The organism is Klebsiella sp. HC6 (genome assembly GCF_022605325.1).
GTDB lineage: Bacteria > Pseudomonadota > Gammaproteobacteria > Enterobacterales > Enterobacteriaceae > Klebsiella > Klebsiella terrigena.
In genome coordinates, this window is the sequence record NZ_CP093276.1 from 113,007 (window position 1) to 169,097 (window position 56,091).

The following is a 56,091-nucleotide window of genomic DNA, read 5'->3' on the forward strand; positions in this document are numbered from 1 at the left end:
AAAGTATGATGAGGAGCGAATCCATGAAACCATATCAGCGCCAGTTTATTGAGTTTGCGCTTAACAAGCAGGTTCTTAAGTTTGGCGAATTTACGCTGAAATCCGGGCGCAAGAGCCCCTATTTCTTCAACGCCGGCCTGTTTAACACCGGGCGCGATCTGGCACTGTTGGGCCGTTTCTATGCAGAAGCGCTGGTCGACTCCGGAATTGATTTTGACCTGCTGTTTGGTCCGGCCTACAAAGGCATTCCTATTGCGACCACCACGGCGGTTGCGCTGGCTGAACATCACGACCTGGATTTACCCTACTGCTTTAACCGCAAAGAGGCCAAAACGCACGGCGAAGGCGGCAATCTGGTTGGCAGCGCCCTGCAGGGTCGCGTCATGCTGGTCGACGATGTGATAACCGCCGGTACCGCGATTCGCGAATCGATGGAGATTATCCAGACCAACGGGGCAGAGCTCGCCGGCGTGCTGATTTCTCTGGATCGTCAGGAACGCGGTCGCGGCGAAATTTCCGCGATTCAGGAAGTTGAGCGCGATTACGGCTGCAAGGTGATCTCTATCGTCACCCTCAAGGACCTGATTAGCTATCTGGAAGAGAAGCCGGAGATGGCCGAGCATCTGGCGTCGGTACGCGCCTATCGCGAAGCGTTTGGCGTATAGATAACAAAGCCCGGGGCGTGACGCCTCCGGGCTTCGGATTACCGTAGCTGCGCGGCGACCAGCGGCCAGCGGGCGTCAAAATCGTCCGTCGGACGATATTTAAACTCGCTGCGCACAAAGCGCGACAGCATGCCTTCGCAGAACGCCAGCAGCTGGCTGGCCAGCAAAGATTCGTCGGTGACGAAGCCTTCACCTTCGCGCATTTTCTTCTCGCGCATGACCTGGCGTAGCTGAACCTCAATGCGTTCAAATAGCTGGTTGATCCGGTCCTGCAGGCGGTCCTGTTCAAACATCAGCGCGTGGCCGGTCAGAATTCGCGTCAGCCCAGGATTACGCTCACCAAACCCAAGAATCAACAGCACGATCAGGCGCAGGCGCGCGGATGTGTCTTTCTCATCTTTTAAAATCAAATTGATGCGCGTAATCAGACTGTCTTCGATAAACTCGATCAGGCTATCGAACATGCGGGTTTTGCTGGGAAAATGACGGTACAGCGCCGCTTCGGACACACCGACGGACGCCGCCAGTTTCGCCGTGGTAATACGTTGACTACCATCGCTGGATTCAAGCATTAGCGCCAGAGATTGAAGTATTTCCTCGCGACGATTCCTTTTCGCAGTTTGTTTTTCTGCCATGTTTTAAAATACCCCTGAAAATAAGCACTTGTCAGGCAGACATCCACAAAGCGGCCGCAAACGGTCATTTGCGGCGATGTTATTGCATTATTGCGCTTTGGGATGCGGGTTTTGTGTGGACGGGCCTATGCGCGCCCTGAGTGACCAAAGCCACCTTCGCCACGTTCGGTGGTATCAAAATCTTCCACCAGGTTAAATTCCGCCTGTACGACGGGTACAAATACCATTTGAGCGATGCGCTCGCCGGGTTCAATAGTAAAGCTCTGCTGGCCGCGGTTCCAGACGGAAACCATCAGCTGCCCCTGATAGTCGGAATCGATAAGGCCGACCAGGTTGCCCAGCACGATGCCGTGCTTATGGCCCAGCCCGGAGCGCGGCAGGATGACCGCCGCCAGCGACGGATCGGCGATATGAATAGCCAGGCCGGTTGGCAGCAGGGTGGTTGCGCCCGGCGCAAGCTCTACGGCGGCGTCGAGACAGGCCCGCAGGTCAAGTCCGGCAGAGCCGGAGGTGGCGTAGGTTGGCAGCGGAAACTCCTTGCCAACGCGCGGGTCCAGAAGCTTAACGTCGATTTTTTTCATCATAACGGGTCACGATCTCGTCGAGTAATAATTGGCCCAGGAGTTCCTTGCGCTCGTGTGGCAAGCGCTTATCTCCATCCTGCCAGAAAAGGTGTAATGCGTTGCTGTCGCTGTTAAATCCCTGATTTGGCTTAGATACATCATTGGCGCAGATCAGATCGAGATTTTTGCGGTCGCGTTTTTGCCTCGCGTATTCTTCCACATTATTCGTTTCGGCGGCAAACCCAACGACGTAAGGTCGGCTATCCGTTAGCGCAGCGACCCCGGCAACGATATCCGGGTTTTTGACCATTTTTATTGTTAATTCATCATCTTGCTTTTTGATTTTTTTCTCAGCAACGGTGATAGCTCGGTAGTCGGCGACGGCCGCACAGCCAATAAAAATATGCTGCTGCCGAACGCCGCCGTCGACCGCGGCCTGCATTTCCAACGCGGTCGTGACGTCAATCCGCTGCACGAAAGGCGGCGTCGGTAGCGAAACCGGACCGCTGACTAACGTGACGCTGGCGCCGCGGTTTGCCGCAGCGGCCGCGATAGCGAAGCCCATCTTACCGGAGCTTTGATTGCTGATATAGCGTACCGGATCCAGCGGCTCGCGGGTGGGGCCCGCGGTAATCATGATGTTGAGATGTTGCAAATCTTTGACAGGCGAAAAATGCGCGGCCGCCATATCGACCAGGATCAGCGGATCCAGCATTCGGCCCGGGCCGATATCGCCGCAGGCCTGGCTTCCGCTGTCCGGGCCCCAGACCAGCAGACCGCGGGAGGAGATGACCTCAAGATTATGCTGCGTCGCGGCGGCGCGATACATCTGCTGGTTCATGGCGGGCACTACGGCGACCGGAGACGGCGTCGCGAGGCAGATAGTGGAGACCAGGTCGTTCGCCATGCCGGCAGCAACGCGGGCGATCAGATCGGCGGTTGCGGGGGCGAGGATAACCAGGTCGGCCCATTTTCCCAGCTCAATGTGGCCCATCGCGGCTTCTGCTGCCGGGTCGAGCAGGCTATCGGAAACCGGATAACCTGACACCGCCTGCAGGCTGAGTGGCGTAATGAAGGCCTTCGCGGCTTCCGTCATGGCGACCCGTACGTCAGCGCCGCGCTCGCGCAGGCGGCGTACCAGTTCAGGCGTTTTGTAGGCAGCGATGCCGCCGCTGACGCCGAGAACGATCTTTTTACCAGCCAGACTCATCATGATTTTTTCCTGTTGGAGTACACCAGAATTCGCGCATCTTACCACAATCCCGTCGGCGTCGTGCGCCTGCCTGGAATTGACTTTGCGAGCCGCTACGCACGGGTAAAAGCCGGCCGTCGGCAGCGGCGAAGGGCTATGTCAGGATGTGGGGCGTACTGGAAAAGAGAGGCTGCGATGGATTTACTGGAACCCCTGCTGCCAAGGGAAAAAATGCTGCTCTACGGTATCGAAGCGCTGTCGGACGTTGAGCTGCTGGCGCTGTTTTTACGTACCGGCACCCGCGAGCAGGACGTGATGACGTTTTCGCACGACCTGCTCGCGCGCTTTGGCTCGCTGTACGGCCTGCTATCGGCGGACAAGGCGCAGTTTGACAAGATCGACGGCATCGGCCTCGCGAAGTTCGCCCAGCTAAAAGGCGTCGCCGAGCTGGCGCGGCGCTATTTTAGCCGACGGATAGTTGAAGAGCCCTCTCTGGTAACGCCGCTGATGACGCGGGAATTTTTGCAAAGCCAGCTGATGGACGAGGAGCGGGAGATCTTTATGGTGATCTTTTTAGATAATCAGAATCGGGTATTGAAACATAGCCGGCTTTTTTCTGGTACTCTTAGCCACGTTGAGGTGCATCCGCGAGAAATTGTACGCGAAGCCATCAAAGTGAACGCCGCTGCGGTGATCCTGGCACATAATCATCCATCCGGTAGCCCCGAGCCGAGTAAGGCCGACAGGTTGATTACCGAAAGAGTGATAAAGTGTTGTGGTTTCATGGATATACGCGTGCTCGATCACCTTGTTATCGGCCGCGGTGCGTACGTATCTTTTGCCGAGCGCGGCTGGATTTAGCCCCGATCACGCGATCCTGCGGGATCTTTGTCTGTTCGGGACTTGAGCACATCGCCGAGTCAGCGTATACTACGCCACCTTTGAGAATCTCGGGTTTGGCATTTGGGCCTGGCAATCGATGGTTCACTTAGACACCCACTCTTCAGGTTGCATCAAGGCGGCATGAAGAATGACGTGTAGAACTGCGATGACCGGGCTGTAAAGCCTGACGAGGCGCCAATACCCCATACGAAGCTCGAGCTAATTTGATTTTTGGAGAATAGACATGTCCCGAGTCTGCCAAGTTACTGGCAAGCGTCCGGTGACCGGTAACAACCGTTCCCACGCACTGAACGCGACCAAACGCCGTTTCCTGCCGAACCTGCACTCTCACCGTTTCTGGGTTGAGAGCGAAAAGCGTTTTGTCACCCTGCGCGTATCTGCTAAAGGTATGCGTGTTATTGATAAGAAAGGCATCGATACAGTTCTGTCTGAACTGCGTGCCCGTGGCGAAAAGTACTAAGTACTAAGAGGAAATAAATCATGGCTAAAGGTATTCGTGAGAAAATCAAGCTGGTTTCTTCTGCTGGTACTGGTCACTTCTATACCACCACGAAGAACAAGCGTACTAAGCCGGAAAAACTGGAACTGAAAAAGTTCGATCCAGTTGTCCGTCAGCACGTTTTATACAAAGAAGCTAAAATCAAATAATTTTAGCTTTGATGTAAAAAAAACCCCGCCCTGGCGGGGTTTTTTGTTTTCTGGCCATCCCCATAATAAAGACATCTGCAATACAGCCGGAGACGCTATGCCTGAATTACCTGAGGTGGAAACCAGCCGACGCGGGATTGAACCGCATCTGGTTGGCGCAACTATTCTACACGCCGCTATTCGCAATGGACGCCTGCGCTGGCCGGTTTCTGAAGAGATCTACCGTCTGAGCGACGTGCCGGTGCTCAGCGTACGTCGACGCGCCAAATACCTGCTGCTGGAGCTGCCTGGCGGCTGGATTATCATTCACCTCGGCATGTCAGGAAGCCTGCGCATTCTGAGCGAAGAGCTGCCCGCAGAGAAGCATGACCATGTCGACCTGGTGATGAGCAACGGCAAGGTGCTGCGCTATACCGACCCTCGACGCTTTGGCGCCTGGCTGTGGACCAAAGAGCTGGAAGGGCATCCTGCGCTGGCGCATCTCGGCCCTGAGCCGCTGAGCGACGATTTCAACGCCGCCTACCTGCAGCTGAGGTGCGCGAAAAAGAAAACCGCCATTAAGCCCTGGCTAATGGATAACAAGCTGGTGGTGGGGGTCGGGAATATCTACGCCAGCGAATCGCTGTTTTCCGCCGGGATCCATCCCGACCGGCTGGCATCGTCGCTATCGCATGAAGAGTGCGAGCGGCTGGTGAAGGTGATTAAAGCCGTGCTGCTGCGCTCGATTGAACAGGGCGGGACCACGCTGAAGGATTTCCTGCAAAGCGACGGTAAGCCGGGATATTTTGCCCAGGAGCTGCAGGTATACGGACGCAAAGGCGAGCCCTGTCGTACCTGCGGTACGCCGATTATCGCCGGCAAGCACGCCCAGCGGGCGACGTTTTATTGTCGCCAGTGTCAGAAGTAGGACATCGCCCCGAAAGCGCAAAGATTAGAGCTTTTTCAGCAGCGCCTGGTGCACGTTAGCCGGCAGGAAGTGGGATACGTCGCCCTGATGGCGCGCGACCTCCTTGACCAGCGATGAGGAGATAAACGACCACTCTTTGCACGGCATCAGGAAGACGCTTTCGAGGGTCGGCATCAGATGGCGGTTCATATGCGCCAGCTGCATCTCATATTCGAAATCCGCCACCGCCCGCAGGCCGCGAATCAAAATGTTGGCCTGCTGCGCGCGGGCGAAATTGGCCATCAAATCACTAAAGCCAATGACCTCAACGTTGACCAGGTGCGCGGTTGACTGCTGCGCCAGCGCAATGCGTTCGTCGAGGCTGAACATCGGCTTCTTGCTCGGGCTGGCGGCAATCGCCAGCAGCACTTTGTCAAACATGCTGGCCGCGCGGGTGACGATATCGATATGACCGTTGGTGATAGGGTCGAAGGTACCCGGATAAATCGCTTTTGTGCTCATAATTACACTCTCTCCGAGTAGCCGCGGCTCAGCGCCCACAGCTCGGTGTATTTATTAAACGTATACTGCGCGTTGACCACGGCGAGCAGCCAGCCCTGTTTACCATCCAGCACGCCACCGCGCAGCAGCAGCGTTTTCACAAATGCCCCCAGCGTATGGCCGAAGATACTCATCAGCGAGGTTTTTTTCCCCTTCTGATGACGTTCCTGCGCCCAGGCGGTGGCGTAGGCCAGCTGCTTTTGCTGAAAGCCGGAGAAGTCGCGGCAGGTCAGATGCAGCAGGTCGCCGGTCAGTTCGATAATCTGCGCGCCTTTGGCGTCGAGGGATTCGTGTACCAGATTATTGTTATAGCGATAACCAAGGCGCGGGTACAGGCGCATCACGCGATCGGGATACCAGCCGCTGTGGCGCATAAAGCGGCCAAGGAAATAGTTCCGCCGGGCAATGCTGTAGATCGCGCCCTCTTTTGGCGCCGTCAGCGTCTGGCGCAGGGAGTCCGCCAGCTCCGGGGTGACGCGCTCGTCGGTATCAATCATCAGCACATAGTCGCCGGTGGCGTAATCCTGGGCGCGCTGGCGCTGAACGCCGTAGCCCTGCCAGTCGGTGTTGATGTAGACCTGAGCGCCGAGGCTGCGCGCCAGCTCAACGGTGCCGTCGCTGCTGCCGGAATCCAGCAGCACTATCTCATCGGCCCAGCCTACCGACGCCAGACAGTCCGGCAGCAGATCCGCCGCGTTTTTGGCGATCATCACGACGGACAGTCGGGTCGACATTAGTGGCTCCGCTGCGGCAGATAGGGTTGCAGTAACTGTAGCAGACGGGAGAGCGCGCCCTGGTTTTGATGCAGGACTTCTACCGCGTGACGGCCGTACCACAGGCGATAATCTTCGTCGGTCAGCAGGTTAGAAACCTGGGTGACCAGCGAATTGAGGTCGGTCACGGTGATCAGACCGTCATCCTGCTGCAGCTTGGCGCAAATATCTTTGAAGTTGAAGGTGTGCGGGCCCATCAGGACCGGGATGGCGTGCGCCGCCGGCTCCAGCGGGTTATGACCGCCGCGTTCGACCAGGCTGCCGCCGACAAAGGCAAGATCGGCAATGCCGTACAGCAGCATCAGCTCGCCCATGGTATCGCCAATCACCACCTGGGTGCTATTGGACGGGATTTCGCCGGTGCTGCGCAGGGTAAAGCTCATACCCGCTTTCTGCACCATCTCCCGCGCGTCGCCGAAGCGTTCAGGGTGGCGAGGGACGAGGATCAGCAGCAGGTCAGGGAAGGTTTCCAGCAGCTTTTTATGCGCCTGCAAAACGATTTGCTCTTCGCCGTCGTGGGTGCTGGTGGCGATCCACACCTGGCGGTGCGGCGCCCACTGGCGGCGCAGGGTGATGGCGCGTGCGGCCAGCTCCGGCGTAACGGAAATATCAAACTTCAGGCTGCCGGTGACCGCCAGCTGATTGCGCTTCAGCCCAAGGGAGATAAAGCGGCTGGCGTCTTCTTCATTCTGCGCGGCGATAAGCGTAATGCGGCTCAGCAGGCGGCGCATAAACTTACCCAGTTTGGCATAGCCCTTCGCCGAGCGCTCGGAGAGGCGGGCGTTAGCGATAACCAGCGGAATTTTACGCTTGTGCAAAGCGGCGACCATATTCGGCCACAGCTCGGTTTCCATCACGATAACCAGCTTCGGCTGAACGGTGTTGAGGAAGCGGTTCATCGCGCAGGGGAGGTCGTAAGGCAGGTAGACGTGGTGAACGTCTTTGCCGAATGCGGACATCGCGCGCTCGGAGCCGGTCGGCGTCATGGTGGTGACGGTGATCGGCAGATAAGGATAACGGTGGCGCAGGGCGCGTACCAGCGGGATGGCAGCAAGCGTCTCACCCACGGAAACGGAATGCAGCAGAATCCCATCCGGCGCTACCTTGTTCTGACAAAAGCCATAACGTTCAGCCCAGCGTTTGCGGTAGGCGGGTGCCTTACGGCTGCGCAGCAGCAGTCGCAGCCAGACCAGCGGCTGAATAAGATAGAGTAGGGTGGTATAAAGCAATTCCAAGCGATTTATCCGTTTTATGTTTTAGCGGGCAAATTCTAAGCATTTAGCCCATGTAAAGCTATCCCTTTGGCGGAAACAAAGGGATTCAGCGTCAGGCCGCGTTGCGATAGCGCTTAATACGCAGGTAGCGCCGCCCAAGGCGCCAGCGTAAGCGGAACGTTCCGGCATTTTTCCAGATCAGGTGCCAGATGCCGCGGTCGAAAAACTCTTTAATGATAATATGCTTTTTTGATTCATCTTTCATGCTATCGAAGGTATGAATAATTCCCAGCCCCTCTTTCGCAATCTGCCAGCGGCAGGCTGAAATATGGCGCACCTTATCCGGGTAGCGTTGGTTAATGGCGTCGAGCATCTCCAGAATCTTCATGTAGTGGCGGGAAGAGCGCATCAGCGTGTCGTCGTTATCCGGCTTGTGCGATACCGATTCTGAATGGATATAGTAATCGTAAAACTGCTCGCTGGTGTACTGCACGCGCTCGGCCGCCAGCAGCGCCTCGGTGGTCCAGGGAATATCCTGATGGCGCAGGCCCGGCTCAAAGTGAAAACGATGCTGCATGATAAATTCGCGGCGATAGATGTTCAGCCAGGTCACGTGCAGGAACTTACGCGAATCCAGCGCCTGTTTTAGCCACACGTGGCCCGGCAGCACGCCGGTAGACGGCAGCCGATCCGGAGGAAGGATCGGATGGATATCATTTTTGCTCTCGTAGACGTAGCGGCCGTTGCAGGTGGCGATATCGAGATTGCCCTGCTCCGCCATCGCCAGCAGCGTGCGGTACATGCCGGGGTAAAGCTTGTCGTCGATATCCGGGAACGCCAGGTATTTACCGGTGGCTACCGCCAGCCCGGTGTTGCGCGCGACCGAGACGCCCTGGTTTTCCTGCTCCAGCACCCTCACGTTTTGTAGCCGCGCTTTCCACGCATCGATAACCGCGAGGCTGCCGTCCGTCGAGCCGTCGTTCACCAGGATCAGTTCATAGCTTTCCAGCTGCTGTTGCTCAAGGCATTCAAAGAACTGGGCAAGGAATTTTTCGCCGTTGTAGACGGCGGCCACGATGCTCAGTAAAGGCGTTTGACTCATAAATCATTCGATCCTGGTTAAATAACGGCGTCAGGCGCGGCGCAGCTGACGGTACTGCTGACAAATCGTATCGACGCTGAACTTTTCCAGCGCGGATTGTTCGATGACAGGCGGGTTATGGTAAATGCTTTGCATCGTCTGAGCCAGCGCCGGGCCGTTGAGATCGGCGAGGCCGCGGGCTAATTCGCCGGTAAGGATCTCCGTCACGCCGCCCGGACAGCGGGTGCTGGCAACCGGCGTGTTCAGCAGCAGCGCTTCGACGATAACGTTGCCAAAGCCTTCGCTATCCGAGCTGAGCACCAGCATCCTGGCGTGTTTAATCCACGGCAGCGGGTTTTTATGGAAGCCTTTAAACAGCACGCGATCGCCGACCTGCAGCCGCTCCGCCAGCTGGCGCAGGCGCTGTTCCTGCTCCGGCTTGCCCTGTCCCAGCAGCACCAGCGGCGCCTGGATACCGCTTTGGGCATAGGCCTCAATCAGCCGATCGTGGCGCTTGCCGGGGTGAAAACGCCCGACGTGGATAATATAGTCCCCGGCAGGCTGCTCGCCCGCCATCTCCGCGCCGGCCCGCAGGGCGGCGATATCGAACGGATTATAAATCGTTTTCAGCTGCGCCGGGCGAATGGCGAACTGGCTGACCAGATCCTCGCCGACCGCATCGGAGACGGTTACCAGGTTGCGTCCCTGATAGACGCGCCTGATTTTCTGCTGCTTCATCCAGCGATCGAAGCCGGTACGGTGACCAAGATACGAGGTAGAGAAGACGCCGTGCAGGCAGAACCAGACGTTACGCTGCGCGAGCGCGCGGCTGCGGGCGACGATGCGGTCGGTTTTATGCAGATTGGAGAGCACCAGATCGAAGCTGCCCTGCTGTTCAGATTCGGCGATGGCCGCATCAAGCTGGCCCGCGCGGCGCGACAGCTCGGTCAGCTTGCGCCACGGCTTTCGACAGCGGTCGCTAATCACCCGATAATCCAGCCCTTCCGGCAGCGGGTAGTCGCAAACGTCGCGCAGTGAAAACAGCGAGACGCGCTCCCCCTGACGTAAAAAATGTTCCGCCAGCGTGAGCACCACTTTTTCCGCTCCGCCGCCGGGCAGGCCGTCGATGACAAACAGTATGCGCATAGCTATTTTACCAGGTCCTGATAGAAAGAGAGCAGCTGCGCTGAGAGCCGCTCGCTGGTGCAGGTCATAATGCGTTCGCGCGCCCGGATGCCTTCCGCTGAACCTAGGGCGCGGGCGGGGAGCGCGGCCACCGCCTGCTGCAGCGCCGAAATATCCAGCGCGTCGCAAACGAAACCGTTGCTGCCCTGAATAATAAACTCCGATCCGCCGCAGCCGGTGGTGGTAATCACCGGCAGACCGCAGGCCATCGCTTCAAGGATAACGTTCGGGAACGGATCGTACAGCGTGGGCAGCAGCAGCCCGTCGGCCATCTGGTAGAAGGGCAGGGTTTCTGACTGCATGCCGAAGAAGCGTACCCGCTCCCCGCAGTTCAGCGTTTTAGCCAGCGCCTGATAGCGGCTCTGGTCTTTGTCTTTGCCCACCACCAGCAGATAGCGATCGGTGGGGGCGATGGCGCGGATCGCCGCCTCCAGCCCCTTGCGTTCAAAGCCGGAGCCCACGTAGATCAGGCAGGTTGCCCGGCGCGGCAGGTTCCATTGGTCACGCAGCGCGACAAAAACCTCCTCCGTCGGCGGCAGGAAGCGCTGGTTATCAATCGCGTTGTAGATAACGCGGATCTTCTCCGCCGGCAGGCCGAAGTCTGCAATAATTTCCTGTTTAATCATCTCCGCGTTGCAGATGACCCCGCGCAGGTGCGGGTCGTGATACATCTCGCGTTCGGCCCGCATGACGTAGCGGTGGTAGCGATCGGCAAACAGCAGGCGGCTTTTCCAGCCGGGCAGTATGCGCGAGCGCTGCTCCAGCCAGCGGCGATGGACGCCGTCGCCGGCGCGATACAGATCGCAGCCCGGGATGCGCTCATGGCTCTGAACCAGATCGAAGTTTTCGCCCTGCCACAGCCGGCGCGCGGCGTCGGCAAAGCCGCGTTCACGGCTGATGCGTCCCCATTTGCGCGGGTTGCAGATGCGAATATTCCACTCGGGCTTCACCGGCCCCTGCCATTCGCGGGTGATGACGTTCAGCTCAAGATTACTGCTATCGAGGGCCTCCAGCGCGCGGGAAACGAAACGCTCCGCGCCGCCGTCGGGGCGATATTTCTGCCGCACCAGGGCGAGCCTGAATTTGCTCATGCCAGCACCTTTTTTGCCGCCGCAATAACGACGTCGGCGGGAATTAAATCGAGATAGCGTTCTTCTGTACCGGTATCAATGTCGTCAGGGTCGGGCAGAGGACCAAAGTCTCCGGCCCAGATGACTTCGCCCTTCGCCTGCCACGGGCTCCAGAAGGTTAGCTTTGATGGGCCGAACAGCGCGACCAGCGGCGTGCCGAGGGCGGCAGCCATATGCATGGGTACGGAATCAACGCCGACAAATAAGCGGGCGTGGCCGATGACGGCCGCCAGCTGGCGCAGGGTCAGCTGGCCGGCAAGAGAGTGCAGGCGGGCGTCCGGGCAGCCGGCGATAATGGTCTCTACCATGCGCTTCTCTTTCGCATCGGGCCCCGAGGTTAGCACCACGGCATGCCCCGCTGCCGACAGCGCGTTAATCAGCGCGCTCATCCGCTCTTCCCGCCAGCATTTAAAGAACCAGCGGGAGGTGGGTTGAATGACGATATAGTTACCTTCGAAGCCCGCCGGCAGCAGCGCGCGGCTGCTCTCCCAGTCCTGTTCGCTGTAGCCCATGCGCGCCGGAGCGTCGTTAACGGCCAGCCCGAGGGGAGCCAGAATGGAGAGGTTCTGCTCCACCGTATGCAGGCTTTGATGCTCCCGGGTGGAGGCCAGGGCGGTATGGCAGAAGCGCCAGGCCGGATGGCGGCGTTTCGGGAAATCAAAGCCGATGCGCGTGGCGGCGCCGGTTAAGCGGGTAATAATGGCGCTCGGCCACTGATCGGCTAGGTTGAGCACCATGTCGTAGCGCTGCTGGCGAAGCGTGCGGATCAGCCGCAGCTCCATTTTGAGCTGATGGCCGGTTCCCTGCTTTTTCCAGCGGCGGTCAATCGCGTAAATCTGGTTAACATCCGCGTTCGCCGCGAGCATATCCCGGGTCTCTTCATAAAGCAGCACATCAACGCTGGCCGCGGGATACTGCCGTTTGAGGGCGTGAACGAGCGGCGTGATCAGCAGCATATCGCCGTGATGGCGCAGCTTGATAACCAGGATGCGCGCCGGGTTCACGGCACCGGGAGAGCGGGTTTCAGGCGTCATTCTCTGTTCTTCATTCAGTATCAGGGTTCCGATTCTAGGGGATCAGATAGATTGAGAGAAGCGTTGTCTTGCTCTACCATGACCCGATACGTATGGTCTGAGGACGTTTTCGTGCACAATCCCGCATTTCTCATCACGATTGATACCGAGGGTGATAACCTCTGGCAAAAACATGACAGCATCACCACTGAGAATGCGCGTTATTTACCGCGTTTTCAGCAGCTTTGCGAAAAGTATGGCTTTAAGCCGGTCTATTTAACCAACTACGAGATGGCGATAGATCCATTCTATATCGAATTCGCCAAAGATGTGATTGCCTGCGGCACCGCCGAAATCGGCATGCACCTGCATGCCTGGAACAGCCCGCCGACCGACCCGCTGACCGCCGATGACTGGCGACATAAGCCCTATCTTATCGAATACAGCGATGCGGCAATGCGTGAAAAAGTCGCCTATATGACCCGCCTGCTGGAAGAGACCTTCCAGACCAAAATGGTTAGCCATCGCGCCGGACGCTGGGCGTTTGATGAGCGCTACGCGCGCCTGCTGGTGGAGCATGGCTATCAGGTCGACTGTTCGGTGACGCCCCGGGTTAACTGGAAAACGGCGAAAGGCGCCCCGCAGGGCGATGGCGGCACCGATTATCGCCGCTTCCCGCAGCACGCCTACTTCCTCGACGAGAACGACATCAGCCGGGAAGGGCGCTCTCCGCTGCTGGAGGTGCCGATGAGCATCCAGTACAAACACAGCGCCCTGATGAACGGCATTAAGCAGGGCTATGACCGCCTGCGCGGCAAGGTGCGCTCGCCGTCGGTTCACTGGCTGCGGCCGATGGGCGGTAACGTTGAGACGATGAAAAAGGTCGTCGAACAGACGTTGACTCAGGGTAATGACTACGTCGAATATATGCTCCACTCTTCTGAGTACATGCCCGGCGGCAGCCCGACGTTTAAAAACGAGCAGGATATCGAACGTTTGTATGCGGACCTCGAAAGCTTCTTCAGCTGGCTGGCGCCGCAGGTCAAAGGGATGACCCTGGCGGAGTACTATCAACGCAAACAGGCATCGCGCTAAAAAGCCATAAGCAGGGATCGTATGGGTATTTTTAAACAGCTGACGCGGAAGAAAAACGCTTTCTTTCGCGAAATTAAATTTAATTTAATTAACTACCGTTACAGAAATAAGCGCGAGCGTCAGCCGTTTAATCCTGCGCAGATTCAGCGCGTTTTATTTTTGCGCCTCGACGACAAGGTCGGCGATATGGTGGTGACCACCGGCTGTGCAAAGCTGCTGTCCGGGCATGGCTATCAGGTTTCCGTGCTTACCGGGCCGATATGCCGGCAAATGCTGGCCGGCGCAGACTTCCTGGAGCGGGTCTATTTATATCGACCCCGGATGGCGTTGGATGAATTACGCGCGGCAGGGTTTGACGTCGTGGTTGATTTTGATGACGTGAAAACCTACGAGCGTTTTAAATTACTCGCGGATTTAGGCGCCCCCTGCAATATCGGTTTTAATAAAGACGAATATAAGCTTTACGATCAGTCAATTGCCTTTTTCGACAGCCAGCGCCATATTTCTGCCCGCTATAAAGAGGTGGCCAGGCTATTTGGCATCGTCAATGAGCATTACCACTATCATCTCCCCGGCGATGCCGCCGAGCGGCAGAGAGTGAAGCATTTACTGGCGCAGGAAAAGGGTCGCGAAATTTGTATCGCCATAAACCCCTTCACCGCCTCAGTCGATAAGGACTTTTGCCGTCACCAGGTCGCGGATTTGATTGAGCGGCTGCACGCCCTGCCTTACAAAGTGAGCGTGGTGATGGTTGGGCATAGCGAAAAAATTCGCCAGCTGGAGCTGGATACGGCGCTGTATCTCCCTGATAGCAACATTAATTCAGCGGTAGAGGTGATTCGCTGCTGCGATCTTGTTATCACCGCGGATACCGCGATTGTCCATATCGCCAGGGCGTTCGATAAGCCGATGGTGGCGGTCTACAACAAGCGCAAACTCAAAGACACCGGCCTGCCGGGATACACCATCTGGGCGCCGGGCTACGACAAGGCCAGGCAGGTCGTCTGCGAAGAGGTCAACGTTGCCGATATGACGATTGATGCCATCTGGCCGGTTATCAAAGTGCAGGCGGATAGCCTGGCGGCTTCCGCCGGGCAGGCGTAAAAAAGGGCCCCGTCAGGGCCCTTTTTTTAGCGCTTTACCTTCAGGCTGCTGCTCAGCGCAATGCCCAGCGGCAGCCAGAACAGGGGCCAGGTTTCCCGGGGATTGCTGATGATAAACATCCCCTGTGAGGCCATAAAAATCAGCGCGTAGCCGAAAATCGCCAGCCCGTAGCGGCTATCCTCCCGCCGTTTACTCCACGCCCGGCACAACCCGCCGGCAATGACCGCAAGCAGCAGCATCAGGCCAATAATGCCGCCTTTCAGCAGCGAGCCGAGATAGACGCTATGGGTGGTGGTGATATGCTCGCCGCTGTAGTTCGTAAAGTCGAGGTCGTAGTCAAAACCGCGTCCCAACCATGGCTGGCTGGAGACCTCTTCGAGGGTGTGGCGCCAGATGCTGATGCGCAGCCCGCTCTGCGTCCCGAGCTCTTCAAAGCGCGCCAGCAGCAGGTCACCCACCGGCGTGAAGAAGAAAAGCAGGCCTAAAATTACCGCTAGTGCAGCGACGATCAGCACGTTGCGGCGCGTAAAGACATGCAGGTGCAGGGTGCAGAAAAAGGCCACCAGCAGGGCGATAATCGGGCCCCGGCTTTGGGTCAGAACCATCATGACCAGCATGATGGCCATCGGCACGTACAGGAGGTGGCTGCCTTTTTCTTTGAGCAGCATGGCGCAGATGAGAATGCCGACGCCGCAATAGCCCGCGAGGTCGATAACGTTGGTCGGCCCGGGGTTGCCCGGCGACACCGCGCGTTCGGTCAGGACCAGGGTATGGTCGATGATCATGGTCCAGATGGAAATGACCGTGATGCCGGCAACCACGCTCATCAGCGCCAGGCGTCGGGTCTGCGGGGAGCCGAGCAGGGTCGTCAGCAGCAGCAGATAGAACAGCAAATACGTCCCGTGGGTCAGGGGTGAGTCGATATGCTGCGGCGTCTGGCCCCAAATGTTGCTCAGCGCATAGTAGACGAAGAATATCAGCAGCAGCGCATAAACCGACCACTGCTGGCGCGTTTGGTCCGCCAGCTGCTGGCGATGGTCTTTATTAAGCAGCGACAGCAGAAACAGCAAAATAGAGAGATGAAGAAGGTTGTTTGTTCGGGTCGATATACAAAAAATTGCGCTGAAAAACAGAAACAAAGGAAAGACAACGGTGTAACCCTGCCTGGCGTAGTTACTGATTTTTAAAGTACTCATCAAAAGAAACCTTTTCGAAAATCGTTTCCGGAACCGCGCTTTCTAAGGAGAAGTTGACGACCCGGATATGGTTTTGTTGCAGCACGTTAGCAGCGTGCGAAAAGGACGGCATGACCAGGTCATCCACCTTATTTTCCAGCCAGGAAGGGAGTTTATCCCGATCCGTTTCGTAGAATCGCGGCTGGTTGAAATGAGTCATATCCAGTCCGCTTATTAGAATCGTTTTGAACCCCAACCACATCAGAATTTGTAGCGCCCAGTAGACAACGGTTCCGGCATCAAAAATGCCGTGCCGGATATCGGTACTAAAGCAAATATCCTCGCGCTGAGGGTGAAAGCGTATCGCCTCGACCGCTTGCCAGGCCTGACGAACCTGGTTTTTCGCGACTTTAGGGTGATAAATTTTATAACAGGCATCTTCAATTAACGCCAAACGGCAGCGCAGCGCTTCGCCGTGGCGGTCGAGGATTTTTGCGATACCGTGCAGGGTGGTAAAGAGCACCAGATCGGGCTGGCTGATGACGGCGCGAATAATCTCCGGTTTTCTATCGTAAAATTCCATATCGACGATGGTATAGATAGAAAATTTAATCCTGTCAGAGAGGTGCCACGCGCCGTTAACCCCCATAACCGGAATGCTTTTCGGCAGCAGCGAAAAATCGATGCTGCGGGTTGAAGGGCCGGTTGCGGTCAGCAGCACTTCGCCGCGCATGCTGTCCTTCATCTCGCTGAGATCGACCAGCGGGACCGTTTTTCCTTTGTACTGCAGGCTGCGGATTTCACCGCCGGGCGCGCGGGTTATCTTTGCCCACGGCCACAGATTTTCATTATGGCGAAAGGCACGAGGATGCGTGTAGCGATAGATTTGCTTAAACAAGGAGCCCATCAGGCCACTCCCTGGGAGGTCAACAGCTGCAGAACCCGTGAGGCGCTAATATCCCCCGTGCTGCTGCCGTTTTCCGGACGCACGACGTACTGGTTTTGCCCATAGCCGCCGATAAGGCCCGGATCGGTCGGGCCGTAGAGGGTAAAATTCGGCTTATCGAGCGCGGCGGTTAAATGACTCAGGCCGGTGTCGACGGAAACCACGCCGCGGGCGCCGGCCAGAATCTGAGCGACCTGCTCCAGGCTCATGCGCGGCAGCACCTCGACAAAATCATGTCCCTGCGCCAGCCGTTTGGCCCGCGCCTCTTCGTGCGGGGCGCCCCACGGCAGCTTAATCCGCAGGCCGCTATCGGCGAGCAGCGCGATAAGCGCCCGCCAGTTCTCTTCCGGCCAGTGCTTATCATCGCGGGTGGTGGCGTGGAGGAAGACCAGATAGGGCGCGGCACCGGCCTCTTCCTGGCGCAGAAAGTGGCGGGCAATCGCGTAGTCGCCCTGGGATTCTGGCCTGGCGTAGCCGAGGCTTTTGGCAAACAGCTCGCGGGTGCGCTCAACGGCGTGCTGCTGCTTAGCAATGTGGTGGCGGCGGTTATAGAACAGGCTTGCCAGCGGCTCGCGGGCCGTCTGCCAGTCCATGCCGTGCTTCACGCCGTGCGCCAGCCGGGTCACCAGCGCCGCGCTTTTCACCAGCCCCTGGGCGTCAATGATAGCGTCGTACTTCTCCGCCCGCAGCGCCTGGCGAAAGGCTTGACGCTCGGCCTTAACCGGTGCGGAAAACCAGGCCTTGCGCCAGCGGCGAATGGCCACCGGAATCACGCGGTCAACGCTTTGGTGCCAGGAGGGGATCTGGGCGAAGCCCTCCTCGACCACCCAGTCGAAGCGAATCCCGGGGAAGGCCTGCGCGGCGTCGGTCAGCGCGGGCAGCGAGTGCAGGACGTCGCCCATGGACGAGGTTTTAACGATCAGTACCCGCATCCGCTACGCTTCCTCTTTTTCGGTTTCGTTCTGCAGCAGCTGATTCAGCTCCTCCAGGACGCGCTGCGGCGTAATATCGATCAGGCTCTGATGATACCCTTCTGCCGCATCTCCTTTACGCACCTTATGGTAGCCGCTTATCAGGCGGATCGTCCGCGCCTTATGCGACAGCGGCGGCGTAAAGTCGGGGCTGCTTGGGCCATACAGCGCGACCAGCGGGCGGTTGAGCGCGGCGGCAACGTGCATCAGGCCGGAGTCGTTGCTGACAACCGCTGTGCAGGCGGCAATCAGCACCACCGCCTGTTCAAGCTGGGTTTCACCGGCCAGGTTACGGCACCATGCCTGCTGCTGGGTGCTGAGAGCGGCCAGAATATCGTTGCCCGCTTCATGGTCCTTGGCCGAACCGAAAAGCAGCACCTGATAGCCTTCATCGATCAGCCGTTTGGCCAGTTCGGCGTAGTGGTAGTGCGGCCAGCGCTTGGCTGGACCGAACTCGGCCCCGGGGCAGAAGCCAATAATGGGGCGATGGGCAGAAATACTGAAGGCGTTGCAGACCTGCGATTTCTCCCCTTCATGCACCAGCAGCTGCGGCCAGAGCAGCGGCTGCGGCAGATCTTTCGCGCCGCGCATCACGCCTTTGTCGTAGGCTAAGGCTACGTAGCGCTCAACCATCAGCGGCCACGCGTCTTTATCCAGCGTTCTGGCGTCGTTCAGCAGGCCGTAGCGCATCTCACCGCGCCAGCCGGTGCGGTGCGGGATGTTGGCGAAGAAGGGAACCAGCGCCGATTTAAACGAGTTTGGCAGCACGTAGGCGCGATCGTAGCGGCGCTCGCGCAGGCTGTGCCCAAGCTTGCGCCGTTCGCCGATCTCCAGCGCGCCGTGGCCGAGCGGCATGGGAATCGCCTCGTTGACTTCCGGCATCCGTGACAGCAGCGGACGGCACCACGCGGGCGCCATCACGTCGATGATTGCCTGGGGATAGCGCGCCTTGAGCGTGCGATAGAGGCTTTGCGACATCATCATGTCGCCCACCCATGACGGGCCAATCACCAGTATTTTCATTCACTTTATCCTTCAAACGGTCTCTGCGTTGGCTACCTGCGTTCACTCCGGTCACTTGCTGTTGTCAGCTCCCGGAGATTCACTTAGCTGCCCGAATGATTTTGTGAATTTGTATCGCTGTCGCGGTTGAGCCAGGCCATATATTCCGTTACGCCTTCGGCGACGGTCCTGAACGGTTTGTCATAACCCGCCGCGCGCAGGTTAGTGAGGTCTGCCTGGGTAAATGCCTGGTAGCGGCCCTTCAGCTTGTCCGGGAACGGGATGTATTCGATGCTGCCCTTCTGGTGGTACGCCAGGGTGGCGTCGGCTACCGCCTGGAAGGATTCTGCCCGGCCGGTGCCGAGGTTGAAAATACCGGACGCGCCGTTTTCCCAGAACCACAGGTTGACCGCCGCCACGTCGCCGACGTAGACGAAGTCGCGCTTGAAGCTATCGCTGCCTTCGAACAGTTTCGGACTTTCGCCATTATTCAGCTGGGTATTAAGGTGGAACGCCACGCTTGCCATGCTGCCTTTATGGCCTTCGCGCGGCCCGTAGACGTTGAAATAGCGGAAGCCGACGATCTGCGAGTCAACTTCCGGCAGGATCTGGCGTACGTATTCGTCAAACAGGAACTTGGAGTAGCCGTAGACGTTGAGCGGCTGCTCGTATTCGCGGGATTCGATAAAGTTGCTGGTACGGCCGCCGTAGGTGGCGGCGGAAGAGGCGTACAGGAACGGGATCTCGCGCTCCAGGCAGTAGTGAAGCAGCTCTTTGGAGTACTGATAGTTGTTGTCCATCATGTACTTGCCGTCCCACTCCGTGGTGGAGGAGCAGGCGCCTTCATGGAACACCGCTTCAATTTCGTCGCCGAACTCTTCGCCCGCCATAACCTGGATCAGGAAGTCTTCTTTATCCATGTAATCCGCGATGTTCAGGTCAACCAGGTTCACAAACTTGGTGCCATCTTTCAGATTATCTACGACCAAAATGTCGGTAATGCCTTTGTCATTCAGGGCTTTGACGATATTGCTGCCGATAAACCCTGCGCCGCCGGTAACGATGATCATAACAGTAACCTTTGAAGTATGGAGTCCAGAGATAATCCGGACATGAATGCTTCTATCATATCACCACATGAGAAAGGCTTCAGCCCTTCGCAAAAAAGGTGCCGGGCGAGCGTGATTTATGCTGCAAATAATTCATTCAGGCATGCATCATCTCGTATCAGCGTATAGCTTTGGGTAATATGTGCCAAATTTTGCCGAATCTGGAGAGTTGCAATGCGTGGTGATTTTTATCAACAGTTAACCAATAGCCTGGATACAGCTCGCGCGGAGGGGCTGTTTAAAGAAGAACGCATTATCACATCGGCGCAGCAGGCGGATATCACCGTCGGCGGCAACAGCGTGATTAACTTCTGCGCCAATAACTATCTCGGCCTCGCCAACCATCCGGAGCTGATTGCCGCGGCGAAAGCCGGTATGGACAGTCACGGCTTCGGCATGGCCTCCGTGCGCTTTATTTGCGGGACCCAGGACAGCCATAAAGCGCTTGAGAAGAAGCTGGCCGGGTTCCTCGGCATGGAAGATGCGATTCTCTACTCCTCCTGCTTTGACGCCAACGGCGGCCTGTTCGAAACCCTGCTGGGCGCGGAGGACGCCATTATCTCCGATGCCCTGAACCACGCGTCGATCATCGACGGCGTGCGCCTGTGTAAAGCGAAGCGCTTCCGCTACGCCAACAACGACATGCAGGAGCTGGAAGCGCGGCTGAAAGAGGCGCGTGAGGCCGGCGCGCGGCATGTGCTGATCGCCACCGACGGCGTGTTCTCCATGGACGGCGTGATTGCCAACCTGAAAGGCGTCTGCGACCTCGCGGATAAATACGACGCGCTGGTCATGGTCGACGACTCCCACGCCGTCGGCTTTGTCGGTGAAAACGGCCGCGGCTCCCACGAGTACTGCGAGGTGATGGGCCGGGTGGATATCATTACCGGTACCCTCGGTAAGGCGCTGGGCGGCGCGTCCGGCGGCTATACCGCGGCGCGCAAAGAGGTGGTCGAGTGGCTGCGCCAGCGCTCGCGCCCGTATCTGTTCTCCAACTCGCTGGCCCCGGCGATCGTTGCCGCCTCCATCAAAGTGCTGGAGATGGTGGAGTCCGGCGGCGAGCTGCGCGACCGCCTGTGGTCCAACGCGCGCCTGTTCCGCGAAAAAATGACCGCCGCGGGCTTTACCCTGGCGGGCGCCGATCACGCCATTATCCCGGTGATGCTCGGCGAAGCGACCGTGGCGCAGAATTTTGCCCGCGAGCTGCAGAAAGAAGGTATTTACGTCACCGGATTCTTCTATCCGGTGGTACCAAAAGGCCAGGCGCGTATTCGCACCCAGATGTCTGCGGCGCATACCCCTGAACAAATTGAACGTGCGGTGGAAGCCTTTACCCGCATCGGCAAACAACTGGGCGTCATTGCCTGAGGGTGTGAGATGAAAGCGTTATCCAAACTGAAAGCGGAAGAAGGCATCTGGATGACCGACGTACCGGAACCGGAAGTCGGCCACAACGATCTGCTGATTAAAATCCGTAAGACCGCAATTTGCGGTACCGACGTACACATCTATAACTGGGACGAATGGTCGCAGAAGACCATCCCGGTGCCGATGGTGGTAGGGCACGAATACGTCGGTGAAGTGGTGGGTATCGGTCAGGAAGTTCGCGGCTTTAAGCTGGGCGATCGCGTTTCCGGCGAAGGTCATATTACCTGCGGCCACTGTCGCAACTGTCGCGCCGGGCGTACTCACCTGTGCCGCAACACCATTGGGGTTGGCGTTAACCGCCCCGGCTGTTTTGCCGAATATCTGGTGATCCCGGCCTTCAATGCCTTCAAAATTCCGGACAACATTTCTGACGATCTGGCGTCGATTTTTGACCCCTTTGGCAACGCCGTCCACACCGCGCTCTCCTTCGACCTCGTCGGCGAAGATGTGCTGGTTTCCGGCGCCGGCCCGATTGGCATCATGGCGGCGGCGGTCGCTAAGCACGTCGGCGCACGCAACGTGGTGATCACCGACGTCAACGAGTACCGTCTGGGCCTGGCGCGCAAGATGGGCGTGACCCGCGCGGTTAACGTTGCGCAGGAGAGCCTTGCCGACGTGATGGCCGAGCTGGGCATGACCGAAGGGTTTGACGTGGGTCTGGAGATGTCCGGCGCGCCGCCGGCGTTTCGCACCATGCTGGACACCATGAACCACGGTGGCCGTATTGCGATGCTCGGTATTCCGCCATCCGATATGTCCATCGACTGGACCAAAGTCATCTTTAAGGGACTGTTCATCAAAGGGATTTACGGCCGCGAAATGTTTGAAACCTGGTACAAGATGGCGGCGCTGATCCAGTCTGGTTTAGACCTGTCGCCGATCATCACCCACCGCTTCGGCATTGATGATTTCCAGCAGGGCTTTGACGCGATGCGCTCCGGCCAGTCGGGTAAAGTGATTCTGAGCTGGGATTAAAGGTCCGTTGTCCGCCGCGTTAGCAGACCGATACTCGTTTTGCTAACGCATATTCTGAGCGCCTGCGGGCGCTTTTTTTATTTAGATTTGGATAACATTTCAAGCGTACTTCATCGTAAAAGCACTATTTCTAAATCGATTTTCGGCCCGTTCGTTTATACATTTTGTTTAATTACCGCTTAACCTTATAAACACTATGCCTAAACTCACCGTATGCCTGCTGACCTGTGATTCCGCCCGCCTGCTGCGGGAGGTTTTGCCCCCGCTATTAAACGTGGCGGACGAGTGTATTGTCGTTGATTCAGGCAGCACGGATGCGACGCTGGACATCTGCCGGCAGTTCGGATTGCAGGTTCATCATCACGCCTATACCGCCCACGGCGCGCAGATGAACTATGCCACGGCGCTGGCCAGCCACGACTGGGTGCTGTGTATGGACAGTGACGAAATCCTCGATAGCGAAGTTGTTGCCGCCATTCTGAGGCTCAAAGCCGGGCCGGAGATCGATCCGACCTGCGCGTGGCGCCTGCCGCGCTACTGGTACGTGCTGGGGGAGGCGGTCAGAACCATTTACCCCGTTTCATCGCCTGATTACCCGGTCCGCTTGTTCAACCGCACCGTGGCGGCCTTTAACGATCGCCCGGTGGACGATCGCGTCGTCGGCCACAGCCGCTCAATCAGGCTGTCCGGCCGCGTGCGTCACGATACCTTCTACTCGCTGCATGAAGTCTTTCATAGCTCAATAGCTATACCACCCGGCTGGTGAAGTACCAGAAGATCAGGCCGTCGCTGAGCCGCGCCGCTATCAGCGCGATTGGTGCGTTTTTTAAGTGGTATCTGTTCAGCGGGGCGTGGCGTAGCGGAAAGGTGGGGCTGGTGACCGGACTGTACGCCACCTTCTACAGCTTCCTGAAATATTTTAAAGCCTGGTATGCCGGGGGGGATAAACGGGAGCCCGCGGCGGAAAAGCGCCCGGGTTCCCGATCCCTCTAGTTCGTCGGCGTATCCCAGCCCTGCCACTTCAGCTGGTAATACTGCACCAGCGCGCTCTGGCTAATGCTTTCGCTGAGGATGCTAAAGAACCGGCTGGCGTACACCGGTTCAGGCGGATGCTTCGGCTTGCAGTACTTCACGCCGCGGAACGGATTACGCGGCTTCGTTGGCGGCACGGTCTGCGACGGCGGCGCGGTATTTGGCGTGGAGGTATCCACCTGCGGCTCGTTGAGCAGGCTGCTCGGGCGCACGAGGGTAATGTCCGACGGCAGGCTATAGACCATCTGCTGCAGCACGCGCACCGTGGTGGGATGCGGATGGCCGATAGCAATCGCCGAACCGTTACGCCGCGCCAGGGCGATGGCCCGGTTGAACTGAACGCGGATATCCGCTTCATTCTGCGTATCGTCGAGGAACACCTTGCGCTTAATCACCTTCACCCCGGTACCCTGCGCGGCACGCATCGCCTGGCTATTGCCGATGGTCACGCTGTCGAGGAAGTAGAGATTGTAGCGTTCCAGCGCCTGCATCACCTTCTGCATACCGAACAGGCTGGAGGTCATCGCGCTGCCCATGTGGTTGTTCAGCCCCACGGCGTACGGCACTTTGCCGTAGGCTTCACGGATGATGCGCTCGATCTCCGCGCTGCTCATATCCGGGCGCAGGGTGTCTTTTTCCAGCGGCTGTTTGCTGAGCGGCGCCATCGGCAGGTGAATGAGCACCTCGTGGCCGAGGCCGTGCGCTTTGGTCGCCATTTCACGGGCGTGCGGGGCATTGGGTAACACGGCGACGGAGACGGTGGCCGGCAGCGCCAGCACCTGATTTTCCGTCTGTGGACGATAGCCAAAGTCGTCAATAACAATGGAGAGTTTGCCAGCAAAAGCTGGCGCTGCGAAAGCCAGCGTACCGGCTACCGCGAGTGCAATTCTGCGAAATTGAAGCAAAACTTATCTTCCCAACCACGGCTGTGGATTGACCGCCTGACCCTGGCGACGAATTTCGAAATAGAGCGACGGACGGCCTTGACCGCCGCTGCTGCCGACGAGGGCAATCGCCTGGCCTGCGCGGACCTGAGTCCCGACGCTGACCAGCGCGCTTTGATTATAGCCGTAGAGGCTCATATCGCCTTTACCGTGCTCAACGACCACCACCAGGCCGTAGCCCTGCAGCCAGTCGGCGAGGATCACCCGGCCATCGGCTATCGCTTTGACCTCGGTGCCTTCAGACGCGGCGATAACCATCCCCTTCCAACGTAGTTCACCTTGCAGCTGTTCGCCATAGCGGTGAAGCAGCGTGCCGCGAACCGGCCAGTAGGCCTGGCCGCGCGGCGAACCCAGTCCGCCGGTACGGGACATCAGCGAACGTTCGCTTTCCGATGGTTTGTAGGTGGTGCCTTTGCGGGATGCATCCTGCTGGCGATCGCGAACCGCCTGCGCCTCGCGGGCTTCGCGCTCCGCGCGAGCCTTAGCCGCCGCTTCTGCCTGGGCAACGCGACCGCGCAGACGCGATTCGTTGGCCCGCATTTCGCCCAGCTGCTGTTGCCCCTGCTGAATGGAGGATTCGAGGCCTGAAAGCGTCTTTTTACGCTCGTTACGCGCCTGCTCAAGCTTAGCCTGCTGCGCGCGCTGCTCGTAGACCAGCGTTTGCTGCTGGCTCTGTTTCTCTTCCAGCTCGGCCTTTTGCGCGGTGACCTCTTCACGCGTTTGCTTCAGCTGCGCGATGGTCTCCTGGCGGGCCTGGTTGAGATAGCCGTAGTAGGCCTGAATACGCTGGTTGCGCTGGCCTTCCTCGCCGCTGAGGATCATCTGCATGCCGGTGTGCGGCCCCTGACGAAACGCGGCGTCCAGCTGGGCGGAGAGGTTGCGCTCCTGTGAGGCGCGCTGGCGCTCCAGTTTGGCGATAGAGGCGTTCATCTCGTCAATCTGCTTGTTCAGCTGGGTCAGGGTGGCCTGGGTTTCACGCAGCTTGCGGGCGGCGGCGGAGATCGCTTCTTCCTGGGTCTTTAGCTGAGCGAGCAGGGAAGAGCGCTGCTGCTGCTGCTGCTGTATCGCACGCTGTTTAGCGGCAATATCGGCCTGAATGGATTTTAGCTGATCGCGATCGTCCGCGTGGGCAGGTACGGCGCACAGCAATACGCCAGCGCTGAACGCGCTGGCGTAAAGAACGGATCGCACCGTGGTTGCGATCCATGTATTTGAATAAGTCGCCTTTCCCCTCATGGGGAAGGATTATTCCACGATGAACAGCGGCTTGCCAGTCATCTCTTGCGGGATTTCCATTCCCATCAGCGACAGCATGGTCGGCGCGATATCGGAAAGTTTGCCATCTGCGGCCGCTTTCACGGTTTTATCACCGACGTAGATCAGCGGTACCGGCAGGTTGGTGTGGGCCGTGTGGGCCTGTCCGGTGGAGGGATCGCGCATCTGCTCAGCGTTGCCGTGATCGGCGGTGATCAGCAGCTGGCCGCCGACGGCTTCGACTGCGTTAACCACCTGATCGACACAGTTATCCAGCGTTTCAACGGCTTTAATCGCCGCTTCCATGACCCCGGTGTGGCCGACCATATCGCCGTTTGGATAGTTGCAGATAATGGTGTCGTACTCGCCGCCTTTGATGGCCGCAACCAGTTTTTCAGTCAGCTCGGCAGAGCTCATTTCCGGCTGCAGATCGTAGGTCGCGACTTTCGGAGAGTTGATCAAAATACGCTCTTCGCCTTTAAACGGCTCTTCGACGCCGCCGTTAAAGAAGAAGGTGACGTGCGCGTATTTTTCCGTTTCGGAGATACGCAGCTGCGTTTTATCGTTTTTCGCCATCCACTCGCCGAAGGTGTTCGCGAGCGAAGCCGGCGGGTAGGCGCAGGCGACTTTGATATCCGCGGCGTATTCGGTCAGCATGACGAAATCAAGGTTAACCGCTTTTTTACGCGCAAAGCCGTCGAAATCGGCGTTCACGAAGGCGCGGGTGATTTCACGGGCGCGGTCGGCGCGGAAGTTCATGAAAATCAGCGCGTCGCCGTCTTCCATTGCCGCATCGGCCTGGCCCGCGGCGCGAATCACGGTGGCTTTGACGAATTCGTCGTTTTCATCACGGGCGTAGGCGGCCTGCAGACCCGCAACGGCAGTATCGGCCTGGAACTCGCCCTGCGCCAGGGTCATCAGGTTATACGCCTGCTCCACGCGATCCCAGCGGTTGTCGCGATCCATGGCGTAGTAGCGACCGATAATCGAGGCCACGCGGCCTTTACCGAGGGCGGCAAATTTGTCTTCGAACTTCGCCAGCGTGCTTTCCGCGCTGCGCGGCGGAGTATCGCGGCCGTCGAGGAACGCGTGCAGGTAGATTTTTTCCGCGCCGCGCTCTGCTGCCAGTTCAACCATCGCCATGATGTGGTCTTCGTGGCTGTGAACGCCGCCAGGAGACATCAGGCCCATGATGTGTACCGCTTTACCTGCGGCAACCGCTTTGTCTACCGCCGCGGTCAGTACCGGGTTAGCAAAGAACGTCCGCTCTTTGATTTCAACATCGAGACGGGTCAGGTCCTGGTAAACGATACGACCGGCGCCAAGGTTAACGTGGCCCACTTCGGAGTTGCCCATCTGGCGATCCGGCAGGCCCACTTCGAGGCCTGAAGCATCAATCAGCAGATGAGGACGTTTCGACCACAGCGCGTCCATAACGGGGGTTTTTGCGCTATAAATAGCGTTATCCTGCTGCTCTTCACGGTAGCCATAGCCATCCAGAATGACCAGTACCATAGGTTTTTTAGAAACCGACATTGCGACAACCTCATGCTCAAAGACAGAAAATTTGCGTAATTTTACTACAGCTGAATCGATCAAATCACCGTTAAAGATCAAAGAAAGGGAGCGGCCAGGCCGCAGGGGAGCGGCAAGGGGGAATTTTTTTCGCGGCGTGCCGCAGAAAATGCATTACATCACGCTCACTGGCTGTATTTGCCGCAATGCACAGGTATACTCCTTGCCTGGTTTTTTTATCACTTAGTCGGGAGTTGTAACCCCCCATGCAAGAAATTATGCAATTCGTCGGCCGTCACCCCGTCCTGAGCATCGCGTGGATCGCGCTGCTGGGTGCGGTGCTGTTCACCACCTTTAAAGGGCTGACGTCGAAAATTAAAGTCATTACCCGTGGTGAAGCGACGCGTCTGATCAACAAAGAAGATGCGGTGGTGGTCGACCTGCGTCAGCGTGACGATTTCCGTAAAGGCCACATTGCTGGTTCTCTCAACCTGCTGCCGAGCGATATCAAGGCAAATAACGTGGGTGAGTTGGAAAAGCACAAAGCACAACCCATTATAGTGGTAGACGGTTCCGGTATGCAGGCGCAAGAGCCTGCGAGCGCGCTGAATAAAGCCGGATTCGAGAAGGTCTTTGTACTGAAAGAAGGCATTGCCGGCTGGAGTGGTGAAAACCTTCCGCTGGTACGCGGCAAATAATTTACCCCACGCCTTTATGACGTAGCAGGGTTCCCTCCTTGCGGCTATCCGCTGGGGAAGCGCCTTGCCTGCGGCCTAAAATCCTCAGGGTAAAAACAGGAGTGAAGTCATGGCCAATATTGATATCTATACCAAAGCGACCTGCCCGTTCTGCGTGCGTGCTAAAGCGCTGCTGAACAGCAAAGGCGTAACGTTCAACGAGCTGCCGATCGATGGCAACGCGACGAAGCGCGAAGAGATGATCCAACGCAGCGGTCGGACGACGGTTCCGCAGATTTTTATTGATGAACAGCACATTGGCGGCTGTGACGACTTGTATGCGCTTGATTCACGTGGTGGACTTGATCCCCTGCTGCGCTAATTTTGCGTCCACCCAGGCCGGGTAGGCGTATTTAAGGACAACACGAAAGGGTTTTACTATGTCAGAACAAAACAGCACCGAAATGACTTTCCAGATCCAGCGTATTTATACCAAGGATATCTCCTTCGAAGCGCCGAATGCTCCGCAAGTTTTCCAGAAAGACTGGCAGCCAGAGGTTAAACTTGATCTGGATACCGCTTCCAGCCAGCTGGCTGAAGGCGTCTATGAAGTGGTGCTGCGTGTGACCGTAACCGCCGCGCTGGGCGAAGAAACCGCATTCCTGTGCGAAGTACAGCAGGGCGGCATCTTCTCCATCGAAGGCATTGACGGCAACCAGATGGCGCATTGCCTCGGTGCATACTGCCCGAACATCCTGTTCCCGTATGCGCGTGAGTGCATCACCAGCCTGGTTTCTCGCGGTACTTTCCCGCAACTGAACCTTGCGCCAGTGAACTTCGATGCGCTGTTTATGAACTATCTGCAGCAGCAGGCTGGCGAAGGTGCCGAACAGCATCAGGATGCCTGATGAACGAACTTAATGCTGCAATGACTGTGATCGGTGCCGGCTCTTACGGCACCGCTCTTGCTATCACCCTGGCAAGAAATGGCCATCGCGTTGTGCTCTGGGGCCATGACCCTAAGCACATCGCGACGCTGCAAAACGATCGCTGCAACGCCGCTTTTCTTCCCGACGTTCCCTTCCCCGATACGCTGCATCTGGAGAGCGACCTGTCGACCGCCCTGGCCGCCAGCCGCGATATTCTGGTTGTCGTTCCGAGCCACGTCTTTGGTCAGGTTCTGCGCCAGATTAAGCCGCTGATGCGTTCCGACGCGCGCCTGGTGTGGGCGACCAAAGGTCTCGAAGCTGAAACCGGCCGCCTGCTGCAGGACGTGGCGCGGGAAGCGCTGGGGGAAGATATTCCGCTGGCGGTGATCTCCGGCCCGACCTTTGCGAAAGAGCTGGCCGCAGGGCTGCCGACGGCCATCTCCCTGGCCGCGACGGATCCGCAGTTTGCCGACGATCTCCAGCATCTGCTGCACTGCGGTAAAAGTTTCCGCGTCTATATCAATCCGGACTTTATTGGCGTCCAGCTTGGCGGCGCGGTGAAAAACGTTATCGCCATTGGCGCCGGGATGTCCGACGGTATCGGCTTTGGCGCCAATGCGCGTACCGCGCTGATTACCCGTGGTCTGGTCGAGATGTCTCGCCTGGGCGCGGCGCTGGGCGCCGATCCGGAAACCTTTATGGGGATGGCGGGTCTGGGCGATTTGGTCCTGACCTGTACCGACAACCAGTCGCGTAACCGCCGCTTCGGCATGATGCTCGGTGAGGGCATGGATGTACAAAGCGCGCAGGATAAGATTGGTCAGGTGGTTGAAGGCTACCGCAATACCAAGGAAGTTCGCGTTCTGGCACAGCGTTTAGGTGTCGAAATGCCAATAACCGAGGAAATTTATCAGGTATTGTATTGCGGAAAAATTGCGCGCGAGGCAGCATTGACCCTATTAGGTCGCGCACGCAAGGACGAGCGCAGCAATTAGCCTTAAAGGAACCTTTGTCACCTCGATGACCCGGTCAGCATAGAACTGGCCGGTCATTTTGCTATCGCCTGGAGTCAGCAATGCCGTGTGAAGAACTGGATATCGTCTGGAATAATATTAAAGCCGAAGCCCGGGCTTTAGCTGACTGTGAGCCGATGCTTGCCAGTTTCTACCACGCCACGCTGCTTAAGCACGAAAACCTCGGCAGCGCCCTGAGCTATATGCTGGCTAACAAGCTGGCCTCGCCGATTATGCCCGCCATCGCGATTCGTGAAGTGGTGGAAGAGGCCTATGCCGCCGACCCGGAAATGATCGCCGCCGCCGCCTGTGATATTCAGGCCGTGCGTACCCGCGACCCGGCGGTCGATAAATACTCCACGCCGCTGCTGTACCTCAAAGGATTTCACGCGCTGCAGGCCTACCGCATCGGGCACTGGCTGTGGAATCAGGGCCGGCGTGCGCTGGCCATTTTCCTGCAAAACCAGGTTTCCGTCTCCTTCCAGGTCGATATCCACCCGGCGGCGAATATTGGCCGTGGGATCATGCTCGACCACGCCACCGGCATTGTGGTTGGCGAAACGGCGGTGATCGAGAACGACGTCTCCATTCTGCAATCCGTCACCCTCGGCGGTACCGGTAAAACCAGCGGCGATCGCCATCCGAAAATCCGCGAAGGCGTGATGATTGGCGCCGGAGCCAAGATCCTCGGCAATATCGAAGTGGGACGCGGGGCCAAAATCGGCGCCGGTTCCGTGGTGCTGCAGCCCGTTCCGCCGCATACCACCGCCGCCGGCGTTCCGGCACGCATCGTCGGCAAGCCGGAGAGCGATAAGCCGGCGATGGATATGGATCAGCACTTTAACGGCATCCACCATACGTTTGAGTACGGCGACGGGATCTAGCGTCGAGCATTGCGGACTGGCTACTTAACCCGGATAAAGCGCAGCGCGCCGCAGTCCGGGAATGGCCAGGCTTAGCTACGCAGCACCGCGCCCGGATACCCCAGCTGGCGCCAGGCCTCATACACCACCACCGACACCGCGTTTGACAGGTTCATGCTGCGGCTGTCCGGCATCATCGGAATACGGATTTTCTGCTGCGGCGGCAGGGCGTCAAGAATGCTGGCCGGCAGACCGCGGGTTTCCGGGCCAAACAGCAAAAAATCACCGTCCTGATAGCTCACCGCGCTGTGGGCGGGCGTGCCTTTGGTGGTCAGCGCAAACAGGCGCTGTGGGCTGGCGCTTGCGACAAAAGCCGCATAGTCGCGATGTCGCTGAACGGCGGTAAACTCGTGGTAATCCAGCCCGGCCCGGCGCAGACGCTTATCGTCCCAGGCGAAGCCCATTGGCTCGATGATATGCAGGCTAAAGCCGGTGTTGGCGCACAGGCGGATAATATTGCCGGTGTTCGGCGGGATCTCTGGTTCGAATAGTACAATGTTCAGCATGCTGCCCTGTCTCATTAGGCTCTTGATGGCGGGGGCAGAATAGCAGATATTTCCCCGGCCCTCATCCCTGCGGGAGAGCGCCGGGCGGGCGGATTACGCGGCGTTACCCGGCTTAAGCGCGCTGAAGGTCTGCAGCGCTTCGGCGTTTTGCACCAGCGAGTCGCGGCTGATTTCGCCGATGGTTTTGGTTCCGGTCAGGGTCATCGCCACCTTCATCTCTTTCTCAATCAGGTTCAGCAAGTTCGCGACCCCCTGCCTGCCGTGCGTCGCCAGGGCGTACAGATAGGCGCGGCCGAGCAGCACGCTGTCGGCGCCCAGCGCAATCATCCGCACCACGTCGAGGCCGTTGCGAATCCCGCTGTCGGCAAGAATAGCGATATCGCCCTTCACCGCGTCGGCGATGGCGGGCAGCGCGCGGGCGGAGGAGAGAACGCCGTCGAGCTGGCGGCCACCGTGGTTAGAAACCACGATCCCGTCGGCGCCGAAGCGCACCGCATCGCGCGCATCCTGCGGATCGAGGATCCCCTTGATCACCATCGGGCCGTCCCAGAATTCGCGGATCCACTCCAGGTCTTTCCAGGAAATAGACGGATCGAAGTTGTTGGCCAGCCAGCCGATATAATCCTCAAGGCCGGTCGGCTTGCCGAGATAGGCGGAAATATTGCCGAGGTCATGCGGGCGGCCGTTAAGGCCAACGTCCCACGCCCACTGCGGGTGGGTCATCGCCTGCCAGTAGCGGCGCATCGCCGCATTCGGGCCGCTCATTCCGGAGTGGGCGTCGCGATAGCGGGCGCCCGGCGTCGGCATATCAACGGTAAAGACCAGAGTTGAACAGCCCGCAGCCTTGGCGCGCTCCAGCGCATTGCGCATAAAGCCGCGGTCGCGCAGGACGTACAGCTGGAACCACATCGGGCGCTTGATGGTCGGGGCGACCTCTTCAATCGGGCATACGGAAACCGTGGAGAGGGTAAACGGAATGCCTTTATCATCCGCCGCGCCCGCCGCCTGCACTTCGCCGCGACGGGCATACATTCCGCACAGCCCGACCGGCGCCAGCGCCACCGGCATGGAGAGCTTCTCTTTGAACAGCGTGGTTTCCAGGCTCAGGTCCGACATATTTTTCAGCACCCGCTGGCGCAGGGCCACGTCGGAGAGGTCCTCAACGTTGCGGCGCAGCGTGTGCTCGGCGTAGGCACCGCCGTCGATATAGTGGAACAGGAACGGCGGCAGGATCCGCTGGGCGGCGGCGCGGTAGTCGCTGGCGGCTGAAATAATCATCACGAGTTCTCCCTGGAATTTTCATTGTGGTCACCGGGCAGGCGGGTAATGCGCGCCTGGCGGGCCTGGTCTTCATCAAAATGTTTAATCGTGGCGTGAACGAAGCCCAAATGGGCCATCATCGCCTGCCGCGCGCCCTCGGCGTCGGAGGCAAAAATCGCGTCCATCACGGCCTGATGCTGCTCGGTCAGGCGGGCGAAAACCGGCGGCACAAGGTACATCCGCTGGCGGCTCTCCTTGACCGAGGACTGCAGAAGGTCGAAAAAGCCGCGCATGGTTTGCAGCAGCACCACGTTGTGCGACGCCTCGGCAATCGCCAGGTGGAAGCGGACGTCGGCCTGGGAGGCCAGATCCGGATCTTCGCTCTGGGTGGCTTCAAAGCACAGGCGGATTTTCTCTTTTTCGGTATCGGTTGCCCGCATCGCGGCATGCCAGGCGGTGCTGGCCTCAATGGCGTGGCGGGCTTCGAGAATATCAAAACTGTAGTCGGGGTCGTCGGCGAGCAGCGTTTTCAGCGGCTGCACGATATTCTGTTCCGACCACGCCTCGTGCTGCCAGCGGACAAAGGTTCCGCCGCCGCGCCGGCTCAGCAGGAGCCCTTCGTTCACCAGCATCGCCAGCGCCTCGCGCAGCGAGTTACGCGACACGCCGAGCTGGGCGGCCAGCTGCCTTTCGGCGGGCAGTCGCATGCCCGCCTCGAGGTTTTGTTCTTCAATCAGCTCCCGCACGCGCTGGGCGACGTCGTCGGCGAGGCGCTTTGGCATCACTATCACGGGATCATCCAGGTTAAGACGTAGGCCTGCAGCGTGGTGATGACGCCGACCATACAGGTAAAGATCAGGCTATGTTTGACGGTAAAGCGGAACAGGTCGGACTCCCTGCCCACCAGGCCTACCGCCGCACAGGCGATGGCGATGGACTGCGGGGAGATCATCTTCCCGGTGACTCCGCCGGTGGTGTTGGCGGCAACCAACAGGATATCGGAGACGCCAATTTGCTGGGCCGCGGTGGCCTGCAGCGCGGCGAACAGCGCGTTCGACGAGGTATCTGAACCGGTCAGGAACACCCCCAGCCAGCCGAGGAACGGCGAGAAGAAGGTAAACGCGTGGCCGGTATGCGCCAGAGCGAGAGCCAGCGTTGACGACAGCCCAGAGTAGTTGGAGATAAACGCGAACGCCAGAACCATGCCGATGGAGTAAATCGGCAGCGCCAGCTCCTTGAGCGTGCTGCCAAAGGTGATCAGCGCGTCTTTCGGCTTCATGCGCAGCCAGACCACGGAAAGTATCGCCGCGAACAGAATGGCGGTACCGGTCGCCGACAGCCAGTCGAATTTATACACCGCGGCGTAAGGCGTCGCGGCGCTGACCACCGGCGGCATGCGGGCGACCATCTTATCGAGGAACGGCACGGAGATATTGATTACGAAGTCGTACATCGCGCCGCCCGGCGCAAACAGGGCCTTAAACGGCGGGATGCTCCACAGCGTGACGGTAGCGGTCAGGAACAGGAACGGCGACCAGGCGCGAACGATCTGTCCGGCGGTGTAGTGCGTCCGGGCGAGGGTTTGATCGACCTGCGCGGCGCCCATATCGCCAAAGCGGAAGATGCGCACCGGCTGCCAGCGCTTGAGGAACAGGGTCAGACAGACCAGCGACACCAGCGAGGAGATGATATCCGGCAGCTCCGGGCCAAGGAAGTTTGAGCTAAGGTATTGCGCAATCGCAAAGGAGCCGCCGGCGACCATGACCGCAGGCCAGGTCTCTTTGACGCCGCGCCAGCCGTCCATAATCGCCATAATCCAGAACAGCACGATGATCGTCAGGAACGGCAGCTGGCGTCCGACCATCTGGCCGATGGCGAAGCTGTCGATCCCGGTGACCTGGCCGGCGACCAGAATGGGGATCCCCATCGCCCCGAAAGCGACCGGCGCGGTGTTAACGATCAGGCACAGGCCGGCGGCGTACAGAGGGTTAAAGCCGAGGCCCACCAGCAGCGCGGCGGTAATCGCCACCGGAGCACCAAAGCCCGCCGCCCCTTCAAGGAAGGCGCCGAAGGAGAAGCCGACGATCAGCATCTGCAGGCGCTGGTCGGGGGTAATGGAGAGAATGGACGAGCGGATAATCTCGAACTGCCCGGTCTTCACCGAAATTTTGTAGACGAATACGGCGGCAATAATAATCCAGGCGATGGGCCACAGGCCGTAGAAGAAGCCGTAGACCACCGAGGTCAGCGCGCGATCGACCGGCATTTTATAGAACAGCAGCGCCACCGACAGCGCAATCGCGACGGTCCAGGTGGCGGCAACGTACCCTTTGAGCTTGAGCTTTATCAGGGCAAAAAAGAAAAACAGAATCGGTAGCGATGCGATAAAGCTTGAGAGCCAGATATTACCGGCCGGATCGTAATTTTGTTGCCAGATGCTCATGCAGGTCTCCATCGGGCCACCACGATGCTGTGCTGAGTCTGCGCTCCTTGCAGGTCACATCGTTTGTAAAATTGGCCCAGCCAATAGGGGGTTGTAGGGTTAGCGACAACGAATGGTTAACCAAATGTTATTAATGAGCAATATGGTTGTGACGAAAAATGATGGATATGTGAACTATTTGACGGTTTAAGAAATAATTGGTTGGGCCAATCGGGGCGGAGTCAAGAGGACGCGTCTTGAGAATGGAAAATCCCCTCTCCGGGCGGAGAGGGAAGGGGGATCAGAAGGCGATTTTAGAGAAGCCGGTCATTTCCGTGAGCTTCATTTCGCGACCCAGCGCGGTCATCGGGTGAACGATAACCAGGCCGCGCACGCTTTTTTTCAGCTTGCCCATATCGGCCTGCTCTTTTTTGGTGATCGCGCGGCGGTGCGGCAGGCTCATGAGCTTCTGCGCTTCTTTGCTCAGCTTCTGGCCCTGAACGTCGCGCAGGCGCATGATTTCCGCTTCAATGGTCTCTTTTTCTTTGTCCAGCTCGGCGTATTTGTCCGCAGCTTCAACCAGCGACATATCGGCCTGCTGATGACGGATGGCGTCGAGACGGTCGCTCAAACGCTTGATTTCATTCTTTTCGACTTCATTCATGGTGATTTAATCTATTAATAAAGGGGGTTCGACGCCATATAGTATGGGCTGTGAGGGCTGTTGTGGGTAGTTATTTATCGAAATCCCGCGGATTTTCCCCGCGAAGTATCCTGCAAAGTAAATTCTAATCACTTGAATAATAAAAGTATTATTAATAAAATAGCGCTGAGTTTCGATTCTGTGAAGCTCGACGAAACATAAGCACGTTTTCCTTAACCTCGACCCTTTTTTTAGCTAATTCTTAATATGAGTATCCTTAAGAAGAGGAGGGCATAATGGCGAAAATTGGCGACGGCGTACCGCATATTATCGATAAGACGGTTGATTTTATGGCTTCAAGCCAGGCTTTTATGGAGTATCTGAAGAAATGCCCGCGCTTGCAGCACGTGCCGCGCGATATTCCGCAAAATAAAGAGGCGCTGTTTCTCAGTCGTCTGGAGTATTACAGGCAGCTGTATCGGCCAACCTGCGATGAGCATGAGCGGGAGTCAGAGCGTTAGTTTCTGAAAAGCTTTTTTTAAGCTGATTCTCGAAATCAGCTCGGTCAGAGACAGCATCATCGTTGAGCGTACAACCTGCTGGTAGCGCAGCTTCTGCATTGCCAGCAGTTCCTCATCGCTCTCATCAAACAGCGGCAGAGGCGGCAGCGCGCTGACGCAGTGCAGTTCACCAAAAGGCCCGAGGATCTCGTCGTCGGTAAAACCGTACTCGTTGCCGTCGTGGTTGAGCTCTTCGCGCAGGGCCATAAGCAGCTCGGCGTCTTCGTATTCGGCGCGACTAATCACCCCAAGGCCGTAAATCAGCTTCAGGCGTACGGAAAGGTCGCCCAGCGGCCCGTCGCCGTCCAGCAACGGTTCCACTGCGTATTTCACCGCGTAATCATCTTTGCGGAATACCTGAAGCACCAGGATATTAACCGCCTCAGTGAGTAGCTCGACGGCGGCGATCAGGAAGCTTCGTACGGTTTTGCCAGCATTCAGACGCTCAAGCACGCGGTTTTCAAATGCCTGTGTTTCTTCCATTATTGCCTGCATATCTGACAGGAGTAGTAGTGGGCGCGGTTCGTGCCGCGCCTGTTCGTGCCTCATTTGATGGCGTTATAGTCGTTAACGGCCTCCAGCACCACGTCGCTTGCGGCATCCAGACCGGAAATCTGTGCCAGCGCAGCCTGAGGGCCTTTCTCAGCAATCAGCGCTGCCAGCTCCTGCGCCTGCGGGTCTTCAGCACAGCGGAAGTGCATCGCAGCGGCGATCCCCTGCACCAGGTTTCGGTGCGGCAGAGCGTATTCCAGCGTGCCGAGCAGCGGCTTAATCAGGCGGTCGCCCGCGCTGAGTTTACGCAGCGGCTGGCGGCCAACGCGCTCAACGTCATCTTTCAAATACGGGTTCTCGAAACGACCAAGAATCTTCTGGATATAGGCGGCGTGCTTCTGGGCATCAAAGCCGTAGCGTTTGATCAGTACCGCGCCGCTCTCTTCCATGGCCCCTTTGACGACGGCGCGAATTTTCTCATCGAGGATCGCGTCGCGAATCGTCTGGTGACCCGCCAGTTTTCCGAGGTAGGCGGTTATAGCATGTCCGGTGTTTAAGGTGAATAGCTTACGCTCGACAAATGCCATCAGGTTGTCGGTTAACTCCATGCCCGGAATGGCGGGCAGAGCGCCCTTAAACTGGGTTTTATCGACAATCCATTCGCTGAAGGTCTCCACGGTGACTTCCAGCGGATCGTGGGTCGCGGACGCGGACGGCGGCACAATACGGTCAACGGCGGAATCGACGAAGCCGACGTGGGCTTCAACCCAGGCTTTGTCTTCTTCAGCCAGCGCGTTAAAGACGTGGCCCTTCAGCTGGGTGGTTCCGCGCACCATATTTTCACAGGCAATGATGTTCAGCGGGGCTTCAATCCCCTGCGCCTTACGCTTTACCAGCCCTTTAGCAATGGCCGGGGCGATGCGCTCCAGCACGACCGGGCCGACGGCGGTGGTGACCAGGTCAACGCTGGCAATCAGCTCAACGACCTCATCGCCGATGCTGCTCACGGCGTCGACGCCGGATACGGTATCCACCTGCTCATTTTCGCCGACCACGTGAACCTGATAGCTATGACGGGCGTTAAGGGCATCCAGAACGACCTGATTCACATCGGCAAATGTTAAGGTGATCCCCGCGTCGGCCAGCAGTTTACCGATAAAGCCACGGCCGATATTACCTGCGCCAAAATGTAATGCTTTCATAGTATTAACCTTCAATTAATGTTTTTACCTGAGAGGGCTGGGGTGAGGCTTTTTCCCTCACCCTAACCCTCTCTCCGGCATGCGGAGAGAGGCCAGTCTCTTTCTTGCTATCCCGGACGCCGGCGTCCGGGCAACGGGCTACGCTTTGTTCAGCAGCGCCAGCACTTCTTCTACGCTGGTGGTGTGCGTCAGGCGCTCAATCACCGTCTCATCGTCCAGGGCGTTGGTCAGGCTGGTGATGACCTGGATGTGTTCGTTGTTGCGGGCGGCGATGCCGATGACCAGACGGGCAATGTCATCTTCCTCTTCGCCAAAACGCACGCCCTGCGGGTACTGACAGAACACCACGCCGGTTTTCAGAACGCGATCTTTCGCTTCGATAGTGCCGTGCGGTACCGCGATGGACTCACCCAGATAGGTGGAGGTCAGCTTTTCACGATCCAGCATCGCCTGCACGTATTCCGGTTCAACGTAGCCGCCTTTGACCAGCTGCTCACCGGCAAAGAGAATGGCTTCCTCTTTGGTTGCCGCGTGACGACCGAGGAAGATATTTTCCGCCCCGAGCCGGAACAGGTGGGTATCGGCAGCGTCAAAGCTGTCCTGCAGGCTGCCGCGAACCTTCTCTTCGTTATCGGTATGACGCTGCGCCGCGACCAGGCGTTCGGTCAGGCTGGTGTACAGGCCGCTGTCGAGGAAGTTGGTCAGCGAAATATGCTGAGCCTGCGGTACCTGGCGCATGGCGCGCTCGGTCAGGTCGCGGTGGGTAATCACCAGGTCAACGTCAGGCGGCAGGTTGTTAATCGCACAGTTGGTGACGGAGATATTGCTCAGTCCCGCATCCTGTACTTTCTTACGCAGCACGCCTGCACCCATGGCGCTGGAACCCATACCGGCGTCGCAGGCAACGATGATTTTGCGCACGTGGCTCAGGTCGTTAGCAACATCGCCGGCGGCCAGCGGAGTCGCCGCGCCTTTGGAAGCTGACTTCATATCCTGCATACGGCGGGTGGCCGCATCAATATCATCTTCTTCTTTCACTTTGCTGGTTTTCAGCAGAATGGCGGAGACCACGAAGGAGACGGCCATAGCGGCGATAATCGCAGCGATGTTAGCAAAATAGGCGCCTTTCGGAGTCATTGCCAGCACCGCCAGGATGGAGCCCGGAGAAGCCGGAGACACCAGGCCACCGTTGAGGATAGTCAGGGTGAACACGCCGGTCATACCGCCGAGGATAACGGCGAGGATCAGACGCGGGTTCATCAGCACGTACGGGAAGTAGATTTCGTGAATACCGCCGAGGAAGTGGATGATTGCCGCGCCGCCTGCAGACTGCTTAGCATTGCCGCGACCAAAGAACATGTACGCCAGCAGCACGCCCATCCCCGGACCCGGGTTCGCTTCAATCAGGAAGAAGATTGATTTGCCCAGCTCGTGGGACTGCTGAATACCCAGCGGCGAGAAGATGCCGTGGTTGATGGCGTTATTGAGGAACAGGATTTTCGCCGGTTCTACGAAGATAGACGCCAGCGGCAGCATGTCGTGCACAACCATGAAGTTAACGCCCGCCGCCAGAATTTTGGACAGGACTTCAACCGCAGGGCCAATGCCGAGGAACGCCAGAATCGCCAGGATCATCCCGATGATGCCGGCGGAGAAGTTGTTCACCAGCATCTCGAAGCCGGACTTAATCTTACCGTCTACCCAGCTGTCAAAATGCTTAATCGCCCAGCCGCCCAGCGGACCGGCAATCATTGCGCCGAGGAACATCGGCATATCCGCGCCGACGATCACGCCCATCGTGGTAATCGCGCCGACCACGCCGCCGCGTTCGCCGCCAATCAGCTTACCGCCGGTGTAACCGATCAGCAGCGGCAGCAGGTAGGTAATCATCGGGCCGACCAGCTTCGCCAGCGTTTCGCTTGGCAGCCATCCTGTCGGAATGAATAGGGCGGTGATGATACCCCACGCGATAAACGCGCCAATATTTGGCATCACCATATTGCTAAGGAAACGACCAAAGCTTTGCACCTTGATCTTGATATCGGATGACATAAAACACCCCTTTTCTGTTTTGCTTATCGCGTAGGCTAAAAGCCTGAGGCTTGTTGTTAATGTGGCGGCAGAGGAAGCCGGACCCTGATTGATAAAGCGAAATCTGGCACTGAATCGGAGAACTGTCCAGTGACCGGGTCTTTATGTGATCTGCATCACGTGAATATAGGCGATCGCGCGGTGTATATAGTGATATGCGTCACATAATGGCTGTGCAAAAAAACGGCTGAGGGATAATTTGGTGCCGAAAATGCGCTTTAATGTGACAAAGGTCGCAATTTTGTATCTGTGAATAATTGTTTATATGTGATGTTAATCACAAAATATCGTGACTTGTTTTTAGCGCCTGTGATCTCCGACAGATTCCCCATCGTTTCATCCAACGAAATGTAACGGCGACCCGTATCGCGCTGGCGGTCGATTTTTTGCGCCATATGGTAAAAATGAGATGCGTGAATTATGATCAAATCATCAGTCAGGGTTCTATTTGACTGTCTACACATTGATATAATTTATTAGCGTAAATTCGAGGAAAATATGTTTCTCAATTATTTTGCGCTGGGCGTTCTGATCTTCGTATTTCTGGTCATCTTTTATGGAATCATCATCCTGCATGATATTCCTTACCTGATCGCGAAGAAGCGTAACCACCCACATGCAGATGCTATTCACGTCGCCGGATGGGTAAGTCTTTTTACCCTCCACGTTATTTGGCCATTCCTGTGGATTTGGGCCACGCTCTATCGGCCAGAGCGCGGTTGGGGCATGCAGCATCGCCCGGACGGAAACCTTGCCGAAACGACAGAAGAACAGGACCTGGCGCAGCTCCAGCAGCGCATTGCCGACCTTGAGAAAAGAGTCGCTGAACGCCACTCTTCCGCCCGATCCCCGGAGAAATAACCATGGATCTGCTGATTATTTTGACGTACGTGGCGCTCGCCTGGTCAATATTTAAAATATTTAAAATTCCGGTAAATAAATGGACGGTACCCACCGCAGCGCTCGGCGGTATATTTATTGTTAGTGCGCTAATCTTATTAATGAACTACAACCATCCCTATACTTTCACCGCGCAGAAGGCGGTTATCTCTATCCCTATTACGCCCCAGGTTACCGGCGTGGTCAGCAGCGTGACGGATAAAGCGAACCAGCGGGTAAGTAAAGGCGAGGTGCTCTTTACTATCGATCCCGTGCGCTACCAGGCAAGGGTGGACAGGCTGCAGGCCGATCTGGTGACCGCGCTGCACGGTATTAACAACCTGAAGGCGCAGCTCGCGGAGGCGCAGGCCAATACCGTCCGCGTTTCCGCAGAACGTGACCGGCTCTACAAGGACTATCAGCGCTACCTGAAAGGCAGCCAGGCGCGGGTGAATCCGTTTTCTGAAAGCGACATTGATAACGCCCGCCAAAACTACCTCGCTCAGGATGCGATGGTAAAAGGCTCGGTGGCGGAACAGGCACAGATACAAAGCCAGCTGGACAGCATGGTCGGCGGAGAGCAGTCGCAGGTCGTCAGCCTGCGGGCGCAGCTGGCCGAGGCAAAATATAACCTCGATCAGACCGTTGTCCGCGCGCCGAGCGACGGCTATATCACCCAGGTGCTGATTCGTCCCGGAACCTACGCGGCATCGCTACCGCTGCGCCCGGTGATGGTGTTTATCCCCGAACAGAAGCGGCTGATCGTGGCGCAGTTCCGGCAAAACTCGCTGCTGCGACTGAAAAGCGGCGATGACGCAGAGGTGGTCTTTAGCGCTCTGCCAGGACAGGTATTTCACGGCAAGCTGACCAGTATTTTACCGGTGGTGCCCGGCGGCAGCTATCAGGCGCAGGGCGCGCTGCAGTCGCTGACGGTGACGCCGGGCTCCGATGGCGTTCTGGCAACGATTGAGCTCGATCCGAATGCCGACGTCGAGGCGCTTCCGGACGGTATTTTTGCCCAGGTAGCGGTCTACTCTGACCATTTCACCCACGTTTCGGTGATGCGAAAAGTCCTGCTGCGTATGACCAGCTGGATGCACTATCTCTATCTGGACCATTAAGGCGAGTCCCGGCTGACGGGCGTGAAGTCTCCCTGCCTTTTGCCTGCTCCTGAACCATACTTAGATTTTTGTTGGCGAAAGGAGCAGGCAATGAAACTGATCGGCAGCTATACCAGTCCCTTTGTGCGCAAAATTTCCGTCATACTGCTGGAAAAAGATATTCCCTTCGAGTTCGTCAATGAATTCCCCTACGGCGAGGCCAGCGGCGTCGCCAAATATAATCCGTTAGGCAAGGTCCCGGCGCTGGTCACCGATGACGGTGAGTGCTGGTTCGACTCGCCGATTATCGCGCAATATCTGGAACTGCTCGGCGTAATGCCGGATATGCTGCCGAGCGATCCGAAGGCGGCGCTGAAAATACGCCAGCTGGAGGCGCTGGCTGACGGCGTGATGGAGGCGGCGCAGGCGCTGGTGCGAGAAAAGGCGCGTCCGCCGGCGCAGCAGTCGGAAACGGAGCTGCTGCGCCAGCGTGAGAAGGTGGCTCGCGGCCTTGACGCGCTGGAGGGGTACGCGGCCGACGGCACCCTGCGCGGCGATGAGATTAACCTGGCGTCGATCTCCGCCGCCTGCGCCATCGCCTATCTTAACTTCCGCCGCGTGGCGCCGGGCTGGTGCGCGACCCGGCCTCGGCTGATTGCGCTGGTTGAGGCGCTCTTTCAGCGCGCCAGCTTTGCCCGCACGGAACCGCCAAGGACTTGACCCAGGCAGGTAACAGTTTGCGCGTGCAGGCGTTACAATTGTCGCTCAATTGTTGACTCCCTCTCCCGTCGGGAGGGGGGAAAATAACCTATCGCCAGGCTCATTCATGACAACCGATACTCGTGCGCTTTACACCCAACTTCCGGCCACCGACCGTCTGCTCCGCGATCCCGCCTTTTCATCCGCGCTGGCTCAATATGGCCATGCCCAGGTTGTCGCCCTGCTGCGCCAGATGCTGGAGCAGGCGCGGCAGCACATTCGCCTGAGCCAGGCGCTGCCCGACTGGTGCGACGACTGGGCGCGGGAGGCCGAACGGCGGCTGGCGCAAACGACGGAAAGCGCGCTGCGCCCGGTTTTCAACCTGACGGGAACGGTACTGCACACCAATTTAGGCCGTGCGATTCAGGCCGAGGCCGCGGTGGAGGCGGTTACGCAGGCGATGCGGGCGCCGGTTACTCTTGAATATAGCCTCGACGACGGCGGACGCGGGCACCGCGACCGCGCGCTGGCGGATCTGCTGTGCCGCCTGACCGGCGCGGAGGATGCCTGCATCGTCAATAACAACGCGGCGGCGGTGCTGCTGATGCTGGCGGCAACGGCCGGCGGCAAAGAGGTGGTTCTCTCGCGCGGCGAGCTGGTGGAGATTGGCGGCGCGTTTCGCATCCCCGACGTGATGCGTCAGGCGGGCTGCGTTTTACACGAGGTGGGCACCACCAACCGCACCCACGCGAAAGATTATCGCCAGGCCGTGGGGGAGAATACCGGCCTGCTGATGAAGGTGCATACCAGCAACTACAGTATTGAAGGCTTTACTAAAACCGTGGATGAGGCGGAGCTGGCGGCGATAGGACGCGAGCTGGATATTCCGCTGGTGGTCGATCTGGGCAGCGGTTCGCTGGTGGACCTGAGCGAGTACGGCCTGCCGAAGGAGCCGATGCCGCAGGAGATGATTGCCGCCGGCGTCAGCCTGGTGAGCTTCTCCGGCGACAAGCTGCTGGGCGGCCCGCAGGCGGGGATTATCGTCGGTGAAAAGGCGATGATTGCCCGCCTGCAGCAGCACCCGCTCAAGCGCGCGCTGCGTGCCGATAAAATGACCCTTGCGGCGCTGGAGGCTACCCTGCGCCTCTACCTGCATCCGGAAACCCTCGCCGAGCGCCTGCCCACACTGCGCCTGCTGACCCGCAGCGCCGAAGACATCCACGCTCAGGCGGCGCGCCTGCAGCCGCGGCTTGCCGCGCACTACGCTGACTTTGAGGTGCGGATTGAGCCCTGCCTGTCGCAAATCGGCAGCGGCTCGCTGCCGGTGGACCGCTTGCCCGGCGCCGCGCTAACCTTCACCCCGCGCGACGGCCGGGGCAGCCGGCTGGAGGCGCTGGCCGCCCGCTGGCGGACGCTGGCGGTGCCGGTGATTGGGCGGGTTAGCGATGGCCGCCTGTGGCTGGATTTGCGCTGCCTTGAAGATGAATCGAGGTTTATGGAGATGTTATTACCATGATTATTGCCACCGCCGGACACGTTGACCACGGTAAAACCACGCTGCTGCAGGCGATTACCGGCGTGAATGCCGATCGCCTTCCGGAAGAGAAATCCCGCGGGATGACCATCGATCTGGGCTACGCCTACTGGCCGCAGCCTGACGGCCGGGTGCCGGGCTTTATCGACGTGCCGGGCCACGAAAAGTTTTTGTCCAATATGCTGGCGGGGGTGGGCGGTATTGACCACGCGCTGCTGGTGGTGGCCTGTGACGATGGCGTGATGGCGCAGACCCGCGAGCATCTGGCGATCCTGCAGCTGACGGGAAAGCCGTCGTTGACCGTTGCGCTAACCAAGGCCGATCGCGTGGAGGCGCAGCGCGTGGACGAGGTGCGCGCCGACGCAGAAGCGGTGCTGGCGGAGTTTGGTTTTACGCACGCCGCGCTGTTTGTCACCGCCGTACCGTCCGGGCGCGGAATTAGCGCGCTGCGTGAGCATCTGCTGCAGCTCTCAGAGCGCGGGCATCCGCAGCATCAGCGCTTTCGCCTGGCGATCGACCGCGCCTTTACCGTTAAGGGCGCGGGGTTGGTGGTCACCGGTACGGCGCTCAGCGGTGAAGTGAAGGTCGGCGACACGCTGTGGCTTACCGGCGTCGATAAGCCCGTGCGCGTGCGCGGTCTGCATGCCCAGAACCAGCCGGTCGAGCAGGCGCGGGCCGGCCAGCGCATTGCGCTCAATATCGTCGGCGATGCGCAAAAAGAGGCGCTAAGCCGCGGCGACTGGCTGCTGTCGGTTCAGCCTCCCGAAGCGTCCGAGCGGGTGATTGTCGAACTGCAGCGCCACGCGCCGCTCACCCAGTGGCAGTCGTTGCATATCCATCATGCCGCCCGCCATATTACCGGCCGCGTGTCGCTGCTGGAGGGGGAGCTTGCCGAGCTGGTGCTCGATAGCCCGCTGTGGCTGGCGGATAACGATCGCCTGGTGCTGCGCGATATCTCCGCCCGCAGCACCCTGGCAGGCGCCAGAGTGGTGACGCTCAATCCGCCGCGCCGCGGTAAGCGTAAGCCGGAATACCTGCAGTGGCTGCATACGCTGGCGAGCGCCGACGACGACGCCCGGGCGCTGGAGGTGCATCTGCAGCGTGATGCGGTGCGCCTCGATGATTTTGCCTGGGCCCGGCAGCTGAGCGAAACCGGCCTGGCCGCGCTGACGGGCCAGCCCGGCTATCTGCAGGCCGGCAGCAGTCTGCTCAGCGCCCCGCTGGCGGCGCGCTGGCAGAGCAAATTAATCGACGCGCTGACGCGCTATCACGATCAGCATCGCGATGAGCCGGGTACGGGACGCGAGCGCCTGCGGCGCATTGCCCTGCCGATGGAGGACGAAGGGCTGGTGCTGCTGCTGATTGAGCAGATGCGCGAAAGCGGGGTTATCCACAGCCACCACGGCTGGCTGCATCTGCCGGAGCACAAGGCGGGCTTTACCGATGAGCAGCAGGCCATCTGGCTACGGGTGGTCGATCTGTTTGCCGACGAGCCCTGGTGGGTGCGCGATCTGGCAAAAGAGAGCGGCGTTGAAGAGTCCTTAATGCGCGCGGTGCTGCGCCAGGCGGCACAGCAGGGCGTGATTACCGCGATCGTCAAGGATCGTTATTACCGTAACGATCGGATTGTCGAATTCGCCGGGCTGATCCGCGAGCTGGATCTCGAAAGGGGATCGACCTGCGCCGCAGATTTCCGCGATAAGCTGAACGTCGGCAGAAAGCTGGCGATCCAAATTCTCGAGTATTTTGACCGCATTGGCTTCACCCGCCGGCGCGGAAACGATCATATTCTGCGCGATAAGGCGCTGTTTCTTTAGCGGTACGGAACCTGACCTGGCTCCTGACAGCGACAATACGGCAGGGCGCCACTCTGTGGGGCTTTGTGACAAATCTTGTACGGCATTTGACAAAAACGGCCGCTGATTCCATTCAGGATCAAGGCGCGGTGGCCGGGTTTTCTGGCACGCTGCCTTTTTATCCCCAATGGAGCAGATGATGAACCGTTTTATCACTGCGGATTCGGCCAAATGCATTGGCTGTCGTACCTGCGAAGTGGCCTGCGCGGTGTCACACCAGGCAAATCAGGACTGCGCCGCACTTTCGCCAAAAGCCTTCAGCGCGCGCATTTGGGTGGTGAAGAGCGGCTCTTTTACCACCGCCGTGACCTGCCATCATTGCGAAGATGCGCCCTGCGCCAACGTCTGTCCGGTGGGGGCGATGAGTCGGGTCAGCGGCGCGGTGTACGTTGAACAATCCCTTTGTATTGGCTGCAAAAGCTGCATGGTGGCCTGTCCGTACGGCGCGATGTCCGTGATGATGACCGACGATGGCGTACAGGCGCTGAAATGTGATTTGTGCGGCCATCGCGAGGACGGCCCGGCCTGCGTGGCGGCCTGTCCGACCCAGGCGCTGTACTGCATGACGGCGGAGGAGCTGGAGAGATTAAGCGGCGAGCGCCGTCGGCGTACGGCGCTGGCGATTTAGGCGGGCGACAAAACGCGCGATTACGCGCCCTGTTCGCCCCACGCGCGTTCAACCTCTTCGGCGAGAATCTTCACGCCCGCCTCAATTTTCTCCGGGTCCGGTACGTAGTTCATCCGCATGCACTGGTGGGTGTGCGGCCAGGGCTTATCAAGGCCCGGGAAGAAGTAGTCGCCCGGCACCATCAGCACGCCGCGCTTTTTCAGGCGCTGATAGAGCAGCTCGGTGGAAATCGGCAGATCCTTAAACCACAGCCAGAGGAAGATGGCGCCTTCCGGCTTATGGATCAGGCAGCGCTCCGCCGGCAGATAGCGGCGAATAATGGCGATGGTTTCCTGAACCCGCTGGTAATAGAACGGCTTAATCACCGTCTCCGACAGGCGCAGCAGATCCTTGCGCTTAATCATTTCGCACATCATCGCCGGGCCCATGCCGCCAGGGGCAAGGCTGATAATGCCGTTCATATTGCTGATGGCGGTCACGATCTTCTCGTTGGCGATGATAATCCCGCAGCGGCTGCCCGGCAGACCGAGCTTGGAGAGGCTCATGCACAGCACGATATTGGGGTTCCATAGCGGCCTGGCGTCGCTGAAAATAATCCCCGGGAAGGGAACGCCGTAGGCGTTATCAATGACCAGCGGCACGCCGTGCTGATTGGCCAGCGCATCCAGCTTGATCAGCTCTTCGTCAGTAATCACGTTGCCGGTAGGGTTCGTCGGGCGGGAGACGCAAATCATGCCCGTCTCTTCCGTCACCTGCAGATGCTCAAAATCCACATGATATTTAAACTGGCCTTCCGGCAGCAGTTCGATATTCGGGCGGGTGGCGACGAACAGATCCTCTTCGAGACCGGAATCGGCGTAGCCGATATATTCCGGTGTCAGCGGGAACAGCACCTTACGGGTGGTGCCATCAGCACGGCGTCCGGCAAAGAGATTAAATAAGTAGAAAAATGCACTCTGACTGCCGTTTGTTAGTGCAATATTCTGTGGTTCAATCTCCCAGCCGAGTTCATCACGCAGCATCTGCGCCAGCAGGCTTAGCAGTTCGCTTTTGCCCTGCGGACCGTCGTAATTACAAAGCGCATCAAGGGCTTTACCGTTAGCCAGCATGTCGGCAAGCAGGTCCTTGAAGTAGTCATTCATTTCCGGGATTTGCGCGGGATTACCGCCACCCAGCATGATTGCACCTGGCGTACGCAGGCCGTCATTAAGGTCTTCCATCAAACGGGTAATGCCCGAATGGCGGGTGAATTTGTCGCCGAAAAGTGAAAATGTCATCGCGAATAATCTGTCGGTATGTCTGGAAAGTGGGTAACCATAACGCCAGCGTTAGCGAGGTGCAAATCTGCGGAAACGGAGAGGGTTTTGTTATTGTGCTGAGTTATCTATTTTTTATAGCGTTTTATTCTATTTTGGCGCCCTCGGTAGCCGAGGGCGCCGCTTATCCGTGGGCTAGCGCTGGCCTGCCCAAACGACCATCACTTTATCATCGCCGTTTTCGCGTACAAAACCGTAGCCCTGCGGCAGGGAGAGGGTGGTTTGCTTGCCCATACCGATGGCCGGGTGGCGGGCGCGGAACTGGCCGAGCTTCTGCCAGTGCGTCACGCTAAGCGCGGCTTTGCCCGCGACGTCCTGCCAGTTCATATCCGAGCGCGTGCCCTGCAGCGGGTCTGAGCCGGTCGGGCCAAAGGGCCGCGAGGACTCATCGCCGTAGAAGATTTGCACCGCGCCGGGGGCGAGCAGCAGCAGTTCGGCCGCCGAGCTGCCGCCTTCGCGGAACAGGCGCGTATCGTGCGATGAGAGGTAGCTCAGGACGTTAAACTGCTGCAGCTTGTCCGCCATTTGCTGCCAGGTCAGGTCCATATTGGCCAGGCAATCCGCGGCCTTCGCCGCCTGATCCTGATAATCGAAGTTAATCATCGCGTCAAAACCGTGGCGATAGTAGTCGCTCTGCATGACGCCGTGGCCCCAGGCCTCGCCGGTCATCCAGAACGGCGCGTTATCCAGCGCCTTATCGGGGTTGGCCTTTTTCCACTCTGCCAGCGCCGCGGTCGCCTGGGTTTTCAGCTGCTGCCAGGCGGCCTGCTCGACGTGCTTGGCGGTATCGACGCGGAAACCGTCAATACCGTAATCACGCACCCACTGGCTGAGCCAGTGGGTCAGGTAGTCGCGCGGCGTGAAGCCGGGGATCTCTTTGGCGGCGGTATCCGCTTTCTGATGATAGAAGTTTGGCAGGCCGGAAGGGGTTGTTGATTCCGTTTTCAGGTCCGGCAGGAAGGCCAGGGACATGGTTAGATCGTCAAAGCCGGGGTTATCGTAGTCGCCGATATCGGTACGGATCCACTTTTTCCCCCACCATTTTTCCCAGCCGGCCTTATCGCTGAAGTTGATGTAATCGTTAAAGCTGTGCCAGCTCTGACCCGGGCCGGGCTTCCAGTCGGTCCAGCGTTCGCCGAACGTCTTTTTCAGCTCATCGCCCTGCAGATACAGGGAGCCAAATTTGAACTCCTGCATATCGGCGAGCGTCGCGTAGCCGGTGTGGTTCATCACGACATCAAACAGGATGCGCATGCCGCGCTTATGGGCCTCATCGACGAGGCGACGGAGGTCTGCTTCGGTACCCATGTTGGCATCCAGCTTGGTCCAGTCCTGGGCGTAGTAGCCGTGATAGGCGTAATGCGGGAAGTCCCCCTTGGTTCCGCCGCCAACCCAGCCGTGAATTTGCTCCAGCGGGGAGCTGATCCACAGCGCGTTGACGCCCAGTTGCTGGAGATAGTCGAGCCGGCTGGTCAGGCCCTGCAGGTCGCCGCCGTGAAAGGTGCCGATCTCCTGCATGCCGTCTTTGTGCCGCCCGTAGCTGTTGTCGTTGGCGGGGTTGCCGTTAACGAAGCGGTCGGTGAGCACGAAATAGACCGTGGCGTTATGCCAGCTAAACGGCGCGGTGGCGTCGGTTTCCGCCCGTTCGAGCAGCAGCAGGCCGTTGCTGTTGGGGGCCGGCTGGAGGGTAACCTTCCCGCCGCTCACCGTCGCGACGTTGCCGCTGTAAAAATCACGTACCTTGCTGCCTTCGGCAAAGGTCTGGCCGACGGCAATCGTCAGCGGCTGGCCCTGCCATTTCGGGCACTGGCGCAGCTGGGGCGTCACCGCTGACGCCGTTTCGGTCTCTTTGAGGGAGATCATCAGCGTCGGCGTGCCGGAGCGGGTATCGACATCGAGGGTGTACAGGCCTTCGCGGAAAACTCGCCACTGCGCCGGCGCGCCGCGGCAGGGCTCCATGGAGAGCATTTGGTTGAGTTTTATGGTTCCGACCGGCTGCCAGCACTGTTGGTCAAAATTTATTTGCAGCGGACGTGTACCCTTCGCCACCTCGTTTTGGCTAATAAATCTGCCGGTGCCTTCTTCGGTAAAGGTGGGAAAGTCAGGGGTGGTCCAGGCGGCGAAGGCCATCCCAGGCAACAGTAGCGACGCGAGAGCAGCGAGTTTCATGCCGAAGTCCTGTAAGCGGTTTTTGTTCAGTTTGCCTGTCTGACCGCGGGATGAACTCATCCCACCTGCGCTTTTACGGGGAGGATGAAAAGGGGTGAGTGATTCAGTTCAAAAAATAGCCAAAAAATGAGACGGCGCTAGCATTTTCGCGACCTTTTCAGCGGACAGAAACCGATTTCAGGTGACAGCTTTTAGGAATTGGACTATTTCTGTTAGTGCTCTCACTGGGTATTTTTGATACTATTCGCGATTCAATTAACGTTTTTTCGCATAAAACAAGGTGTTGGAATGCATATATCCGACCAGGAGATCTAATGATATCGATTCCCATTCGACGATATGGGGCCGCGATACTCATGTTACTTACCTGCATATTTTCAGGTAGTGTGTTGGCAACAACCCACACGGCAACAACGAGTCATAAAGCCCCGATAGTAAAGAAAAGCAGTAGTGTTAAGGTCAGCAGTAAACAAGAGTATTCTCGCAATAGTGTAAAGAGCAGTTCACTTCCTGATTTGCGAAAATACCCTTCCGGAACACCAAGGAAAAAAGCGTTTCTCCGGACAGTGATGCCTTATATTACCAAGCAGAATCAGGTGATTACCGCCGATCGTAACTGGCTTGTTACCAAGCAGTATGATTCCCGCTGGTCGCCGAGCGAGCGTACGCGTCTGAAAGATATAACGTCTCGCTATAAGGTGAAATGGTCTGGCAACACGCGCCGTATTCCCTGGAATACGCTGATGGATCGCGTCGACATTATTCCTAACAGCATGGTTGCCACCATGGCGGCGGCCGAAAGCGGCTGGGGTACGTCGAAGCTGGCGCGCATGAACAACAATCTGTTTGGTATGAAGTGCGGCGGCGGCAACTGCAGCGGTGCGATGAAAGGCTATTCTCAGTTTGAATCTGTAGAACAGTCGGTGCAGGCCTACGTGACCAACCTGAACACGCATCCGGCGTACAAATCCTTCCGCACCTCCCGCGCGCAGCTGCGTAAAACGGACCAGGAAGTGACCGCCAGCACGATGATTCATAAGCTGAAGGGCTATTCGACCAAAGGGTCGAGCTATAACAACTATCTCTTCGCGATGTATCAGGATAACCAGCGTCTGATTGCCGCACATATGTAATGCAAACCCTATAATGAAAAATGCCCGGCGCGCTTGCCCGGGCATTTTTTTCGCTTTTTTCTCGCTACATCATCACTTCGCTGTGCCGATCGCGGTACTCCTTCGGCGTGACGTCGTACTCTTTCTTAAACACGGAATAGAAATACTGCAGCGACGGGTAGCCGCACATCTGCGAGATTTCATTAATCGATAGCGTCGTCGAAACCAGCAGGCTGCGCGCCTTCTCCAGCTTCTCGCTGTGAATGACCGTATGAATGGTTTCGCCCACCTCCTCTTTAAAGCGCTTCTCGAGGTTCGAACGCGAGATCCCGACTGCGTCCAGCACCTGCTCAACCTTTATGCCTTTGCAGGCGTGATTGCGGATGTAGTGCATGGCCTGGATAACCGAGGGGTCGGAGAGGGAGCGGTAGTCCGTCGAGCGTCGCTCAATGACGCGCATGGGGGGAACCAGCCTGCGCTGCAGCGGCAGCGCCTCTTTATCCAGCAGGCGGTGCAGCAGCTTTGCCGCCTGATAGCCCATCTGACGGGTGCCCTGGGCCACCGAGGATAGCGCAACGCGCGACAGGTAGCGGGTCAGCTCTTCGTTATCGATGCCGATGACGCACAGCTTTTCCGGTACCGGAATATGCAGCAGCTCGCAGGCCTGTAAAACGTGGCGCGCGCGGGCGTCGGTAACGGCGATAATCCCCGTTTGCGGCGGCAGCGTTTGCAGCCAGTCCGCCAGGCGGTTCTGCGCGTGCTGCCAGTTTTCCGGCGCCGTCTCCAGCCCCTGATAAACCACGCCGCGATACTTCTCTTTTGCCACCAGCTGGCAAAATGCGTGCTCGCGCTCGACGGCCCAGCGCTTGCCGCTGGAGGTCGGCAGCCCGTAAAAGGCGAAACGATGAACCCCTTTCTCTTTCAGATGCAGGAAGGCGCTCTCAACCAGGGCGGCGTTATCGGTGGCGATATAGTGAACCGGCGGGTAATCCTCGGGGCGATAGTAGGAGCCGCCCACGCCGACGATCGGTATCTCGACGCCGGCCAGCAGCTTTTCAATTTCGGGATCGTCATAATCGGCGATCGCCCCGTCTCCCAGCCACTCTCTGATGTTCTCTATCCTGGCGCGGAAGTCCTCTTCGATAAAAATGTCCCACTCCAGCTGCGACGCCTGTAAATATTCGCCAACGCCTTCCACAACCTGCCGATCGTAGGCCTTGTTGGCGTTGAATAACAGCGTAATACGGTGACGCTTTTCAAACATAATCTCGTTCCCTGGTCTCTCTTGCTGGCCATACAATACCGGCCAATGCCCGAACTATTACAAGCTACTTATGCGTAAATCTGGCGGTAGCGCAAATAATTCGGGCATTCTGTTGTCCAGCGTCTCAGGCGCGCCGCTTGGTGGCGGAATCCATCCACACCGCCAGCAGCAAAATGGCGCCTTTAACGATGTATTGCCAGAAGGTGGCGACGTCCATCATGCTCATGCCGTTATCCAGCGCGGACATGATAAAGGCCCCCATGACCGCGCCGGCCACGCTGCCTACGCCGCCGGCAAGGCTGGTGCCGCCGATAACGCAGGCGGCGATGGCGTCGAGTTCGGCGATGTTGCCCGCGGACGGCGAGCCGGCCCCCAGCCGCGAGCTGAGGATCAGCCCGGCAATCGCCACCATCAGGCCGTTGATGGCGAACACCGCCAGCTTGGTTCGCTCTACGCTGATGCCCGACAGGCGGGCGGCCTCAATGTTGCCACCGATGGCGTAAATCCGCCGGCCAAAGGCGGTGCGGGTGGCCATAAACATGCCGGCCAGCAGCAGCGCGGCGAGGATCAGCACCGGCGTAGGGACGCCGCGATAGTCGTTCAGCAGCCAGATTGCGCCGAGGACGAAAACGGCGGTAAGGGTCTGGCGGCCGACGGCAGCGGTTGAGGCGGAGGTGGTTAACCCCAGCGCCTGGCGGCGCAGGCGGCCGCGCCACTGCCAGATAATAAAGGCGGCCATGCCGACGACGCCGATACCGAAGCCAATGCCGTCCGGCAGGTAGCTCTGGCCGATTTGCGACATCGCCGGGCTGGTCGGGGAGACCGTGGTGCCGTTGGTGATGCCGATCAGAATCCCGCGGAACGCCAGCATGCCGGCAAGGGTGACGATAAACGAGGGCACCTTGCGATAGGCGACCCACCACCCGTTCCAGGCACCCAGCAGCAGCCCCATCGCCAGCGTCACCACGATGGTGAGCGGCAGCGGCCAGCCGAGCCAAACGTCGAAGATGGCCGCCGCGCCGCCGAGAAGCCCCATCATTGAGCCGACGGAGAGGTCAATCTCGGCGGAAATAATCACGAAGACCATTCCCACCGCGAGGATCCCGGTAATGGCCGTCTGCCGCAGCAGGTTAGAAATATTGCGCGCGCTCAGGTAGGCGCCGTCGGTAACCCAGGTAAAGAACAGCATGATGACCACGATGGCGGCGATCATGACGAAAACCTGAAGATTCAGGCTCTTTAATCCGGGCAGGGCGGCGGAGGCTGATGGGGCCAGTTTTATCTCAGACGGCGTGTTTTTCGACATGGTGTTCGCTCCTCAGTGCGGCTTCCATTACCTTTTCCTGGGTCAGACCCTGGTTGATTAAGTTGGCTTTCAGTTTGCCTTCGTGCATGACCAGCACCCGATCGCTGAGCCCGAGCACCTCCGGAAGCTCCGACGAGATAACGATCACGGCGATCCCCTGCTGCACCAGCTGGTTAATCAGCTTGTAGATTTCGTATTTCGCGCCGATATCAATGCCGCGGGTGGGCTCATCAAGGATTAAAATGCGCGGGTTCAGCAGCAGGCAGCGGGCGAGGATCGCCTTCTGCTGATTGCCGCCGCTGAGCCGGCCGATGGCCAGGTCCGGCGATGAGGTTTTGATTTTGAGGCGCTGGATAGACTGCTGAATGCACAGCTGCTCCCCGGCGTCATCGAGGCTGCTGAGCGGGCCGCTAAACTGGTCCAGCGCGGCCAGGGTGATGTTCTTGCCGACCGCCATCACCGGCACGATGCCGTCTTTTTTGCGATCCTCCGGCACCATGGCGATACCCTGAGCAATCGCCTGCTGGCAGTGATGGATCGCCACCGGCTGGCCGTCGATAGAGATTTTTCCCTCCCAACGGCCCGGCCAGACGCCAAACAGGCACTGGACGGCCTCGGTACGCCCGGCGCCGACCAGTCCGGCAATGCCGAGGATTTCACCGCGATGCAGCGAAAAGGAGATATCGTTTACTCGTTTAATGTGGCGATTGACCGGGTGCCAGGCGGTTAAATTCTCGACGCGCAAAATCTCGTCGCCGCGGGTATGCGGCTCGCTGGGGTAAAGGGCGGTCAGCTCGCGGCCGACCATCATGGTAATAACATCATCTTCGTTCATGCCGCTGGCGTCGCGGGTACCAATATGCTGGCCGTCGCGAATCACGCAGATGGTGTCGGAGATCGCTTTGACTTCGTTGAGCTTGTGGGAGATATAAATACAGGCGATGCCGTGATTTTGCAGATCGCGAATAATGTTTAGCAGGATTGCCGTTTCCTGTTCGGTTAATGAAGCGGTGGGCTCATCGAGAATCAATAAGCGCACCTGCTTGTTGAGCGCTTTGGCAATTTCAACCAGCTGCTGCTGGCCAAGACCTAAATCCCCGACGCGCGTATCGGGTGATATCGCCAAATTGACCTGAGCCAGCAGCTTCTGGCTGCGTAGGGTCATGGTTTCATAATCCAGCAGGCCGTGGCGGGAAATTTCTGCGCCGAGGAAAATGTTCTCCAGCACCGTTAAGTGTTTTACCAGCGCGAGCTCCTGGTGAATGATGGCAATGCCCTTACGCTCGGTATCGCGAATATTGGCGGCCTGCAGGGTTTCGCCAGAGAAAATAATCTCGCCCTCATAGCTGCCGTGCGGATAAATGCCGCATAGCACCTTCATCAGGGTGGATTTGCCGGAACCATTTTCGCCACACAATGAGACAACTTCCCCGGCGTTAAGCCGCAGGCTGACATTATCAACGGCCTTCACCGCGCCGAAAGATTTGGTAATGTTCTTCATTTCAAGTAACCAGGACATAGATGCTCCGCATAAGCGATATCCGGCTGGACGAGAATAACGCCCCGGTTAAGGGGCGTCGGAGGTTACAGTTCGCTCTTTTTGTGGAAACCGTCTTTAATCACCGTTTGGTCGATATTGTCTTTATTCACTTCAATTGGCGTCAGCAGCCGCGACGGGACGTCCTTCAGCCCGTTGTTTAAGGTGGTATCAGCGTGCGGCGCCTTATCGTTACCGAGCTCAACGGCAATTTCTGCCGCGGTGGTGGCAAGCGTCACGATGGGCTTATAAACCGTCATCGTCTGGGTACCAGAGATAATGCGCTTCACTCCGGCGAGGTCGGCGTCCTGACCCGAGATCGCCACTTTCCCCGCCAGCCCCTGGGCGCTTAGCGCCTGGATTGCCCCGCCGGCGGTGGCGTCGTTTGAGGCCACGACCGCATCAATTTTGTTATTGTTGGCGGTCAGCGCGTTTTCCATTATTTTTAAGGCGTTTTCCGGCAGCCAGCCGTCGACCCACTGATCGCCGACAATTTTGATTTTGCCCTGATCGATATAAGGCTTAAGCACCTTCATTTGTCCGGCGCGGAAGAGCTTGGCGTTATTATCAACAGGCGAGCCGCCCATCAGGAAATAGTTTCCCTGGGGCACTTTCTCGACCAGACTTTTGGCCTGCATTTCGCCGACTTTTTCGTTATCGAACGAAATATAGAAATCAATATCTGCGTTATTAATCATACGGTCATAGGCGAGAACTTTGATTCCCTCCTGCTTTGCTTCTTTAATCACGTTACTTAAAACCTGACCGTTGTAAGGAATAATGACCAGGACATCAACGCCGCGATTTATCATATTTTCAATTTGCGACATTTGCGTTTCTTCATTGCCGTTGGCAGACTGTACAAATACTTTCGCGCCTAATGATTCAGCCTTGTTGACAAAAATATCGCGATCTTTCTGCCAGCGCTCCAGTCGAAGATCGTCAATGGCCATACCAATTTTAACTTCTTTAGC

At 58.2% G+C, this 56,091-nt stretch carries 54 protein-coding genes and 1 pseudogene (1 of these 55 cut by a window edge); 23 read left to right on the forward strand and 32 right to left on the reverse strand.

The features are described 5' to 3' along the window. The first annotated feature begins 23 nt into the window (after positions 1–23). Entirely contained in the window at positions 24–665 is a 642-nt protein-coding gene (gene pyrE / locus MMW58_RS00540; protein ID WP_241722591.1) for an orotate phosphoribosyltransferase, read from the forward strand. Positions 666–703: 38 nt separating this feature from the next. Here pyrE and slmA read toward each other — a convergent pair whose 3' ends face one another. The 3 genes from slmA to coaBC form a co-directional block, all read right to left on the reverse strand. Continuing rightward, complete coding sequence (slmA, locus tag MMW58_RS00545) at positions 704–1,300, reverse strand: nucleoid occlusion factor SlmA (RefSeq protein ID WP_045853834.1); 597 nt, start codon at positions 1,298–1,300, stop codon at positions 704–706. Between the two features lie 125 nt (positions 1,301–1,425). Next, positions 1,426–1,884, reverse strand: a complete 459-nt coding sequence (gene dut, locus MMW58_RS00550) for a dUTP diphosphatase (protein ID WP_041143227.1) — start codon at positions 1,882–1,884, stop codon at positions 1,426–1,428. Beyond that, a complete protein-coding gene (gene coaBC, locus MMW58_RS00555; protein ID WP_241723790.1) occupies positions 1,862–3,073 on the reverse strand; it encodes a bifunctional phosphopantothenoylcysteine decarboxylase/phosphopantothenate--cysteine ligase CoaBC in 1,212 nt (403 codons plus the stop codon). The genes dut and coaBC overlap by 23 nt, the downstream gene beginning before the upstream one ends. A gap of 177 nt (positions 3,074–3,250) precedes the next feature. Here coaBC and radC point away from each other — a divergent pair, with 177 nt between their 5' ends. The 4 genes from radC (at position 3,251) to mutM (ending at position 5,513) form a co-directional block, all read left to right on the forward strand. Beyond that, complete coding sequence (radC, locus tag MMW58_RS00560; RefSeq protein ID WP_045853837.1) at positions 3,251–3,916, forward strand: RadC family protein; 666 nt, start codon at positions 3,251–3,253, stop codon at positions 3,914–3,916. A 265-nt stretch (positions 3,917–4,181) separates the two neighbouring features. Then, complete coding sequence (gene rpmB, locus MMW58_RS00565; protein WP_002436699.1) at positions 4,182–4,418, forward strand: 50S ribosomal protein L28; 237 nt, start codon at positions 4,182–4,184, stop codon at positions 4,416–4,418. A gap of 20 nt (positions 4,419–4,438) precedes the next feature. After that, positions 4,439–4,606, forward strand: coding sequence for a 50S ribosomal protein L33 (gene rpmG / locus MMW58_RS00570; RefSeq protein WP_003024094.1), 168 nt, complete (start codon positions 4,439–4,441; stop codon positions 4,604–4,606). Between the two features lie 97 nt (positions 4,607–4,703). Further along, entirely contained in the window at positions 4,704–5,513 is an 810-nt protein-coding gene (gene mutM / locus MMW58_RS00575; protein WP_133600188.1) for a bifunctional DNA-formamidopyrimidine glycosylase/DNA-(apurinic or apyrimidinic site) lyase, read from the forward strand. A 24-nt stretch (positions 5,514–5,537) separates the two neighbouring features. Here mutM and coaD read toward each other — a convergent pair whose 3' ends face one another. The 7 genes from coaD to rfaQ all read right to left on the reverse strand — a co-directional run bounded on the left by coaD (position 5,538) and on the right by rfaQ (position 12,470). Continuing rightward, positions 5,538–6,014: a pantetheine-phosphate adenylyltransferase gene (coaD, locus tag MMW58_RS00580; RefSeq protein WP_041143223.1), complete on the reverse strand. Its 477-nt coding sequence runs from the start codon at positions 6,012–6,014 to the stop codon at positions 5,538–5,540. A 2-nt stretch (positions 6,015–6,016) separates the two neighbouring features. Continuing rightward, complete coding sequence (locus MMW58_RS00585; RefSeq protein WP_241722592.1) at positions 6,017–6,787, reverse strand: glycosyltransferase family 2 protein; 771 nt, start codon at positions 6,785–6,787, stop codon at positions 6,017–6,019. After that, on the reverse strand, positions 6,787–8,061 hold the full coding sequence (gene waaA, locus MMW58_RS00590) for a lipid IV(A) 3-deoxy-D-manno-octulosonic acid transferase (protein WP_076946284.1): 1,275 nt from the start codon (positions 8,059–8,061) through the stop codon (positions 6,787–6,789). The genes MMW58_RS00585 and waaA overlap by 1 nt, the downstream gene beginning before the upstream one ends. Before the next feature lie 91 nt (positions 8,062–8,152). Next, complete coding sequence (locus tag MMW58_RS00595) at positions 8,153–9,142, reverse strand: glycosyltransferase (protein WP_241722593.1); 990 nt, start codon at positions 9,140–9,142, stop codon at positions 8,153–8,155. Positions 9,143–9,172: 30 nt separating this feature from the next. Further along, a complete protein-coding gene (locus tag MMW58_RS00600) occupies positions 9,173–10,267 on the reverse strand; it encodes a glycosyltransferase (protein WP_241722594.1) in 1,095 nt (364 codons plus the stop codon). A gap of 2 nt (positions 10,268–10,269) precedes the next feature. Next, positions 10,270–11,397 (reverse strand): glycosyltransferase family 4 protein, encoded by a 1,128-nt coding sequence (locus tag MMW58_RS00605; RefSeq protein ID WP_241722595.1) that lies wholly within the window; start codon positions 11,395–11,397, stop codon positions 10,270–10,272. Then, the gene (gene rfaQ, locus MMW58_RS00610) at positions 11,394–12,470 is read right to left on the reverse strand and encodes a putative lipopolysaccharide heptosyltransferase III (RefSeq protein ID WP_241722596.1); all 1,077 of its coding nucleotides are present in this window, start codon (positions 12,468–12,470) and stop codon (positions 11,394–11,396) included. The genes MMW58_RS00605 and rfaQ overlap by 4 nt, the downstream gene beginning before the upstream one ends. 111 nt (positions 12,471–12,581) lie before the next feature. Between rfaQ and MMW58_RS00615 the strand changes: the two genes are divergently transcribed. Both MMW58_RS00615 and MMW58_RS00620 read left to right on the forward strand, forming a co-directional pair. After that, positions 12,582–13,544, forward strand: coding sequence for a polysaccharide deacetylase family protein (locus tag MMW58_RS00615; protein ID WP_241722597.1), 963 nt, complete (start codon positions 12,582–12,584; stop codon positions 13,542–13,544). Between the two features lie 21 nt (positions 13,545–13,565). Beyond that, positions 13,566–14,648 (forward strand): glycosyltransferase family 9 protein, encoded by a 1,083-nt coding sequence (locus MMW58_RS00620; protein ID WP_241722598.1) that lies wholly within the window; start codon positions 13,566–13,568, stop codon positions 14,646–14,648. Between the two features lie 26 nt (positions 14,649–14,674). On the opposite strand, the gene MMW58_RS00625 is transcribed toward MMW58_RS00620, so the two are convergent. The 5 genes from MMW58_RS00625 to rfaD form a co-directional block, all read right to left on the reverse strand. Continuing rightward, positions 14,675–15,844: an O-antigen ligase family protein gene (locus tag MMW58_RS00625; RefSeq protein ID WP_241722599.1), complete on the reverse strand. Its 1,170-nt coding sequence runs from the start codon at positions 15,842–15,844 to the stop codon at positions 14,675–14,677. Further along, positions 15,822–16,730 carry a sugar glycosyltransferase gene (locus MMW58_RS00630; RefSeq protein WP_159236613.1) on the reverse strand — a complete coding sequence of 303 codons (909 nt, stop codon included), beginning with the start codon at positions 16,728–16,730 and terminating at the stop codon, positions 15,822–15,824. The genes MMW58_RS00625 and MMW58_RS00630 overlap by 23 nt, the downstream gene beginning before the upstream one ends. Beyond that, the gene (gene rfaC / locus MMW58_RS00635) at positions 16,730–17,701 is read right to left on the reverse strand and encodes a lipopolysaccharide heptosyltransferase RfaC (RefSeq protein ID WP_159236612.1); all 972 of its coding nucleotides are present in this window, start codon (positions 17,699–17,701) and stop codon (positions 16,730–16,732) included. The genes MMW58_RS00630 and rfaC overlap by 1 nt, the downstream gene beginning before the upstream one ends. A 3-nt stretch (positions 17,702–17,704) precedes the next feature. Beyond that, positions 17,705–18,763 carry an ADP-heptose--LPS heptosyltransferase RfaF gene (gene rfaF / locus MMW58_RS00640; protein WP_133600178.1) on the reverse strand — a complete coding sequence of 353 codons (1,059 nt, stop codon included), beginning with the start codon at positions 18,761–18,763 and terminating at the stop codon, positions 17,705–17,707. A gap of 83 nt (positions 18,764–18,846) precedes the next feature. Next, entirely contained in the window at positions 18,847–19,812 is a 966-nt protein-coding gene (gene rfaD, locus MMW58_RS00645; RefSeq protein WP_133600177.1) for an ADP-glyceromanno-heptose 6-epimerase, read from the reverse strand. A gap of 213 nt (positions 19,813–20,025) precedes the next feature. On the opposite strand from rfaD, the gene kbl reads away from it, so the two are divergent. The 3 genes and pseudogenes from kbl (at position 20,026) to MMW58_RS00660 (ending at position 23,247) form a co-directional block, all read left to right on the forward strand. After that, complete coding sequence (gene kbl, locus MMW58_RS00650) at positions 20,026–21,219, forward strand: glycine C-acetyltransferase (protein ID WP_123709574.1); 1,194 nt, start codon at positions 20,026–20,028, stop codon at positions 21,217–21,219. Between the two features lie 9 nt (positions 21,220–21,228). Next, a complete protein-coding gene (gene tdh / locus MMW58_RS00655; protein ID WP_041143208.1) occupies positions 21,229–22,254 on the forward strand; it encodes an L-threonine 3-dehydrogenase in 1,026 nt (341 codons plus the stop codon). 196 nt (positions 22,255–22,450) lie between these two features. Further along, positions 22,451–23,247 (forward strand): annotated as a pseudogene (locus tag MMW58_RS00660) (glycosyltransferase family 2 protein). Here the strand turns inward: MMW58_RS00660 and MMW58_RS00665 are convergent. The 3 genes from MMW58_RS00665 to gpmM are packed head-to-tail and all read right to left on the reverse strand — an operon-like array spanning position 23,244 to position 27,020. Next, entirely contained in the window at positions 23,244–24,191 is a 948-nt protein-coding gene (locus tag MMW58_RS00665; protein ID WP_123552537.1) for a divergent polysaccharide deacetylase family protein, read from the reverse strand. The pseudogene MMW58_RS00660 and the gene MMW58_RS00665 sit on opposite strands and share 4 nt — an antisense overlap. A 3-nt stretch (positions 24,192–24,194) precedes the next feature. Then, entirely contained in the window at positions 24,195–25,466 is a 1,272-nt protein-coding gene (gene envC, locus MMW58_RS00670; protein WP_159236609.1) for a murein hydrolase activator EnvC, read from the reverse strand. Between the two features lie 9 nt (positions 25,467–25,475). Then, positions 25,476–27,020 carry a 2,3-bisphosphoglycerate-independent phosphoglycerate mutase gene (gene gpmM / locus MMW58_RS00675; protein ID WP_241722600.1) on the reverse strand — a complete coding sequence of 515 codons (1,545 nt, stop codon included), beginning with the start codon at positions 27,018–27,020 and terminating at the stop codon, positions 25,476–25,478. 245 nt (positions 27,021–27,265) lie between these two features. Between gpmM and MMW58_RS00680 the strand changes: the two genes are divergently transcribed. The 5 genes from MMW58_RS00680 (at position 27,266) to cysE (ending at position 30,502) form a co-directional block, all read left to right on the forward strand. Further along, entirely contained in the window at positions 27,266–27,697 is a 432-nt protein-coding gene (locus MMW58_RS00680; RefSeq protein ID WP_095102677.1) for a rhodanese-like domain-containing protein, read from the forward strand. 109 nt (positions 27,698–27,806) lie between these two features. Continuing rightward, positions 27,807–28,058 carry a glutaredoxin 3 gene (gene grxC, locus MMW58_RS00685; protein WP_041143202.1) on the forward strand — a complete coding sequence of 84 codons (252 nt, stop codon included), beginning with the start codon at positions 27,807–27,809 and terminating at the stop codon, positions 28,056–28,058. 58 nt (positions 28,059–28,116) lie between these two features. Next, a complete protein-coding gene (gene secB / locus MMW58_RS00690; protein WP_041143201.1) occupies positions 28,117–28,584 on the forward strand; it encodes a protein-export chaperone SecB in 468 nt (155 codons plus the stop codon). Further along, positions 28,584–29,600 carry an NAD(P)H-dependent glycerol-3-phosphate dehydrogenase gene (gene gpsA, locus MMW58_RS00695; protein ID WP_159236607.1) on the forward strand — a complete coding sequence of 339 codons (1,017 nt, stop codon included), beginning with the start codon at positions 28,584–28,586 and terminating at the stop codon, positions 29,598–29,600. Before secB ends, gpsA begins: the two co-directional genes overlap by 1 nt. Positions 29,601–29,680: 80 nt before the next feature. Next, the gene (gene cysE, locus MMW58_RS00700; protein ID WP_041143199.1) at positions 29,681–30,502 is read left to right on the forward strand and encodes a serine O-acetyltransferase; all 822 of its coding nucleotides are present in this window, start codon (positions 29,681–29,683) and stop codon (positions 30,500–30,502) included. 71 nt (positions 30,503–30,573) lie between these two features. On the opposite strand, the gene trmL is transcribed toward cysE, so the two are convergent. The 5 genes from trmL to MMW58_RS00725 all read right to left on the reverse strand — a co-directional run bounded on the left by trmL (position 30,574) and on the right by MMW58_RS00725 (position 35,393). Then, positions 30,574–31,047, reverse strand: coding sequence for a tRNA (uridine(34)/cytosine(34)/5-carboxymethylaminomethyluridine(34)-2'-O)-methyltransferase TrmL (trmL, locus tag MMW58_RS00705; RefSeq protein WP_133600172.1), 474 nt, complete (start codon positions 31,045–31,047; stop codon positions 30,574–30,576). A 93-nt stretch (positions 31,048–31,140) separates the two neighbouring features. Then, positions 31,141–32,325, reverse strand: a complete 1,185-nt coding sequence (gene lldD / locus MMW58_RS00710; protein WP_076946267.1) for an FMN-dependent L-lactate dehydrogenase LldD — start codon at positions 32,323–32,325, stop codon at positions 31,141–31,143. Beyond that, on the reverse strand, positions 32,325–33,098 hold the full coding sequence (lldR, locus tag MMW58_RS00715) for a transcriptional regulator LldR (protein WP_241722601.1): 774 nt from the start codon (positions 33,096–33,098) through the stop codon (positions 32,325–32,327). The genes lldD and lldR overlap by 1 nt, the downstream gene beginning before the upstream one ends. After that, positions 33,095–34,750 carry an L-lactate permease gene (gene lldP / locus MMW58_RS00720; RefSeq protein ID WP_041147484.1) on the reverse strand — a complete coding sequence of 552 codons (1,656 nt, stop codon included), beginning with the start codon at positions 34,748–34,750 and terminating at the stop codon, positions 33,095–33,097. Before lldP ends, lldR begins: the two co-directional genes overlap by 4 nt. A 280-nt stretch (positions 34,751–35,030) precedes the next feature. Further along, positions 35,031–35,393, reverse strand: a complete 363-nt coding sequence (locus MMW58_RS00725; protein WP_133600171.1) for a YibL family ribosome-associated protein — start codon at positions 35,391–35,393, stop codon at positions 35,031–35,033. A 275-nt stretch (positions 35,394–35,668) separates the two neighbouring features. Between MMW58_RS00725 and MMW58_RS00730 the strand changes: the two genes are divergently transcribed. After that, positions 35,669–35,893 (forward strand): hypothetical protein, encoded by a 225-nt coding sequence (locus MMW58_RS00730; protein WP_041143194.1) that lies wholly within the window; start codon positions 35,669–35,671, stop codon positions 35,891–35,893. On the opposite strand, the gene mtlR is transcribed toward MMW58_RS00730, so the two are convergent. The 3 genes from mtlR to MMW58_RS00745 all read right to left on the reverse strand — a co-directional run bounded on the left by mtlR (position 35,882) and on the right by MMW58_RS00745 (position 39,678). Next, complete coding sequence (gene mtlR / locus MMW58_RS00735) at positions 35,882–36,481, reverse strand: mannitol operon repressor MtlR (protein WP_083708723.1); 600 nt, start codon at positions 36,479–36,481, stop codon at positions 35,882–35,884. The genes MMW58_RS00730 and mtlR overlap by 12 nt on opposite strands. Continuing rightward, entirely contained in the window at positions 36,478–37,626 is a 1,149-nt protein-coding gene (mtlD, locus tag MMW58_RS00740; protein ID WP_133600169.1) for a mannitol-1-phosphate 5-dehydrogenase, read from the reverse strand. Before mtlD ends, mtlR begins: the two co-directional genes overlap by 4 nt. Positions 37,627–37,764: 138 nt before the next feature. Further along, on the reverse strand, positions 37,765–39,678 hold the full coding sequence (locus MMW58_RS00745; RefSeq protein ID WP_133600168.1) for a PTS mannitol transporter subunit IICBA: 1,914 nt from the start codon (positions 39,676–39,678) through the stop codon (positions 37,765–37,767). A gap of 537 nt (positions 39,679–40,215) precedes the next feature. Between MMW58_RS00745 and MMW58_RS00750 the strand changes: the two genes are divergently transcribed. The 6 genes from MMW58_RS00750 (at position 40,216) to MMW58_RS00775 (ending at position 46,413) form a co-directional block, all read left to right on the forward strand. Continuing rightward, positions 40,216–40,578 carry a DUF3302 domain-containing protein gene (locus MMW58_RS00750; RefSeq protein WP_159236605.1) on the forward strand — a complete coding sequence of 121 codons (363 nt, stop codon included), beginning with the start codon at positions 40,216–40,218 and terminating at the stop codon, positions 40,576–40,578. A gap of 2 nt (positions 40,579–40,580) precedes the next feature. Further along, a complete protein-coding gene (locus tag MMW58_RS00755) occupies positions 40,581–41,717 on the forward strand; it encodes an HlyD family secretion protein (protein WP_133600167.1) in 1,137 nt (378 codons plus the stop codon). Positions 41,718–41,807: 90 nt separating this feature from the next. After that, a complete protein-coding gene (locus tag MMW58_RS00760; protein ID WP_128876919.1) occupies positions 41,808–42,416 on the forward strand; it encodes a glutathione S-transferase in 609 nt (202 codons plus the stop codon). A gap of 106 nt (positions 42,417–42,522) precedes the next feature. Next, positions 42,523–43,911: an L-seryl-tRNA(Sec) selenium transferase gene (selA, locus tag MMW58_RS00765; RefSeq protein ID WP_159236603.1), complete on the forward strand. Its 1,389-nt coding sequence runs from the start codon at positions 42,523–42,525 to the stop codon at positions 43,909–43,911. Beyond that, on the forward strand, positions 43,908–45,746 hold the full coding sequence (gene selB, locus MMW58_RS00770; protein WP_133600164.1) for a selenocysteine-specific translation elongation factor: 1,839 nt from the start codon (positions 43,908–43,910) through the stop codon (positions 45,744–45,746). The genes selA and selB overlap by 4 nt, the downstream gene beginning before the upstream one ends. A 178-nt stretch (positions 45,747–45,924) precedes the next feature. Next, positions 45,925–46,413 (forward strand): 4Fe-4S dicluster domain-containing protein, encoded by a 489-nt coding sequence (locus tag MMW58_RS00775; RefSeq protein ID WP_133600281.1) that lies wholly within the window; start codon positions 45,925–45,927, stop codon positions 46,411–46,413. Between the two features lie 20 nt (positions 46,414–46,433). Here MMW58_RS00775 and avtA read toward each other — a convergent pair whose 3' ends face one another. Together avtA and MMW58_RS00785 are read right to left on the reverse strand one after the other, a co-directional pair. Next, complete coding sequence (gene avtA, locus MMW58_RS00780) at positions 46,434–47,690, reverse strand: valine--pyruvate transaminase (protein WP_045853888.1); 1,257 nt, start codon at positions 47,688–47,690, stop codon at positions 46,434–46,436. A 174-nt stretch (positions 47,691–47,864) separates the two neighbouring features. After that, positions 47,865–49,898: an alpha-amylase gene (locus MMW58_RS00785; protein ID WP_159236602.1), complete on the reverse strand. Its 2,034-nt coding sequence runs from the start codon at positions 49,896–49,898 to the stop codon at positions 47,865–47,867. A gap of 314 nt (positions 49,899–50,212) precedes the next feature. On the opposite strand from MMW58_RS00785, the gene MMW58_RS00790 reads away from it, so the two are divergent. Further along, positions 50,213–51,031, forward strand: a complete 819-nt coding sequence (locus tag MMW58_RS00790; protein WP_076946258.1) for a protein bax — start codon at positions 50,213–50,215, stop codon at positions 51,029–51,031. 64 nt (positions 51,032–51,095) lie between these two features. Here MMW58_RS00790 and xylR read toward each other — a convergent pair whose 3' ends face one another. The 4 genes from xylR to xylF all read right to left on the reverse strand — a co-directional run. Further along, positions 51,096–52,274 (reverse strand): D-xylose utilization transcriptional activator XylR, encoded by a 1,179-nt coding sequence (gene xylR, locus MMW58_RS00795; protein ID WP_045853891.1) that lies wholly within the window; start codon positions 52,272–52,274, stop codon positions 51,096–51,098. Between the two features lie 124 nt (positions 52,275–52,398). Next, positions 52,399–53,580: a xylose ABC transporter permease XylH gene (gene xylH / locus MMW58_RS00800; RefSeq protein WP_045853892.1), complete on the reverse strand. Its 1,182-nt coding sequence runs from the start codon at positions 53,578–53,580 to the stop codon at positions 52,399–52,401. Beyond that, complete coding sequence (locus MMW58_RS00805; RefSeq protein ID WP_241722602.1) at positions 53,558–55,099, reverse strand: xylose ABC transporter ATP-binding protein; 1,542 nt, start codon at positions 55,097–55,099, stop codon at positions 53,558–53,560. Before MMW58_RS00805 ends, xylH begins: the two co-directional genes overlap by 23 nt. 65 nt (positions 55,100–55,164) lie before the next feature. Continuing rightward, positions 55,165–56,091, reverse strand: the 3' portion of a protein-coding gene (xylF, locus tag MMW58_RS00810) for a D-xylose ABC transporter substrate-binding protein (protein WP_241722603.1). Its footprint extends 66 nt past the window's final position; the window shows 927 of its 993 coding nt (coding positions 67–993); the start codon falls outside the window, past its right edge; its stop codon occupies positions 55,165–55,167.

Excerpts from the sequence above, each read along its gene's own strand:
- pyrE (WP_241722591.1), top strand. The coding sequence starts at position 24 with ATGAAACCATATCAGCGCCAGTTTATTGAGTTTGCGCTTAACAAGCAG.
- slmA (WP_045853834.1), bottom strand. The coding sequence starts at position 1,300 with ATGGCAGAAAAACAAACTGCGAAAAGGAATCGTCGCGAGGAAATACTT.
- dut (WP_041143227.1), bottom strand. The coding sequence starts at position 1,884 with ATGATGAAAAAAATCGACGTTAAGCTTCTGGACCCGCGCGTTGGCAAG.
- coaBC (WP_241723790.1), bottom strand. The coding sequence starts at position 3,073 with ATGAGTCTGGCTGGTAAAAAGATCGTTCTCGGCGTCAGCGGCGGCATC.
- radC (WP_045853837.1), top strand. The coding sequence starts at position 3,251 with ATGGATTTACTGGAACCCCTGCTGCCAAGGGAAAAAATGCTGCTCTAC.
- rpmB (WP_002436699.1), top strand. The coding sequence starts at position 4,182 with ATGTCCCGAGTCTGCCAAGTTACTGGCAAGCGTCCGGTGACCGGTAAC.
- rpmG (WP_003024094.1), top strand. The coding sequence starts at position 4,439 with ATGGCTAAAGGTATTCGTGAGAAAATCAAGCTGGTTTCTTCTGCTGGT.
- mutM (WP_133600188.1), top strand. The coding sequence starts at position 4,704 with ATGCCTGAATTACCTGAGGTGGAAACCAGCCGACGCGGGATTGAACCG.
- coaD (WP_041143223.1), bottom strand. The coding sequence starts at position 6,014 with ATGAGCACAAAAGCGATTTATCCGGGTACCTTCGACCCTATCACCAAC.
- MMW58_RS00585 (WP_241722592.1), bottom strand. The coding sequence starts at position 6,787 with ATGTCGACCCGACTGTCCGTCGTGATGATCGCCAAAAACGCGGCGGAT.
- MMW58_RS00595 (WP_241722593.1), bottom strand. The coding sequence starts at position 9,142 with ATGAGTCAAACGCCTTTACTGAGCATCGTGGCCGCCGTCTACAACGGC.
- MMW58_RS00600 (WP_241722594.1), bottom strand. The coding sequence starts at position 10,267 with ATGCGCATACTGTTTGTCATCGACGGCCTGCCCGGCGGCGGAGCGGAA.
- MMW58_RS00605 (WP_241722595.1), bottom strand. The coding sequence starts at position 11,397 with ATGAGCAAATTCAGGCTCGCCCTGGTGCGGCAGAAATATCGCCCCGAC.
- rfaQ (WP_241722596.1), bottom strand. The coding sequence starts at position 12,470 with ATGACGCCTGAAACCCGCTCTCCCGGTGCCGTGAACCCGGCGCGCATC.
- MMW58_RS00620 (WP_241722598.1), top strand. The coding sequence starts at position 13,566 with ATGGGTATTTTTAAACAGCTGACGCGGAAGAAAAACGCTTTCTTTCGC.
- MMW58_RS00625 (WP_241722599.1), bottom strand. The coding sequence starts at position 15,844 with ATGAGTACTTTAAAAATCAGTAACTACGCCAGGCAGGGTTACACCGTT.
- MMW58_RS00630 (WP_159236613.1), bottom strand. The coding sequence starts at position 16,730 with ATGGGCTCCTTGTTTAAGCAAATCTATCGCTACACGCATCCTCGTGCC.
- rfaC (WP_159236612.1), bottom strand. The coding sequence starts at position 17,701 with ATGCGGGTACTGATCGTTAAAACCTCGTCCATGGGCGACGTCCTGCAC.
- rfaF (WP_133600178.1), bottom strand. The coding sequence starts at position 18,763 with ATGAAAATACTGGTGATTGGCCCGTCATGGGTGGGCGACATGATGATG.
- rfaD (WP_133600177.1), bottom strand. The coding sequence starts at position 19,812 with ATGATCATCGTTACCGGCGGCGCAGGGTTTATCGGCAGCAATATCGTC.
- kbl (WP_123709574.1), top strand. The coding sequence starts at position 20,026 with ATGCGTGGTGATTTTTATCAACAGTTAACCAATAGCCTGGATACAGCT.
- tdh (WP_041143208.1), top strand. The coding sequence starts at position 21,229 with ATGAAAGCGTTATCCAAACTGAAAGCGGAAGAAGGCATCTGGATGACC.
- envC (WP_159236609.1), bottom strand. The coding sequence starts at position 25,466 with ATGAGGGGAAAGGCGACTTATTCAAATACATGGATCGCAACCACGGTG.
- gpmM (WP_241722600.1), bottom strand. The coding sequence starts at position 27,020 with ATGTCGGTTTCTAAAAAACCTATGGTACTGGTCATTCTGGATGGCTAT.
- MMW58_RS00680 (WP_095102677.1), top strand. The coding sequence starts at position 27,266 with ATGCAAGAAATTATGCAATTCGTCGGCCGTCACCCCGTCCTGAGCATC.
- grxC (WP_041143202.1), top strand. The coding sequence starts at position 27,807 with ATGGCCAATATTGATATCTATACCAAAGCGACCTGCCCGTTCTGCGTG.
- secB (WP_041143201.1), top strand. The coding sequence starts at position 28,117 with ATGTCAGAACAAAACAGCACCGAAATGACTTTCCAGATCCAGCGTATT.
- gpsA (WP_159236607.1), top strand. The coding sequence starts at position 28,584 with ATGAACGAACTTAATGCTGCAATGACTGTGATCGGTGCCGGCTCTTAC.
- cysE (WP_041143199.1), top strand. The coding sequence starts at position 29,681 with ATGCCGTGTGAAGAACTGGATATCGTCTGGAATAATATTAAAGCCGAA.
- trmL (WP_133600172.1), bottom strand. The coding sequence starts at position 31,047 with ATGCTGAACATTGTACTATTCGAACCAGAGATCCCGCCGAACACCGGC.
- lldD (WP_076946267.1), bottom strand. The coding sequence starts at position 32,325 with ATGATTATTTCAGCCGCCAGCGACTACCGCGCCGCCGCCCAGCGGATC.
- lldP (WP_041147484.1), bottom strand. The coding sequence starts at position 34,750 with ATGAGCATCTGGCAACAAAATTACGATCCGGCCGGTAATATCTGGCTC.
- MMW58_RS00725 (WP_133600171.1), bottom strand. The coding sequence starts at position 35,393 with ATGAATGAAGTCGAAAAGAATGAAATCAAGCGTTTGAGCGACCGTCTC.
- MMW58_RS00730 (WP_041143194.1), top strand. The coding sequence starts at position 35,669 with ATGGCGAAAATTGGCGACGGCGTACCGCATATTATCGATAAGACGGTT.
- mtlR (WP_083708723.1), bottom strand. The coding sequence starts at position 36,481 with ATGAGGCACGAACAGGCGCGGCACGAACCGCGCCCACTACTACTCCTG.
- mtlD (WP_133600169.1), bottom strand. The coding sequence starts at position 37,626 with ATGAAAGCATTACATTTTGGCGCAGGTAATATCGGCCGTGGCTTTATC.
- MMW58_RS00745 (WP_133600168.1), bottom strand. The coding sequence starts at position 39,678 with ATGTCATCCGATATCAAGATCAAGGTGCAAAGCTTTGGTCGTTTCCTT.
- MMW58_RS00750 (WP_159236605.1), top strand. The coding sequence starts at position 40,216 with ATGTTTCTCAATTATTTTGCGCTGGGCGTTCTGATCTTCGTATTTCTG.
- MMW58_RS00755 (WP_133600167.1), top strand. The coding sequence starts at position 40,581 with ATGGATCTGCTGATTATTTTGACGTACGTGGCGCTCGCCTGGTCAATA.
- MMW58_RS00760 (WP_128876919.1), top strand. The coding sequence starts at position 41,808 with ATGAAACTGATCGGCAGCTATACCAGTCCCTTTGTGCGCAAAATTTCC.
- selA (WP_159236603.1), top strand. The coding sequence starts at position 42,523 with ATGACAACCGATACTCGTGCGCTTTACACCCAACTTCCGGCCACCGAC.
- selB (WP_133600164.1), top strand. The coding sequence starts at position 43,908 with ATGATTATTGCCACCGCCGGACACGTTGACCACGGTAAAACCACGCTG.
- MMW58_RS00775 (WP_133600281.1), top strand. The coding sequence starts at position 45,925 with ATGAACCGTTTTATCACTGCGGATTCGGCCAAATGCATTGGCTGTCGT.
- avtA (WP_045853888.1), bottom strand. The coding sequence starts at position 47,690 with ATGACATTTTCACTTTTCGGCGACAAATTCACCCGCCATTCGGGCATT.
- MMW58_RS00785 (WP_159236602.1), bottom strand. The coding sequence starts at position 49,898 with ATGAAACTCGCTGCTCTCGCGTCGCTACTGTTGCCTGGGATGGCCTTC.
- MMW58_RS00790 (WP_076946258.1), top strand. The coding sequence starts at position 50,213 with ATGATATCGATTCCCATTCGACGATATGGGGCCGCGATACTCATGTTA.
- xylR (WP_045853891.1), bottom strand. The coding sequence starts at position 52,274 with ATGTTTGAAAAGCGTCACCGTATTACGCTGTTATTCAACGCCAACAAG.
- xylH (WP_045853892.1), bottom strand. The coding sequence starts at position 53,580 with ATGTCGAAAAACACGCCGTCTGAGATAAAACTGGCCCCATCAGCCTCC.
- MMW58_RS00805 (WP_241722602.1), bottom strand. The coding sequence starts at position 55,099 with ATGTCCTGGTTACTTGAAATGAAGAACATTACCAAATCTTTCGGCGCG.